56 protein-coding genes are annotated in these 48,326 nt (G+C 33.4%); 46 read left to right on the forward strand and 10 right to left on the reverse strand.

Annotation, left to right across the window (positions count from 1 at the left end):
• The 23 genes from ACS8MM_RS03785 to ACS8MM_RS03895 all read left to right on the forward strand — a co-directional run.
• The coding region (locus tag ACS8MM_RS03785) for a tyrosine-type recombinase/integrase (protein ID WP_379713184.1) at positions 1 to 382 on the forward strand (382 nt) is incomplete at its 5' end.
• A 105-nt stretch (positions 383 to 487) separates the two neighbouring features.
• On the forward strand, positions 488 to 1,012 hold the full coding sequence (locus ACS8MM_RS03790) for a hypothetical protein (RefSeq protein ID WP_379713186.1): 525 nt from the start codon (positions 488 to 490) through the stop codon (positions 1,010 to 1,012).
• A 148-nt stretch (positions 1,013 to 1,160) separates the two neighbouring features.
• Positions 1,161 to 1,838 carry a hypothetical protein gene (locus ACS8MM_RS03795; RefSeq protein WP_379713188.1) on the forward strand — a complete coding sequence of 226 codons (678 nt, stop codon included), beginning with the start codon at positions 1,161 to 1,163 and terminating at the stop codon, positions 1,836 to 1,838.
• Between the two features lie 199 nt (positions 1,839 to 2,037).
• A complete protein-coding gene (locus ACS8MM_RS03800) occupies positions 2,038 to 2,625 on the forward strand; it encodes a hypothetical protein (RefSeq protein ID WP_379713190.1) in 588 nt (195 codons plus the stop codon).
• Between the two features lie 729 nt (positions 2,626 to 3,354).
• Positions 3,355 to 4,053: a DUF4386 domain-containing protein gene (locus ACS8MM_RS03805; protein ID WP_379713192.1), complete on the forward strand. Its 699-nt coding sequence runs from the start codon at positions 3,355 to 3,357 to the stop codon at positions 4,051 to 4,053.
• Positions 4,054 to 4,186: 133 nt separating this feature from the next.
• Positions 4,187 to 4,984, forward strand: a complete 798-nt coding sequence (locus ACS8MM_RS03810; protein ID WP_379713193.1) for a hypothetical protein — start codon at positions 4,187 to 4,189, stop codon at positions 4,982 to 4,984.
• Positions 4,985 to 5,126: 142 nt separating this feature from the next.
• On the forward strand, positions 5,127 to 5,783 hold the full coding sequence (locus tag ACS8MM_RS03815) for a hypothetical protein (RefSeq protein ID WP_379713195.1): 657 nt from the start codon (positions 5,127 to 5,129) through the stop codon (positions 5,781 to 5,783).
• Positions 5,784 to 5,900: 117 nt separating this feature from the next.
• On the forward strand, positions 5,901 to 6,305 hold the full coding sequence (locus ACS8MM_RS03820; protein WP_379713197.1) for a hypothetical protein: 405 nt from the start codon (positions 5,901 to 5,903) through the stop codon (positions 6,303 to 6,305).
• Between the two features lie 53 nt (positions 6,306 to 6,358).
• Entirely contained in the window at positions 6,359 to 6,889 is a 531-nt protein-coding gene (locus tag ACS8MM_RS03825; RefSeq protein ID WP_379713199.1) for a MepB family protein, read from the forward strand.
• A gap of 16 nt (positions 6,890 to 6,905) precedes the next feature.
• Positions 6,906 to 7,493, forward strand: coding sequence for a hypothetical protein (locus ACS8MM_RS03830; protein ID WP_379713201.1), 588 nt, complete (start codon positions 6,906 to 6,908; stop codon positions 7,491 to 7,493).
• 96 nt (positions 7,494 to 7,589) lie between these two features.
• Positions 7,590 to 7,946, forward strand: a complete 357-nt coding sequence (locus ACS8MM_RS03835; RefSeq protein WP_379713203.1) for a hypothetical protein — start codon at positions 7,590 to 7,592, stop codon at positions 7,944 to 7,946.
• A 225-nt stretch (positions 7,947 to 8,171) separates the two neighbouring features.
• Positions 8,172 to 8,498: a hypothetical protein gene (locus tag ACS8MM_RS03840; protein WP_379713205.1), complete on the forward strand. Its 327-nt coding sequence runs from the start codon at positions 8,172 to 8,174 to the stop codon at positions 8,496 to 8,498.
• A gap of 293 nt (positions 8,499 to 8,791) precedes the next feature.
• Positions 8,792 to 9,484 (forward strand): DUF4272 domain-containing protein, encoded by a 693-nt coding sequence (locus tag ACS8MM_RS03845; protein WP_379713207.1) that lies wholly within the window; start codon positions 8,792 to 8,794, stop codon positions 9,482 to 9,484.
• Between the two features lie 196 nt (positions 9,485 to 9,680).
• Entirely contained in the window at positions 9,681 to 10,613 is a 933-nt protein-coding gene (locus tag ACS8MM_RS03850; RefSeq protein WP_379713209.1) for a transglutaminase domain-containing protein, read from the forward strand.
• A gap of 79 nt (positions 10,614 to 10,692) precedes the next feature.
• Positions 10,693 to 11,160 carry a hypothetical protein gene (locus tag ACS8MM_RS03855; RefSeq protein ID WP_379713211.1) on the forward strand — a complete coding sequence of 156 codons (468 nt, stop codon included), beginning with the start codon at positions 10,693 to 10,695 and terminating at the stop codon, positions 11,158 to 11,160.
• A gap of 74 nt (positions 11,161 to 11,234) precedes the next feature.
• Positions 11,235 to 12,557 carry a tetratricopeptide repeat protein gene (locus tag ACS8MM_RS03860; protein WP_379713213.1) on the forward strand — a complete coding sequence of 441 codons (1,323 nt, stop codon included), beginning with the start codon at positions 11,235 to 11,237 and terminating at the stop codon, positions 12,555 to 12,557.
• A gap of 235 nt (positions 12,558 to 12,792) precedes the next feature.
• Positions 12,793 to 13,359: a hypothetical protein gene (locus ACS8MM_RS03865; protein ID WP_379713215.1), complete on the forward strand. Its 567-nt coding sequence runs from the start codon at positions 12,793 to 12,795 to the stop codon at positions 13,357 to 13,359.
• A gap of 40 nt (positions 13,360 to 13,399) precedes the next feature.
• Entirely contained in the window at positions 13,400 to 13,723 is a 324-nt protein-coding gene (locus ACS8MM_RS03870; protein ID WP_379713217.1) for a hypothetical protein, read from the forward strand.
• A gap of 32 nt (positions 13,724 to 13,755) precedes the next feature.
• On the forward strand, positions 13,756 to 14,322 hold the full coding sequence (locus ACS8MM_RS03875) for a hypothetical protein (RefSeq protein WP_379713219.1): 567 nt from the start codon (positions 13,756 to 13,758) through the stop codon (positions 14,320 to 14,322).
• 95 nt (positions 14,323 to 14,417) lie between these two features.
• A complete protein-coding gene (locus ACS8MM_RS03880) occupies positions 14,418 to 15,338 on the forward strand; it encodes a hypothetical protein (RefSeq protein WP_379713221.1) in 921 nt (306 codons plus the stop codon).
• A 30-nt stretch (positions 15,339 to 15,368) separates the two neighbouring features.
• A complete protein-coding gene (locus ACS8MM_RS03885) occupies positions 15,369 to 15,851 on the forward strand; it encodes a hypothetical protein (RefSeq protein WP_379713223.1) in 483 nt (160 codons plus the stop codon).
• A 159-nt stretch (positions 15,852 to 16,010) separates the two neighbouring features.
• Positions 16,011 to 16,574: a DUF4256 domain-containing protein gene (locus ACS8MM_RS03890; RefSeq protein ID WP_379713225.1), complete on the forward strand. Its 564-nt coding sequence runs from the start codon at positions 16,011 to 16,013 to the stop codon at positions 16,572 to 16,574.
• A 15-nt stretch (positions 16,575 to 16,589) separates the two neighbouring features.
• Complete coding sequence (locus tag ACS8MM_RS03895; protein WP_379713227.1) at positions 16,590 to 17,129, forward strand: GNAT family N-acetyltransferase; 540 nt, start codon at positions 16,590 to 16,592, stop codon at positions 17,127 to 17,129.
• A 6-nt stretch (positions 17,130 to 17,135) separates the two neighbouring features.
• Here the strand turns inward: ACS8MM_RS03895 and ACS8MM_RS03900 are convergent, their stop codons facing one another.
• The gene (locus ACS8MM_RS03900) at positions 17,136 to 17,894 is read right to left on the reverse strand and encodes an oxygenase MpaB family protein (protein ID WP_379713229.1); all 759 of its coding nucleotides are present in this window, start codon (positions 17,892 to 17,894) and stop codon (positions 17,136 to 17,138) included.
• Between the two features lie 120 nt (positions 17,895 to 18,014).
• Between ACS8MM_RS03900 and ACS8MM_RS03905 the strand changes: the two genes are divergently transcribed.
• The 3 genes from ACS8MM_RS03905 to ACS8MM_RS03915 all read left to right on the forward strand — a co-directional run bounded on the left by ACS8MM_RS03905 (position 18,015) and on the right by ACS8MM_RS03915 (position 20,814).
• Positions 18,015 to 18,299, forward strand: coding sequence for a hypothetical protein (locus ACS8MM_RS03905; protein ID WP_379713231.1), 285 nt, complete (start codon positions 18,015 to 18,017; stop codon positions 18,297 to 18,299).
• A 197-nt stretch (positions 18,300 to 18,496) separates the two neighbouring features.
• A complete protein-coding gene (locus ACS8MM_RS03910) occupies positions 18,497 to 19,447 on the forward strand; it encodes a hypothetical protein (RefSeq protein ID WP_379713233.1) in 951 nt (316 codons plus the stop codon).
• 338 nt (positions 19,448 to 19,785) lie between these two features.
• Positions 19,786 to 20,814 (forward strand): hypothetical protein, encoded by a 1,029-nt coding sequence (locus tag ACS8MM_RS03915; protein WP_379713235.1) that lies wholly within the window; start codon positions 19,786 to 19,788, stop codon positions 20,812 to 20,814.
• A 29-nt stretch (positions 20,815 to 20,843) separates the two neighbouring features.
• On the opposite strand, the gene ACS8MM_RS03920 is transcribed toward ACS8MM_RS03915, so the two are convergent.
• Together ACS8MM_RS03920 and ACS8MM_RS03925 are read right to left on the reverse strand one after the other, a co-directional pair.
• Positions 20,844 to 21,164 carry a cytochrome C gene (locus ACS8MM_RS03920; RefSeq protein ID WP_379713237.1) on the reverse strand — a complete coding sequence of 107 codons (321 nt, stop codon included), beginning with the start codon at positions 21,162 to 21,164 and terminating at the stop codon, positions 20,844 to 20,846.
• Between the two features lie 78 nt (positions 21,165 to 21,242).
• Positions 21,243 to 22,175 (reverse strand): peptidylprolyl isomerase, encoded by a 933-nt coding sequence (locus tag ACS8MM_RS03925; RefSeq protein WP_379713239.1) that lies wholly within the window; start codon positions 22,173 to 22,175, stop codon positions 21,243 to 21,245.
• A 21-nt stretch (positions 22,176 to 22,196) separates the two neighbouring features.
• Here ACS8MM_RS03925 and ACS8MM_RS03930 point away from each other — a divergent pair, with 21 nt between their 5' ends.
• From ACS8MM_RS03930 to ACS8MM_RS03940, 3 genes are read left to right on the forward strand one after another with little or no spacing between them, the layout of a single operon-like run.
• Entirely contained in the window at positions 22,197 to 22,682 is a 486-nt protein-coding gene (locus ACS8MM_RS03930) for a GNAT family N-acetyltransferase (protein ID WP_379713241.1), read from the forward strand.
• The gene (locus tag ACS8MM_RS03935; protein WP_379713243.1) at positions 22,682 to 23,479 is read left to right on the forward strand and encodes a class I SAM-dependent methyltransferase; all 798 of its coding nucleotides are present in this window, start codon (positions 22,682 to 22,684) and stop codon (positions 23,477 to 23,479) included. The genes ACS8MM_RS03930 and ACS8MM_RS03935 overlap by 1 nt, the downstream gene beginning before the upstream one ends.
• Before the next feature lie 4 nt (positions 23,480 to 23,483).
• Positions 23,484 to 23,930 (forward strand): DUF1569 domain-containing protein, encoded by a 447-nt coding sequence (locus ACS8MM_RS03940; RefSeq protein ID WP_379713245.1) that lies wholly within the window; start codon positions 23,484 to 23,486, stop codon positions 23,928 to 23,930.
• Position 23,931: 1 nt separating this feature from the next.
• Here ACS8MM_RS03940 and ACS8MM_RS03945 read toward each other — a convergent pair whose 3' ends face one another.
• Complete coding sequence (locus ACS8MM_RS03945; protein ID WP_379713247.1) at positions 23,932 to 25,077, reverse strand: sterol desaturase family protein; 1,146 nt, start codon at positions 25,075 to 25,077, stop codon at positions 23,932 to 23,934.
• 108 nt (positions 25,078 to 25,185) lie between these two features.
• Between ACS8MM_RS03945 and trmD the strand changes: the two genes are divergently transcribed.
• Both trmD and rplS read left to right on the forward strand, forming a co-directional pair.
• Complete coding sequence (gene trmD / locus ACS8MM_RS03950; protein WP_379713249.1) at positions 25,186 to 25,863, forward strand: tRNA (guanosine(37)-N1)-methyltransferase TrmD; 678 nt, start codon at positions 25,186 to 25,188, stop codon at positions 25,861 to 25,863.
• Positions 25,864 to 26,066: 203 nt separating this feature from the next.
• Complete coding sequence (gene rplS, locus ACS8MM_RS03955) at positions 26,067 to 26,417, forward strand: 50S ribosomal protein L19 (RefSeq protein ID WP_379713251.1); 351 nt, start codon at positions 26,067 to 26,069, stop codon at positions 26,415 to 26,417.
• Between the two features lie 64 nt (positions 26,418 to 26,481).
• Here the strand turns inward: rplS and ytxJ are convergent, their stop codons facing one another.
• Together ytxJ and ACS8MM_RS03965 are read right to left on the reverse strand one after the other, a co-directional pair.
• Positions 26,482 to 26,868, reverse strand: coding sequence for a bacillithiol system redox-active protein YtxJ (gene ytxJ, locus ACS8MM_RS03960; protein ID WP_379713252.1), 387 nt, complete (start codon positions 26,866 to 26,868; stop codon positions 26,482 to 26,484).
• A 6-nt stretch (positions 26,869 to 26,874) separates the two neighbouring features.
• Positions 26,875 to 27,726, reverse strand: a complete 852-nt coding sequence (locus ACS8MM_RS03965; protein WP_379713254.1) for an archaemetzincin — start codon at positions 27,724 to 27,726, stop codon at positions 26,875 to 26,877.
• Between the two features lie 161 nt (positions 27,727 to 27,887).
• Between ACS8MM_RS03965 and clpB the strand changes: the two genes are divergently transcribed.
• Entirely contained in the window at positions 27,888 to 30,485 is a 2,598-nt protein-coding gene (gene clpB, locus ACS8MM_RS03970) for an ATP-dependent chaperone ClpB (protein WP_379713256.1), read from the forward strand.
• A 94-nt stretch (positions 30,486 to 30,579) separates the two neighbouring features.
• Here clpB and ACS8MM_RS03975 read toward each other — a convergent pair whose 3' ends face one another.
• Complete coding sequence (locus tag ACS8MM_RS03975) at positions 30,580 to 31,095, reverse strand: hypothetical protein (protein WP_379713258.1); 516 nt, start codon at positions 31,093 to 31,095, stop codon at positions 30,580 to 30,582.
• Between the two features lie 243 nt (positions 31,096 to 31,338).
• Here ACS8MM_RS03975 and ACS8MM_RS03980 point away from each other — a divergent pair, with 243 nt between their 5' ends.
• The 4 genes from ACS8MM_RS03980 (at position 31,339) to ACS8MM_RS03995 (ending at position 35,575) form a co-directional block, all read left to right on the forward strand.
• Positions 31,339 to 32,187: an aldose 1-epimerase family protein gene (locus ACS8MM_RS03980; RefSeq protein ID WP_379713260.1), complete on the forward strand. Its 849-nt coding sequence runs from the start codon at positions 31,339 to 31,341 to the stop codon at positions 32,185 to 32,187.
• 1 nt (position 32,188) lies between these two features.
• Positions 32,189 to 32,746, forward strand: a complete 558-nt coding sequence (locus ACS8MM_RS03985) for a GNAT family N-acetyltransferase (protein ID WP_379713262.1) — start codon at positions 32,189 to 32,191, stop codon at positions 32,744 to 32,746.
• Positions 32,747 to 32,775: 29 nt separating this feature from the next.
• Positions 32,776 to 33,285, forward strand: a complete 510-nt coding sequence (locus ACS8MM_RS03990) for a hypothetical protein (protein WP_379713264.1) — start codon at positions 32,776 to 32,778, stop codon at positions 33,283 to 33,285.
• Positions 33,286 to 33,364: 79 nt separating this feature from the next.
• Positions 33,365 to 35,575 carry a TonB-dependent receptor plug domain-containing protein gene (locus ACS8MM_RS03995; RefSeq protein WP_379713266.1) on the forward strand — a complete coding sequence of 737 codons (2,211 nt, stop codon included), beginning with the start codon at positions 33,365 to 33,367 and terminating at the stop codon, positions 35,573 to 35,575.
• A 63-nt stretch (positions 35,576 to 35,638) separates the two neighbouring features.
• On the opposite strand, the gene ACS8MM_RS04000 is transcribed toward ACS8MM_RS03995, so the two are convergent.
• Positions 35,639 to 37,144, reverse strand: a complete 1,506-nt coding sequence (locus ACS8MM_RS04000; protein WP_379713268.1) for a S8 family peptidase — start codon at positions 37,142 to 37,144, stop codon at positions 35,639 to 35,641.
• A 179-nt stretch (positions 37,145 to 37,323) separates the two neighbouring features.
• Here ACS8MM_RS04000 and smpB point away from each other — a divergent pair, with 179 nt between their 5' ends.
• Positions 37,324 to 37,776 carry an SsrA-binding protein SmpB gene (gene smpB / locus ACS8MM_RS04005; RefSeq protein ID WP_379713270.1) on the forward strand — a complete coding sequence of 151 codons (453 nt, stop codon included), beginning with the start codon at positions 37,324 to 37,326 and terminating at the stop codon, positions 37,774 to 37,776.
• A 52-nt stretch (positions 37,777 to 37,828) separates the two neighbouring features.
• Here the strand turns inward: smpB and ACS8MM_RS04010 are convergent, their stop codons facing one another.
• Both ACS8MM_RS04010 and ACS8MM_RS04015 read right to left on the reverse strand, forming a co-directional pair.
• Positions 37,829 to 38,470: a PAS domain-containing protein gene (locus ACS8MM_RS04010; protein WP_379713272.1), complete on the reverse strand. Its 642-nt coding sequence runs from the start codon at positions 38,468 to 38,470 to the stop codon at positions 37,829 to 37,831.
• Positions 38,471 to 38,562: 92 nt separating this feature from the next.
• On the reverse strand, positions 38,563 to 39,204 hold the full coding sequence (locus ACS8MM_RS04015) for a protein-L-isoaspartate(D-aspartate) O-methyltransferase (protein WP_379713274.1): 642 nt from the start codon (positions 39,202 to 39,204) through the stop codon (positions 38,563 to 38,565).
• Between the two features lie 141 nt (positions 39,205 to 39,345).
• Between ACS8MM_RS04015 and ACS8MM_RS04020 the strand changes: the two genes are divergently transcribed.
• The 9 genes from ACS8MM_RS04020 to ACS8MM_RS04060 all read left to right on the forward strand — a co-directional run bounded on the left by ACS8MM_RS04020 (position 39,346) and on the right by ACS8MM_RS04060 (position 48,138).
• Positions 39,346 to 40,329: an RDD family protein gene (locus tag ACS8MM_RS04020; RefSeq protein ID WP_379713276.1), complete on the forward strand. Its 984-nt coding sequence runs from the start codon at positions 39,346 to 39,348 to the stop codon at positions 40,327 to 40,329.
• A gap of 27 nt (positions 40,330 to 40,356) precedes the next feature.
• On the forward strand, positions 40,357 to 41,322 hold the full coding sequence (locus ACS8MM_RS04025; RefSeq protein WP_379713278.1) for a Gfo/Idh/MocA family protein: 966 nt from the start codon (positions 40,357 to 40,359) through the stop codon (positions 41,320 to 41,322).
• Positions 41,323 to 41,324: 2 nt separating this feature from the next.
• Positions 41,325 to 41,732 (forward strand): hypothetical protein, encoded by a 408-nt coding sequence (locus tag ACS8MM_RS04030; RefSeq protein ID WP_379713280.1) that lies wholly within the window; start codon positions 41,325 to 41,327, stop codon positions 41,730 to 41,732.
• Complete coding sequence (locus tag ACS8MM_RS04035; protein ID WP_379713282.1) at positions 41,732 to 42,622, forward strand: 3-hydroxyacyl-CoA dehydrogenase family protein; 891 nt, start codon at positions 41,732 to 41,734, stop codon at positions 42,620 to 42,622. The genes ACS8MM_RS04030 and ACS8MM_RS04035 overlap by 1 nt, the downstream gene beginning before the upstream one ends.
• A gap of 73 nt (positions 42,623 to 42,695) precedes the next feature.
• Entirely contained in the window at positions 42,696 to 43,913 is a 1,218-nt protein-coding gene (locus tag ACS8MM_RS04040) for a DUF1015 domain-containing protein (protein ID WP_379713284.1), read from the forward strand.
• Positions 43,914 to 44,411: 498 nt separating this feature from the next.
• On the forward strand, positions 44,412 to 45,065 hold the full coding sequence (locus ACS8MM_RS04045; protein ID WP_379713286.1) for a YggS family pyridoxal phosphate-dependent enzyme: 654 nt from the start codon (positions 44,412 to 44,414) through the stop codon (positions 45,063 to 45,065).
• Positions 45,066 to 45,082: 17 nt separating this feature from the next.
• Complete coding sequence (locus ACS8MM_RS04050) at positions 45,083 to 46,444, forward strand: exonuclease domain-containing protein (protein ID WP_379714992.1); 1,362 nt, start codon at positions 45,083 to 45,085, stop codon at positions 46,442 to 46,444.
• 28 nt (positions 46,445 to 46,472) lie between these two features.
• Positions 46,473 to 47,396, forward strand: a complete 924-nt coding sequence (gene miaA / locus ACS8MM_RS04055; protein ID WP_379713288.1) for a tRNA (adenosine(37)-N6)-dimethylallyltransferase MiaA — start codon at positions 46,473 to 46,475, stop codon at positions 47,394 to 47,396.
• A 10-nt stretch (positions 47,397 to 47,406) separates the two neighbouring features.
• Complete coding sequence (locus tag ACS8MM_RS04060) at positions 47,407 to 48,138, forward strand: acyl-[acyl-carrier-protein] thioesterase (protein ID WP_379713290.1); 732 nt, start codon at positions 47,407 to 47,409, stop codon at positions 48,136 to 48,138.
• Positions 48,139 to 48,326: the final 188 nt, after the last annotated feature.

Here is a 48,326-nt window from a genome sequence, read left to right on the forward strand (position 1 = left end):
AAATATTCTGACTATCCGACAATCGAAAGGAAAAAAAGACCCGATTACACCACTTTCCGTCAAGATTATAGCACTGTTGCGGATGTATTATCAATTGCACAAACCAAAACAATGGTTGTTTGAAGGTATTGAGCAGAAGCAATACTCCGAACAGAGTTTGCAAAGTGTTATGAAACAAGCGCTTTACCGATCAAAAATTAAGAAACCGGTTAGTTTGCATTGGCTTCGCCACAGTTATGCCACGCATTTATTAGAAAGCGGTACCGATATCCGTTACATACAGGAGTTGCTTGGGCATAGCAGCAGTAAAACTACCGAGATCTATACGCATGTGAGTACGCATAGTTTACAACAAATTAAAAATCCGTTTGATAATTTATGAAATGTAGTATATTTGAATGCGTATTGTACTAACTGTACCTATCCTGCCCTTTTGGAAGGATATGTATGATAAAACAATACATATAAACAAGTTATATGCAAGTTTATGAACTCGACAAGTAAAATCATAGTCTTATTAATCAGCATAGTTTTTCTAAGTTCATTTTCTGCATTTGACAAATCAGAAGATGAGTTAAAGCAACTATTAAAATTTGAAAAATTAGCTTTGGAAAACAATGCCATTGGAAAAGTTTATTCGTATGACTTGACAAAAAAGAAAAGCTGTAATGTTTCGGAAATTAAATATTTAGGGATAATTAAAACTAAAAACGGAAAGCAATACAAAATATTGAATTCCTTTTTTGTGTTCACAACAGGTACAGATATGTGTCATGGAACTAGTAATATCAAAATCTATAACATGAAAAATCAATTTGTCGGAAAATATTATGCTGGAATGCCTTATGGACTACCTGAAAAAATAATTCAAAACAAATTTCTTTGTTGGACAAAAGCAGAAGATTGTAATAGAAAAGATTATACTATTAATTTTGGAAATGGCTTGCCGAAAAGTTTTTTTGTGCCGTGTTTAAATGGTTCCGGAGATGAATATAGTTTTAGCAATGAATAAAAAACCTGCATATAACAGCGGTTTGGCACAATAGCTATTTTTATCTTAACTACTCGCCTATTTTCCGCAAAGAAATCTTATCTTAGCAAGAAAATAAGCGTTCCACGCAGTCGCTACTGCGCCAAGCCGCAAAACGTTGTGTGCAAGCTTGGAAAAACAGTACTTGAAAATTATGTGCGAAAAATGTTTTGAAAATAACATCTACAAATTCAGAAGCGAAATAGAATTTAAAGAGTTTGAAAAAGATTTTGATTTAAAAAACAAATTCTTGAAAATAGACAATTCTCAACAAGAATACTTAAATGATTTTCAATATGTCTATAATTGTGAAAATTGTAAAACAATCTGGTGGCTTTCACTTCCCGAAAATGCTTGGCGTGGATATTTTCTAAAAGAAGAATCTGCAAAAAAACATATAGAAGAAATTAGAAAAGATGATAAACGTAAAAAAGTAGGATGTTTCATTTTATTAGGTATCATTATTTTCATAATCATTAGCATTTCTTTTTCTTGTGATTCAAGAGACAAAAAGTTTAATAAAGCTGGGTGGGAAGAAAGAATAGATGGTTTTTATACAAATCGTGAACAAATGGTCGACGACATAATTAAAAATTATTTACACAAAGGAATGTCTTATGACAAAATAATCAATTTATTAGGTGAACCTGAAAATTATGAAGATACAGAACCCAACACAATGCAATATGAAATTATGAAAGATTTTGGTTGGGATATTGATCCTGTTGAAATCAAAACTCTTGTCCTTAGAATATCAAAAGATTCAACTTATTTAGATTATAAAATTGAGCATTGGGAAAAGGAATAAAGCCAGCACACAACAGCGGTTTTATGAAATTGGGGTTTTAGGCGAAATTTAAAGGTAATTTTATATATTTGACTTCAGTCCTAATGGAATGGTTTGGGAATAAAAATCCCCAACTTCTTAAAGCCGGCGGGACGTTGTGCGACACTTTCGTAAAACAGAAGGCAATAGAAACATTAATATTTAAAAATTAAAAGTATATATGAAATTTAAAATAGAACACTTATTATTTCCTGTATACTTTTTATTATTGTGTTCGTTTATAAAAATCCAAAATAAAGATACAACTAAGTTCAAAACCGAATTTAAAGAGATTTGTTTAAAAATTAGTAACGAATATAAAAATCAAAGCGAACACGGACATGTTTATAATAATAAAACTGAAAAAATGCTAAGCTTACCTAGTTTCAGTAAAATATTAAAACAAGTTTCAGCCTATGATTTGAATGAAAATTTGAAATATAAAGTTGAAAAAAATAAAGCTGGAAAAATTGAACGAATATTATGGAAACCTATTTCAAAAAACGACAAAATTATAAGCTTTGAAAAACTAACTTTTGAAACGATAATTGAACAAGAATATAATGGAAAAGTTTACCAAAATAAGTTCATAGTAACTGATTTCTTAATCAATAGAAATGTTTCACCAAAGAGAATCTATTTAAGAATTGCTCAAAATGAGTTTGAAAAATTATCAATTGATAATACAAACTATCATCAAGTTTCTGAATTTAGATTGGTTGGTATTGATGATGCAATTATAGAATTTGACGAATCCAAAAATAAATAAAAGCGATCGCACAACAGTGGTTTGCTTCAATGGCTTGTTTAGGCTGGTTTGGAAAATCCTGCGGATTTTCAATTCGTTTGTCTATTTTTGTAATGGTCATCGCCAAGGCAAGCCACTGCGAGCAAGCCGCCGGAAAGTAAAATCAAATCCAAATTTTCAAACCATCATTACGTTAGATTACAGAATGATACAAATCAAAAGAAACTTCACGAATTTTTACATTCAGATAATAATTATATGTGTAATCTGCTTGATTGGGAGTTTTCCTTTCGCATATAAAATTTATCGCATTCTTGAAGAAAACCAAACTAGAAAAGGTTTAGAAATTTTAATTGCAACAAGTTTGTTTATGCACGGAATTGGATTTTATAGTGTTTATCAATACTTTAAAAAAGTTCCAACAATAACGTTAAAAGAAAAAGCATTGCAATTAAGGACAAAAAGATAATATTGTACAAATATATGTATTCCAATATTGAAGAATTGGAAAAGATCCTTAATGACTATTTTTCTAAATCTACGAAATAGAACTACGACCAACAGCGGTTTGGCACAATAGCTACTAATCAATAAAAATCAAGTTCGATTTTCCGCTGGAAAATCTATCTTAGTAAAAAAATAATCGCTCACGCAGCCGCTGTGGAATCAAACCGGCGAGAGGTTAGGAATCAGGCTAAAAAAACTGGTAACTTAAGTATGAAAACCACAATTATATCAACCGACGATTAAATGATATCAGATAAAAATTTAGCCCGAATAGCAGGCTTTTGCTATTTAATTGTAATAGCAACAGGATTATTTTCTGAAGTTTTTGTTCGACAATCATTGAGAGTCGCAAACGATGCTTTAACAACGGCACATAATATTCAAACAAATGAAATGCTTTATCGTTTGGGTTTTGTGGCTGATCTTGTCAATTTTGTAGCTGGAATACCCACAATATTGATACTCTATTACTTCTTTAAAAAGTCAAATAAAATTATTCTGCAAATTGCTTTAGCATTAGTTATTATTCAAACGGCTATTATTGCCATCAATCTATTGAATCAAATTACACCTTTGTTATTGTTAAGCAATGACACTTATCTGACTACTTTTCAACCTAACCAATTAGCCACACTTTCGCTTTTGTCTTTACATATTCAATCACAGGGTTATGGTATTGGTTTAGTATTCTTTGGATTATATTGCATCTTAATGGGATATATCATTGTCAAAACTAAGGCAATACCTGTAATTATTGGAGTAGCTTATGCATTAGCGGGGCTCTGTTACTTGATAAATAGTTTTACAATGTTTCTCTCTAAAGGATTTGCTAATCCACTATTCATTTATCTTGCTCTTCCAATTTTGATAGGCGAATTATCTCTATGTTTGTGGTTACTCATTAAAGGTATTGACACCACAAAATTAGAGTACATAAACTAAAACGCCCGAAATACAAACTTATGTTTGCACTATTGTGAGTTTGTATTACTTTCTACGTTTTATTCTGAAATAATTTTTTAATTTAAAAAACTGCCCCAGCCAATGGCTGTAATAAAAAACAACTTTAAATAAAATGAAAAAACAACGACTTATTATCTTCTATTTTATTTTTTTCGTAACCTCAATTGGATATGGACAAGAGTTTCCTGAAAGGGATAAGAAATATGACCTTGAAATATTTGATTTTTTAATAGCATCAACTGAAAAAGGATCTATTTCATTAGACGATTTTCTATCCAACACGAAACCATTTTCTAAATGGGACATAAGGCCTTTAAAAAGAGAAACTGTTTGGGTTTTAGATACTATTCATCGTGCAAGTGAGGTTCCGAATTTCATTTGGGGTGCATTTTCAAGTAAATATGAAGTAACCCAACAGGATGCGATTGAAAAACCAAATCAATTTTTAAACAAAGCAATTAAGGAAACAAATTCCTATGGAAATTTCCTAAACCAAAACTTAAAAAAATTTGACGAACTAACAAAGCATATTTTGGAAAGTAAAAATGAAATATTCTTATCCCAAAAAAATCTACAAAGAGTTGATAATCTTTATAAAGAAAACAATCAATATTGGGGGTATTCTATTTCTTCAAATTCTCCATTTCCTATTTCAAATAAAGTGGAGAGTTATTTAAAAGAAAGTTATTCAAAAAATCAAATTAAGATTTTAGATTTACTCAAAGAATTGAATATTTATTCAGCAAAAAAAACAAACAAAGGTATCTTTTACTTAGTTGATGGTTTTACTGATAATTCCTACGGGTTTTATTTTAATCAAGAGGGAAAAATGGAAGAAGATAACTTTCTATTCCAAATTTTGAAGTTTAAAAAAATAAATGACACTTATTTTTATTACATAGCCAACTAATATTTAACCTAACAACGTTTTAAAAAAATGGGGTTGATGAGTTAATCAAGACAATTTTAAAATTAACTTCATTTCAATGGGAATGTTTTTTGAATCTAAAAAACAGAAAACATAAGGTTTTTTATTAATTAAATAATCACAAATGAAACACCAATTCTTCTTAACTATATTATTCATTTCAATAAATTCTATTTTTTCTCAAAAAAGTAATCACCCAATATCTTCATCCAATTCAAATTCCAAAACTTCTGATTCAACACGAGATTATGGGAAAATAGAAAACGGAAAATTTAAATGCAATTTATTTAAATGGTCTATAGAAATTCCATCAGAGTTTACTATCTCTACACAAGAAAGAATAAAACAATTAGAAGACCAAGGTATTACTGCTATCAAAGAAAACTCTAGTTATAAAAAAATTAAATCCAACGAAATTGTCCATTTAATAGGGTTTGAAAAAGAAAAGTATACTACTTTTAATGCTACATATCAGTCACTAGAAGGAACACAAAGAATTTCATTAGAAGAACATAAAAATTTCTCTAGTAAACTTATTACTGAAACATATACTCGAAACGGATTCAAAATTGATATACAAAAAAATAACTTAAAACTGGGTATACACAATTTTTACAACTTAAAAGTCCATCTCATCAATCCCCAAACAAATCAACTAATATTAACTCAAGAAGTTTACACTGCCTATATTAACGACCATCTTTTTACAGCTGTCTTGTGTTACAAAGATGAAAACCTTGGCAAAATTTTGATTTCTAAATTCGTAACATCATTCGATTAAAGTGGCTAGTCAATAGGATTTTTTGAAATTCAACTCAGTCATTTTAGGAAGTGTTTTTTAGTATCTTTGATTTTGTCTCTGTTGAAAAGGCTTTCGTAGCATACAGCATACTATATCATGAAAAAAATAATTCTATTTAACATTGCCCTATTTTTCACTTCCCTTGGTATCGCTCAGCATGCTGATTTTTCATTAATTGGAAAATGGCAAGAAAAAGAATACCATGGCAATAATGGCGCTACAGATTATGTTCTAAAAATAGAAAAGGGACGGATCTTTATTTTTGAATCCGATACTGTTATAAAAGATGGCTTCAACATTATTGGAACTTACGAGTTAAATGAGAATCGTCTTCACATAGTATTTCCCAAAAAAGAGCTGTTTTATCGTATTTTCTTTGAAAACAACAACCCCAAAAGAATCTCATTCGTTCCGGTTACGAACAACTACGACTATTATTGCGATGAAGGTTGTGCGGAGATTTTTGAAAAATCAGAGCATCAAATCGAGCATCAAAAGTAAGGCTCCTTTATTGTCTCCAAACGAATGGTACTACAGAAAATATCGATAAAACAATGACCAAAAAAATCCCTTTGACAAGCCTAAATACAATGCCATCCGATCTACTACTAGCGAAAGAATTTGTTTTTGATCCCTGTGGTTTTCATTTTAAAAATTGGAAAGCCAACTTAGAAAGTATAGAGTACGCTGCCAGCTCGTTTGAACTTGACGGAAAAATAATTCAATTTCGTGTTTCTAAAATTACACCTACCAAAACTGGACAGTTTGTTACAATTTGGAAACGAACCAAGGAAGGAATTACGGCACCATTCGAGAGTACTGATTCACTGGATTTTATAATTATCAACTCCCGAAGCGGTGACAACTTTGGACAATTTATTTTTCCGAAATCCGTATTAATTGAACATGGAATCATCACCAATAATGGCAAAGAAGGAAAACGTGGAATAAGAGTGTATCCACCGTGGGACATTGCGACAAATAAACAAGCTGTAAAAACACAAAATTGGCAACTGCATTATTTTTTGACTATTACCAAAGCGACTTCAACTGATCTTGCTTTGGCCAAACATTTATTGATTTAAAAGTAAAATACTAAAAATGACTCCTAAGCATCGATTGTGCTTTACTAAAGAAAAATATGTAATAACAAATTGGCTACTTACACTAGTTTTAAACGACACCAAACCAACTGAGATGGGAATCCGAAAAACAATTTTATCCGGTTTTTTAATTCTATTTTCCCTTTCGGGTTGCAACGATGAAGACAAGGCTATTTTAAACAACAGCAACTTTGATGAAGGTGATTGGTTAATGGTTGTTCAGAATGAAGCCGAAAAAACACTATTTGTTATCGACGATGAAAACGTTTTAAAGGAAAATCCGTTTGGGTTTCTCTTAGTTCCAGGTGCAGATTGTGGTGGAACAACTTGCGATGGCTTTTTAAAATTATACAAAAACGGTGAATTGATGGCTCAGCAGGAGTTTCTTTCCCAAGAAACGCTTTTGGTTTCACAAGACATAAAAAAGGCATATAGAAAAGCCAAACAGGATTGGATTGATAACCGTAGCCCAAAAGAATTTCAATATCTTATGGATAGTCTGTCAAAACTAAAGAACCATTATCCAGTTCGCTATCATACGCAACCAGAAGACAAAGATATTGTTCACTTATTTACTTATGAATAGAAAGCATATTGCTTTTGGGCACTCCTCTTCTAGTTTATTATTACAAAACGATCAATTTCTAACACCACAGTTATTCCACTTTATAAATCCCTTGAAATGAAAAAAAAGCATTTGATTTTAAATGGCCTTGTATTCCTCCTTCTTTTTGCATGCAATAGCAAAGAATCCAACTATCTTAATGCATGGAAAATGGATAAGAAAGCGTGTAAAGGCATTCGAACTGTTGAAAAAACACAGGTTTTATTAACGGAATTGAAACTTGAAAGTCAAACATTGGAATCCATTACGGCAACTTTGGGAACTCCTGATAGGTTGACCCAATCGGACGAATCTACTTATTTGGAGTATTATATCGAGAACAACTGTTCGTCTGAGGAAAAAGAGATTTGCTTATTGACAATAGGCTTTTTGAAAGCGCAACGTTACCCAACAGTATCCATTACATGTTCGTAACTCGTTGCATTCATTATAGTGTTTCCAAATGCGCTCTAAAACTTTGATTAATTTAATAAAAGACATTTCGCAACTTAAATTTTCACCTTAAAAGGAAGATGAAAACCTACAAGCAAAAAACATTCTTCCTTTTCATTGTTTATAAATTCACAAAGCATAATTTAGTATTTTTACCAGCAAAAACTTAACTCATTGTATCTACAATAATCTTTCCTAAATACACCAATGAAACTACTCGGAACATTTGAAATACACGAGCTAATTGAAATCAAAGTCGGAAGAGTTTTAAGCGGAAAATACATTTCAGGTAAACCCCTATCCAATAAAGAAGATATTCTGAAAAAGAACATTTTCATTAGATTTCGATATCATGAAATAGAAATCACCACCAAAATAATTGAGCTGGGAGGTCGATTTGGCAGGCCTGGCCAAGACATAATAATGGAAGAAAATGACAATATTGCATTAATCACAGTACTTGAAGATGCAACAACCTTTTTAAATTCAATTCTGTTAGTAACTCCTATAATTGGACAAATTATTGAAAAATAGAAAGCCCATTAAAGTTAGTATTGGTTCCTCTATTCGCTCTCGCAACTACACCGATTAGAAATGTATATTCCCTATCAATAACAATGGTATGTTACACAATCCTAAAACATTCCAATACTGAGAAATCGCTTGGTAGGAATCATTTTACAATGATTTTATTATTTTTGCTTTTTTCAAGATTATCCAATGGTAAAATGGGATAAATTTATCCTCACATTTTGTTTAATACAAATATAAACCAAAGAAAAGTTTGCCAATTTTAGCCAAAACTTATAAAATCATACTCATTCTCAATGCGACTGTTTGACATTTTTAAAAAAACCATTAAAGCGGATTCTCCAAAAACGGCTTATCAAAGAAAAAAACAAAATGAGAGCTATTTAAAGGCATTGAATATTCCAATACTTGAACATTTACCGTATATTGAAGAAGAAAGCGATGTAAGATTAAGAAGCGCACAAGAAATTGCGGAACGAATTTTAGTATTGGTTTATTTGGGTTTTGCTTCCGAAATTGAAGACGAAAGGGAAAATGTTATTGCCTTTTTAAAATCGAATTCTCTTTGGGAGAAAGTATCACCAGAAGAAAAAGAATTATTTGAAAAGGAAGTACTAACCGAACAGGAAATCATAAATATTTTTTGGCGTTCGGAAGCGATATGGATGTTACTATGGACCATCTGTAAAGTTGACAAACTAAAATTACCCACAGAACAAATAGAAATAGAGGATATTGTATCTCGAATACCCGAATTATTTTCAGATTCCAAAGCATATATTGAAAATGCAATAATTCGACCTACAAGTGAACTTCTTGATGCTTCGGATTTGACCTATAGACTTCATTGGGCTACAAGAGACGCCAGTCTAAACAATCAGCCGATGCCTGCAAATTTAATTTTGAGTGTTATAATGGAAAGACACTATGCCATCAATTGGGTTACTTTTTATGGTGAAGAATGGGATGAAATAGGAACAGATACTTAATAGATTGTATTGTCAATTTGCCGGTATTTTGAACACCAAAACTTTATTTAAAGTTCACAACTTTGGTACTAAATAAAAAAACAAAGTTCAAATTCAATCATTTGTCTGGCACGATTTATGTGCGCTTTTTATGGCTTCATCATTTCCGAAAAGAGAGCTTCTTTCCGGTTAGTAAGCTAAAAATGCGACCCAAATTATGAAAAAAAACACTTTATTTCTATTACTCTTTGCTATTGTAACCTCATTTTGCTGGGCTCAAGACTATAAAAAAGTGGACGCTTTGGTTTTAAACTACCCTAAGCATTTCAGCTCCACCCAAAAATTAGCACAACGAATTAATGCTGATTTTACGAACGACTATGAAAAAGTGAGAGCGGTATATACATGGATTGCAAATAATGTAGTCTATGACTTTGCCGAATCCAAAGGATATCAATTTGAATATAAGAGCAAAGCAGAAATGGAACTCCTTTTACAAAAAAGTGAAGTCGCACTTGCATCAAGAGTATTATCTAAAAAGAAAGCCGTCTGTCAAGGCTATTCTGCACTATTTAAAGTTATTTGTGACGAATTAAAAATTACGTCAAGAGTTGTATCTGGTGATGGAAAAACGAGTATTAATGATATTGGGGAAAAATTCTATCCGGATCACGCCTGGAACATAGTTACAGTTGAAAACAAGGAATACTTAATTGATGTCACTTGGGGTGCAGGAACCTATAGTAACCGCTTTGAAAAAAACCTCAACTTTATTTATTTTTTTAGCGACCCCTATTTGTTTATCAAAAAGCATTATCCAGAACGTTATGCTGATACTCTTTTACAAGAAAAAATAGGACAACAGGAATTTTCTAACGGTCCTGTTTATTATAATTTTGATTTCAAGCTCCTGGAACCAACAAATGGCATTTTGAAGAAAGCTTCAAACCAAAAAATAAAATTCCGATTTGCAACACCGAAAAAAGTAGAGAACGTAGCTTATCTAAGCGGTGGAAAATACTACGATGTACTAGCGACATCCACTGACACTACTTTGGAATTTGAAATTGCTCTTTCTCAACTCAAAAAGGAAAAAGAATTGATTCTCTTTTTTGATTATGAATCGGTAGTGGGTTTCAAATTGGAGTAATTCAAAAACATTCTTTTAAATTACATTTAGTTACCTTTGCTGAGAGTTCGATACTACCGAACATTACTCAAAATCTATTATGAATTTATTTCAACGCATTTTCAAAAAACCGACAGTTGTATGTCCGAGATGTCTCGGAAAAGGCCATGTCGATTTGAATGACATACAACGTCTAAACAAAGAATTGCATTGGCTTCCGGGCAAATGTGCGTATTGCAGTGGCAAAGGTAAAGTGCATGAAGCTACGCTTACTACCCTACCCGTCGATTCCAGTTATCTTACAATTAGCCTTTCAAAAATGGAGCAATGGAAGTTAATTGGCGGCAATCAACAGGCTAAAAAAAGAGGTGAAATTTATCAAGAGACTTTATCCGAAATCATTGAAGATATTGTCAGGCAGCATTATATTGAAGGACTTACACTAGATGCCATTGCCGATTTACATTTTTCCCGATTTAAACTCTCCCGAGTGACGGATCAAATGAAAAAAGATTTTTTGGAGTATGCCGAAAAAGTTATTGCCTTCCATAAAGACAAGTATCCATAAATTTATCGGAATATCAACCCAATTTCACTATCCTATAATTCATTACTAAATCATTCTCAGTATAAGCCTACCAAATGAAGTATTACTTATTATTACTATTGACCGTAATTTCAATTCATTGCAATGCGCAAAGTTTAGAGACCAATCGCAACAAAATTGAAACAGCCAAAAAAGAACTGGAATCGAGCATTTCAACTTTTCAACGTTGTCTTGTCAATTCCGATTTGGATGCCTGTGTACATACTTTAGTTCAAAGTGCAAAAAACGAATATGAAAAGTATATTATAGGCACCATACTTTACGAAATTGATAAAGAGCAATCCTTTCGGATGCAAAAAGAAGCGTATACAACCAATCCCAATAATATTTATTTCATCCTGGAATATGCTTTGGCGCTTCACAGAAAGGGCGATTTTGCAGAAGCCGCAAAACTTTATGAACAATACCGTAGCGCAAAACCTGACGATTACAGAGTTCATGTTTGGTTGTCCGACTGTTATATCAATTTGGAATCTGTTGACCAATCACTTTCACATTGGAAAAAAGGGAATCATGCCAACAATCATGTTGGTTATGACTTTGCCATTCAAACCGTTTACGGAAGAGCCGATCAGTTAAAATTACGCAACAACTACCGAAAGGAAATTGAAAAAGGAAACCTTCAAGCCTTTTACCCGTTAATTTCACTTGATATGACTTGGGAATTGGATTGGTGGAATTCCAATGTTCAAGAGATTTTTTTAAAGGAAGATCTGCTTTTAGCAAAAAATAAGTTGGACCAAAACGGTGTTGATTACAAAACACTTCAAGCCTATGTGACAATTAAAAAGCTTTCAAAATCCAGTAGCGAGAGCGACAAATTACAATCACTTTTTACTGAAAATAAGCTTATCATTGGTAATTATCCTTTACCTGCCAATGGAAAAATTACTTCCGATTTACTCAGAATATGTTTTCTAAAAAAAATACTTTCCGAACGTGATTTTTATGAGCATCGTGGCAATGAATTACTACAATTGGCAGAAAAAACAAAAGACGTCGATATTTTAAACATTTATGCTTATTTACAAGCGACTGTAAAAGGCAAAGTTGATCCTGCCATTGACCGATTGGGATGGACAAATTACAAAGATGAACGCTTTGCCATAAGCTACTTTTTAGGCAAAGCAGACCAAAACAGGTTTGATGATCCGGAACTTGCACAAGCATTACGTGATTTTCCGAATTCTTCCCAATTACTTTGGGTAAAACTGAACTGTGCCAAAATTGAAAAAAAACCGTTACAACCTCTCCTTACAGAAGTGATCAAACGGGAATTTAAAACATTGGCTTCGGATCAGAGTCGGTATTCCTATGCACTGAAATCTTATTTTTATTATTTGGAAAATGAAAAATAAAGCTTCTAAAAACAAAAAGTAAAATTTCAATCTCCCTTTTTAAATGGATTTATTTCCCATCGCTATCCTCTTATTGCTACTACCATTTCTCACACAATTGATTTTTGGTTCCGTAGCCTATTTTAGCACTTCAAAGTTGGATTTTATATAGCTTAGCATAATCAATACCTGTTCTCAAATTAGTATTCAAACCTCAACCTACTATTTCAGTACTAATCACTAGATTCATCAAACTATGGAATCATTCGGTCACTTTCTATTTGAATTGTTAAAAATCGGCATTTTAGGCTATATCTACGCAACACTTTTGTTTTGGATATACCTCTATTTTTTGAAGAACAAAATCGCTTCTCGATTGGATCAATGGATGCAATCTAAAAAGCGTCTTTGGTTTTCTATTTCCTGTTTTCTATTATGCTATCTATTTACTCCTTATGGATACCACGGTTTGGGAGATAGTGCTCGAATTCCGATAAGTTTGGATAAATCAATCAACAACATCAATTGGGATGGATATGCGCACTTGTCTGGAGATAGAAGTAACACCAATACCATCGAATTCACAAGATTTAAAGTAGAAAACAATACCGTATTCGGGAATTTGGACAGTTTCTTCTATACCTATAAAAATGACTATTTTATTTACGATATCGGTTCGGGAAAGTTACAGGAATTTGAAACCGAAAGAGAGTACAATACTTTTGCGACTTTAGAGAATTTACCAAAATCGGACGAACTACAAACTTTCGAAGAAAATTATAGTGATTATTGGCATGGATGGCGATTCTTTTTGTTACCCTGATTCCAATTTGTATATTTGAATCAACAAAAACTAAAAAACCATGAAAAATTTATCCACTGCAGTACTTCTAATAGTCGTTGCATTTTTATCTTCCAAAACAACAGAAGCGCATGCGTCTCAATGGTTACCATCACTGGAAATGAGTACTACATCAATTTTTGTGCATGCTCAGGAAAACAACGATCCTTTAATTATTATTGACGGTAAAGTAGCTTCCAAAAAAGAATTAGATGAACTTGATTCTGAAAGCATTGCATCCGTTTCGGTTCTAAAAAGCAAGCAAGCCATTGAAAAATATGGTGACAAAGGAAAATATGGAGTTATTGAAGTGGTTTTCAAAAAAAATCAGACTACAAAATTATAGTTTCTCCATTAACACCACTTACAAATTTCCGAATGGATTTATACGACCGAATACTAAGAATAGTAGATATCAACATTATTTATTGTTTGTTTCCGCTGTTACTTACCCTTGTTTTAATAGAAGTCTTTTTTAAAAATCGGTTTAAAACGAAAGAAGTCATTAATTTCATTCGGTGGTTTGTTATCGTATATACGATTGTAACCTTACTTTTTTATGTATACCGTTTAATCGTAACAACCGAGGAATCCGCTTTTCTGACTCGTGCTACCGGTCCATACTGGTTTTCCTATTGGTTGATGCTATTTTGCTCTACACTACTTCCATTGTCTTTACTTTTCGAAAGATTGGCTACCAAAAGAATCTACCTCTTGTTTGTCTTTTTATTGATTAAAGTAGGAGTTATGCTTGAGTTTTTCACTATTGCTATGGTATCATTTCACCGGGATTATTTATCAGAACATGCAAATTACGATTGGTGGAATTCTCCTTTGGGGATTATTCTTTTATGTTTTGCGCAAGGCTTTCTACTTGCTTTGGTATTACTTGGAGTATTTGAATTGGTAGAAAAAGTAAAGCTTCGTCATTCTTCGGCAGAATAAACTTTTTTCTTTCCCTATATTTGCCCTCTTTTGGGTATGGTTCTTGGGATTATCAATGTACAAAACCACTCTTTATTTAAAGGCATATTAGATTTATGAAAGCAAAACTTCTGTTACTTTTCCTATTTTCAATGAGTATATTAGGCTATGGGAATCAGTCTATAAATGATTACATCAACATCAAAGGTACTCGTCTTTTAATTTCTCCACCGAAAGGATTTACTCCTTCTAAAAACTTTGTCGGATTAGATGGTGGCGATAAAGGAATAATTCAAGTAATGGACATGGTTGGTGGTAATTTTGAGTCCAACACTGCTACCTACACGCGATTGGAATTTGAAAAGAGAGGGGTGACCGTTTTAGATTTCAAAGAATTGACAATAGATGGATTCAAAGCCAAATTTGCTCATATCGTTGGGAATCAAAACATGGAAGGCATACAAATTGTATTTGGTGATGCAACTTTTTCAGTAATGGTGAACGCTTTTTATCCTAGTCAATTTAGAGATGAACAATTTCAAACTATCAAGAATTCCTTACTAACTATGAAATATGACAAGAAAATGGTTGTTGATCCGTTTGCAGCCAGTCATTTTTTAATACATCCGAACACATCAAAATTCAAATTTACTGAAGCATCAGCCAATATGTTTATATTTTCTGAAAATGGTATAAAAAAAGAATCCTACGGAAACGATCCGATTGCGATGATTACAACTTATCCATTTGACACTACAATGAAGAAAGAAAGTTTGATTGACAATATGATCAATGAGTTAGTCCAACAAGGCTTCATCAAAAAAGAAATAAAAACTACCGACGCGAAAAGTATAAATGGTTATGACAGCTTCATAGCTGAAGTCTATTTTCAACATAAATCCGAAGAGAAACTTGCTTATATGGCTGTTTTGATTAAAAATGATATCGTGGTATTTTTCAATGGAATGGCGCAATCCAAGTACGAAACCAATATCGTTGAATTTAAAAAACTGATTCAAGCGATTAAAATAAAATAAAAACATTCCGAAAATTCAACTGACTAACCAATGTCATTAAAAAATTACCCATTCGTATTTTTACTATTATTTACAACTTTTAGTTTTTCACAAAAGATATTCGAAGAGCAACTTGGCCCCTGTGTTACCGATTATTTCACAATTGAATTGAAGGCTCCCATTGTTACCTGCGATAGCAGTACGCTATTGCGAACCTTTTGTGATCATTTAGACAAAAATCAATTGGCCAAACTTCAGGGTAAACTGGCGCTACAAATAATCGTAGATGCCAATGGCGATTCTTTTTTGTTTAGTGTGACCAATAAAACGAACATCGAAACCAAAGATTTAAATCTAACTACAGTTGTCAATCGAAATATAAAATGGACGAATTCTGAAGGAAAGAAAATATGTGCGATGGTTCTATTGTCTTTCGAAGAAAAGTTCATTACAATAAAAAGACTTGGTTATTCCTTTGATGAGGGTTGGAAAGAATTTAACCCATTTGGAACTTTACGAAAAACTGAACCTTAAAACGTTGCAATCCGTTTTTTAACTCCTTTTTTGGTATTCATTCCGTTTTATTATTTTGGATTACTCTATAGGATTTTTTTGATTAAATTTACATCTAGGGAAATTTGGAATATTTATTCAAGTTGTTATTTGTTAATATTAATCGACTAAATCAAACCAATGAGCACCAAAAAAGAGTTATCACCAGAAGAAATAAACGTGTTGTACAGTACGTTGAAAAACCGATTTGAAACGAATATGCACCGTCATAAAGCGATTCGATGGGAAGATGTTCAAATCAAACTGGAAAGCTCCTCCGATAAACTTTGGTCACTTAATGCAATGGAAACCACCGGTGGCGAACCCGATGTGGTTGGTTATGATACCCAATCCGATGAGTTTCTCTTTTTTGATTGTTCTGTTGAAACCCCTTCGGGTAGGAGAAGTATTTGCTACGATCAGGAAGCCTTAGACAGCCGAAAAGAAAACAAACCTAAAGACAGTGCCGTTAATATGGCCAAATCATTGGGAATTACAATTTTGACCGAAGAAGAATACAGAACCTTACAACAGTTGGGTAATTTTGATACGAAAACATCAAGTTGGATAGATACACCTTCAGCTATTCGAAAACTAGGTGGCGCTGTATTTTGCGATTTTCGATACAATACCGTTTTTCTTTACCACAACGGAGCTGAATCTTACTATGCCGCCAGAGGATTCCGTGGTTCGCTACGCGTTTAACATACATTACACAGCATGATTCCTAGAAATTTTCAACCTTTTCCGGTTTTATCTACTGAAAGACTTACACTCAGAGCATTACATTTGGACGATGTGCAAGCACTATTTCAACTGCGTTCCGATGCTGAAATCAATCGGTATTTGGATCGGCAACCTAGTAAATCTCTTCAAGATGTAACTGATTTTATTCGTAAAATTTCGGAAGGTATTCAGAACAATCAATATATCTATTGGGTAATAACACTCACTGATAGTGGAACATTTGTAGGTACAATTTGTCTTTTCAGCTTTTCTGAAAACAGTAATGAATGTGAGATCGGTTTTGAGTTGTCCCAACCCTACCAAAAGAAAGGGATAATGAAAGAAGCTGCCAATGCAATTATTAATTATGTATTCACAACGTTAAAAGGCCCAAAAATAAATGCCTTTACCCATAAAGAGAATCAAAGTTCAATTCAACTTTTGGAAGCGCTACATTTCAAAATCCAACAGGAAGCGATTGAAGACCATCCTAATTTACTTCAATTTGCACTGCAAAACCCAAACCATTTATAAGAAAAATTATACTACATCCAATTCCAAGATTTGAGCTTTATAAGCAGGAGGCAATAAAATCGTTTTAAGTAACCAGTCCAATTTAAAGTAGCGTAGTATTTTGTAACAAGGAACGAATAGCCGTAGTACTGAAAAATTCCCAAAATGCATTAGTTCTTTTACTCTTTGCGGAACCACTAACTTTTGTCCTTCAATCAATAACCAATACCTCATCTTTCCCAAATGCTTTCTATACTGCATAAAAAGATCGGTTGTATAATAACTTTCTTCCAGATTTTCAATCAAATGCGTCTCCCGAACCGGAAGCCAATCCAAGTAATTTTTCGGTAATTCCTTCAACCCCATTCCAATACCTACTCGATAAAAAACGTTGTATACCTCTTCTTTTTCAGATTCGCTTAGTTTCCTTTCCAATAGTTCATATGCCGCAATTGAATAATGAATGAGCATAAAAAGAACGTCTCTGTAAGCCCAATCAGGAATAGAAGCTCCTCGCTTCTCCTCTACTCCCGAATGAATTGTATATATTTTGACTATTGCTGCATTTGCCTCCTCGGAAGAAGAAAACACAATCCATCTGGCATATCTAACCGTAGAAAACAAACGTCCTAAGGGATCGGAAGGCAATTTCCCTGTAAAATACAACCAATCGACTGCTTTGTTGAGTGCAAATTCAGCAGATGCGCCGGCAAAAATAAAAAGTATAGTATCGCTTTTCCCCCAAATAGCTCGAACTACCGAATCCTTATCTACAAAATCCTTCATATTGTTTCAACTAATTTCTGCAAAATTACAAATAATTTTAACTTAAAAGTACTTTGTATTTCAAAGTTATTTATATTTGCACTATAAATACTTAATTATCAATCTAAAGAAATCAATTTTATGAAAAACAAAAGAGTAATTGGAATTATAGTCACCGTAGTTCTACTATTATTAATTCCTTTAATTGCTATGCAATTCACGAATGAAGTCGTATGGACACTTTCAGATTTTATTATTGCAGGCATCTTATTATTAGGTACAGGTTTACTGTGTGAACTCGTAATCAGAAAAATAGCCACACAAAAAAACCGAATCATCGTGTGTGGAATTATACTTGTACTTCTCGTATTAACTTGGATGGAAATGGCAGTTGGTTTATTTGGGAGTCCAATAGCTGGCTCTTAATGTTCAAAATCGCGATTCAATTCTCAAAGCTAAACCGAAATGTTTAGCTTTTTTTTGCTAACTATTGATAAAGCAACTCACTTAAAAAAGTATCTTTACAGTTAGTTTCATCAAAGCTATATTGTGAATAATAAACCCATTGGTTCTATACATTCACTTGATGATACTTCCGAATTTACAACTTGTATTGCTTTAAAATGAAACAAATAAAAGAAAAGTATGGCCTTCTGATTACTGGAGTTGTAATTGGAGTTGTTTATGGACTTGCTACCCGATTACTCTTTGGTGAAAAAGCTACTTTAGCCTCGATAACATATCTATTTGTAATACCTACAGTATTAGGTATCATCCCATTACTATTTACCGATAAAGAAAAACTAAAAGCTTACAGAAACATCATTTTTATCCCATGGCTGACAATCGGTTGTTTTTTTATGACCTTGTTTTTATTCGGTATTGAAGATTTTATCTGTATGCTACTTCTTGCTGCACCTTTTTTCATTTTAGGTACAATTGGAGCATTACTTTATATATTCTATCAAATTAATTCAGAAAAGAGAAAAGATCGCTTGTACTCTATCTTACTCCTTCCGTTTATCTTGGCTCCTCTTGAGAATTTAATTACATCACCATCGGAAGTTTACCAAATAAAAAGCGAAACGATAATTGCAGCCAATCCAACAACAATTTGGAATCATATTGTCGAAGTAAAACCAATTCATAAAAGTGAATATCCCTCTGGATTTTTTAATACAATTGGCATTCCCACACCTCAACGAGCAACCGTTAATCGAAAAGCCTTGGGTGGAGAAAGAATCGGTCATTTCGAAGGAGGTTTACAATTTATAGAAACCATTAATGAATATAATGAGAATAAAAAAGTCTCGTTTGGTATTGCAATAGATGCTAAAACAGTCCGAAAAAAAGTATTTGATCAGCATGTTTTGAATGGCAATTACTTTGAATTTGTAAATGCAGCTTACGAACTGAATCCCAACGGTAAAGGGAAAACAAAACTAACTTTAACAACACACTACCGATTGACATCAAGAGTGAATTTTTATGGAAAATTCTGGAGCGATTGGATTTTAAAAGATTTCCAAGACCGCCTTTTGCAGGTAATTCAAAAACGTTGTGAAAAGGAATAAGCAACATTTTTTTAAGGTAACCCAGTATTGCAATTCCAAACAAAACGCAATAAATAAACAACATTGAAAAGTTTTTTTCATTTGATTACCTTAAAAATGGAAATCGAAAAGGTCAATAAAGTTAACTTCTTGGCTATGGCCAAAATCCACTTAGAAATTACTCAAAGTAATTTGTTTCCAACAAATCGATGGTTTTGGATACATATAACGAATGGAAGCTAATCAAAAAACAGAAAGTGCTTTAAGTGAAAAAAGAATAAATACAAATTTAAAAAACAAAAAGATTGAATTACGTTTGCAAAAAATAAACCCAAATATAGATTACCTATAATTCAATCATGCACAAAAAAACATTTTTATTTTCTTTGCTCAGCTTTTTTGTAGTTCTTTTCATTTCCTGCTCAGACAATGAAGATTCAACGCCAAAAAAACCAACCGTTTATGCAGTAGGCTACATGTATAACGGAACTAACGCTTATGTTGCTACTTTATGGAAAAACGGGAAAGCCACTTTTCTTGGAACTAGTCATTCAAGAGCATTTTCAGTTTATGTAAACGGAAAAGATGTTTATGTTGCCGGTTACGAAGATCAAGGAACAAAAAGAGTTGCCAAAATCTGGAAAAACGGAGTAGCAACCTCATTAACAGACGGAAGTAAAAATGCCATTGCAGAATCTATCTATGTTTATGGCAACGATGTATATGTCGCCGGTTTCGAATATGATGGCACTGATTACCTTGCAAAGGTCTGGAAAAACGGAATAGCAACTCCATTAACAAGCGGTACAGAAAAAACCATAGCATATTCTGTGTGTGTTTATAACAACGATGTATATGTAGCAGGTGAAATTTACAAAGGTGCCTTCAATACTGTTGCAGTATTGTGGAAAAACGGAGTGGCCACCAATTTAGTAAACAGTATCTATCCATCAAGCGCTAGATCTGTAATGGTTTCCAATAATGATGTTTATGTAGCTGGAAGCAAAGAAAACGGTGTGGATTATATTGCCACTATATGGAAAAATGGGACCGAAACACCTTTAGCTCCAGAAAGCAACAATTCATTTGCCAATTCTGTTTTTATAACGGAGAACAACGTTTTTGTAGCCGGTTCACAAATGGTTGAAAATAAACAAACTGCCAGAGCTTGGAAAAACAACGCTATCACATCATTAACCTCTGGAAATTTACCTTCACTGGCTACTGATATATTTGTCAGCGGAACCGATATTTATGTCACTGGCTATGAACATGACGGACCAGGTTTTAATCCTAATTACAAAGGTAAGATATGGAAAAACGGGAATGTTATTCTGACTGTAAACAGCATAGAGGACTCAGAAATCTATTCCATTTTTGTAAAATAAAAAAAAACATCCTTTGATGGGGTTTCCTTTTATAATCCGGCTACCAGATAATTGTATATCAATACTTTTTCTTCCTCAGTAATTTTTGCTTTCGGTGCCATTCTGTCTAAAGTGACTACCCAACCCTCTTTGTCATGTTTAGATGCAGGAAAGAGTTTATGACAATTGGCACAACTGTCTTCATATAATGATTTTCCTTTGGCCAATTCTGGAGTCAAAATCGTTTCTGTTACAGTTTCGGTTGTTGCAATTACAACTTTAGGCGGAGCAGTAGTAGTTGCCACTTTAGGTGAACAAGCATATAACACTACTCCTAAAACAGCCAAAGCTGTCCATTTTGAATTTTTCATACTCATTTAGGTTTGTGGTAAAAATAAAAAAATCCCAATTCAAATGAATCGGGATTTAAAATTTATTAAATGTTGTGATTATTTCACGTCCATTAATTCTACATCAAAAACTAAAGTGGCATTAGGTGGAATAACTCCCCCTGCACCTCTTTCACCATAACCTAAATAGGCTGGAATTACAAAACGTGCTTTGTCACCAACTTGCAATAAAGCAATACCTTCATCCCATCCTTCAATCACATTACCGCGACCTAATGGGAATTCAATTGGTTTTTTTCTAGGGTATGAACTATCAAAAGTTTTCCCGTTTTCTAATGAACCTGTATAGTGTACCGAAACTGTTTTACCAGCTTCAGCTTGCTTACCGTTACCTTTTTGAATGATTTTATAACGTAGTCCGCTTTCTGTTTTTTCAAAACCAGCCGCTAATTTTTCCATAGCTTCTTCCGCTTGGCGTTTCGCTTCTTCAATTCTTTTCAAACGAGAACCTTCAAACGTACGGAAAGCCTCAACTGCATTCCATTTTTCAGCTTCTGCTCCTACTCTGATAATTTCAACACTTTCTAAAGTATCACCTTGAGCCACCGCATCAACCACATCTTGACCTTCAACCACGTGACCGAAAACCGAATGTTTACCATCTAACCATGGTGTAGCTACGTGTGTAATAAAAAATTGCGAACCGTTTGTGCCAGGACCAGCGTTAGCCATTGATAATACTCCTGGTTTGTCATGTTTCAATGTCGGGTGGAATTCGTCGTCGAATTTATATCCAGCATCACCAGTTCCTGTTCCCAAAGGACAACCTCCTTGAATCATGAAATCAGGAATAACACGGTGAAATTTCAATCCGTCATAATATTTATTTCCTTGAGGCTTTACAGAATTTTCTAAATTCCCTTCCGCTAAACCAACAAAGTTCCCTACTGTACCAGGTGTTAAATCGTGAGTTAATTTTACTAAAATCGACCCTTTTGAAGTATTAAATTTTGCGTAAATACCGTCTTGCATCGTAATTATAATTAAATTTGAATGACAAAATTACGATTTTATATTCAAATGGAGATTAAAATAATTGGATACAATCCACAATATAAAAATGACTTTATAAGATTAAACAAAGCTTGGCTAGAAGAATACTTTTATGTTGAACCACATGATTTAGAAACGTTCAATAATATTGAAAATGACATTATTGAAAAAGAAGGAGAAATATTCTTTTGCCTTGTAGACCAAGAAATAGCTGGAACAGTTGCCATGATAAAAACTAATGATGAAACTTATGAGCTAGCTAAAATGGCGGTTGACAAAAAGTTTCAAGGAATGAGGTTGAGTAATTTATTAATGGAAGCTTGTATTGAATTTGCTCAAGAGAATAATGCAAAAAAAATATTTTTGGTTTCTAATAGAAAATTAAAACCTGCTTTAAACTTATATACTAAATTTAACTTTATTGAAGTCCCAATGGACGAAACAGATTACGAAAGAGCAGACATACAAATGGAACATATATTATAATGAGTGATTTAAATTATTTAGAGATTAATAAGAAAACATGGAACGAAAAGACAGACTTTCATGTTGATTCTGAATTTTACGCAAATGATGATTTTTTAAAAGGAAAATCATCCCTTAATGAAATTGAACTAAAATTAATAGGAGAAATTAAGGGTAAGTCTATTTTACATCTACAATGTCATTTTGGTCAGGACACTTTAAGTTTTGCTCGAATGGGAGCCAAAGCTACTGGAGTTGATTTATCAGACAAAGCAATCGCAAAAGCAAAAGAATTCAACGAGCAATTAAATTTAGATGCAAAATTTATTTGTTGTGATATTTATGATTTACCGAATCATTTGGACGAACAATTTGACCTTGTTTTTACCAGTTACGGCACCATTGGTTGGCTTCCAGATTTAGATAAATGGGCCAATGTTGTTTCTCGCTTTTTAAAACCTCAAGGAAAATTCATTTTAGCTGATTTTCATCCAATTGTATGGATGTTTGACAACGATTTTAAAGAAGTTTTCTATAGTTATTTCAATGTAGAACCAATAATTGAGGAAGAATCAGGAACTTACGCCAATAAAAATGCATCTTTGGAAACCAAAACCATTACTTGGAATCATCCTACAAGTGAAGTTTTAAATGCCCTTATTCAATCGGGATTAGAAATTAATTCTTTTAATGAATATGATTATTCTCCTTACAATTGTTTCAATCAGACCGAAGAATTTGAACCGGGAAAATTCAGAATAAAACATTTACAGAATAAAATCCCAATGGTATTTGCAGTGGAAGCGACAAAAAAATAAAATTATGGCTAGTATTTTCAATCCGAATGACAATCAAGATTTAATCAATCGAATTGACCGTTTATCACCTGAATCGCAAGGATTATGGGGTAAAATGACCGTGGATCAAATGATGTCACACTGCATTGCACCTATCGATATCGCTTTTGGCAATACGCAATTGAAAGCCAATTTTCTATTTTCTTTATTGGGACGACTCATTAAAAAGAAAATCATTACTGCACCTAAGTTCGGAAAAAACAGTCCAACGGCTCCTGATTTTATCCGAAAAGGAAGTTATGATTTTGATAAAACCAAATTAGAACTCAAAGAAAAAGTACAAATGTTTAAAGACGGCACACAAGTGATTAAAACCAACAAACATCCTTTCTTCGGTCCGATGAGTTCTCAAGATTGGGACAATTTACAATGGAAACATCTAGATCATCACTTGAGACAGTTTGGAGTTTGATTTATCTCGTAGATTTCGAATATTCTTCCATATTTAAATCTTTATCGAATGGACTTTTGGTAAAGGGATAAACAGCTTGTTTTATATAACCTTTAGGAAAATTTGTTTCTAATAAACCCGTGTCTTCCGGCCAGACATTGTTGGGTAAATAATAGGTTCCAAATAGCTTATCTATAAACGGGAAGATAGTCGCAAAATTTTTTCCATAATAGTCTGAATTTTTACAATGATGCCAATGATGGTATTGAGGTGTAGCAAACACATATTTAAAAAATCCGAAGTCAATTCGTGTATTTGAATGAATAAGAACGGCATGGATAGCCATAAAAATTACGTAAATATTAAAGGTAATCGTTGAGAAACCCAAAACATAAAGCGGCACAAATGCCATGGAGCGGGTAACAAAAATATCAACGAAATGGGTTCTTGAACCTGCCAACCAATCCATATTTTCGGTAGAATGATGAATCGAATGGAACCTCCATAAAAAAGTATGGGAGTGAAAAAAACGATGTGTCCAATATTGAAATAAATCAGAAATAAAGAACGCAAAAAATAACTGTATCAGAATGGGTAGCGTTTGAACATAACTTTGAATTCCATCCAATCCCATCCAACCAAAAAACAATTTAGCCGGCTGCTGAGTAATTACTCCAAAAAATTGCACCAACAAATGACTAACAACGAAATACATCAAATCCGTCTTCCATTCCTCATGAAAAGTTGGCTGGTTCTTACGTTTAGGAAAAACTATTTCTATCGGCACAAATATAATCGCCATCAAAAATAAATCTAAAATCAGCCAATCTAATCCTAAATGAACTTTGGTCACGTTAACACTTCTTGGACTAACATCAAACCCTCCCAATACAATTGCAAAAACACAAAATGCCATTCCATATAAAGCCCATTTTTTCTGGTTACTCCTCATAAAACTTATGACAGCAAAAAATAGAGAAGCAATGATAACAGCCGTTAGCAATACTTTCATTGATTCACCAGTATAAACATTTCTAAATTCAGGAGTGGTAAGCCATTCAGGGTATTTAAAACAAAAAACACCTAAAAAAGAAAGTATACCTAAAAAAACAGATGTATACCCACTTATAATTCCTTCACCAAACTTTACATTTTCTTTAATATCCATAACCAGTAGTGTGCTTTCAACTTTAATTTTCCAAATTTAGCCTTTTATATTCCTTAAACAATTTTACTCAATTAAACTTTTAAACTATTTTTGTCCAAATTTTAAGTCATGCGCATAGACATTATTACTGTACTACCCGACCTGCTTCGAAGTCCATTTGAAGGTTCCATCATGAGAAGAGCTATCGATAAAGGATTGGTAGAGGTTCATTTCCACAATTTAAGAGATTATGCCCACGACAAACGCAAAAGCGTAGATGATTATCAGTTTGGAGGTGGTGCCGGAATGGTAATGATGATTCAGCCGATTGACGACTGCATTACAAAACTTAAATCAGAGCGTACTTACGACGAAGTTATTTATATGACTCCTGATGGTGAAACCTTAAACCAGCCCATGGCCAACAAAATGTCAATGTATGAAAACATTATTATATTATGCGGGCATTATAAGGGAGTTGATCAAAGAGTTCGCGACATGCATATTACCAAAGAAATTTCAATTGGTGATTATGTGCTTTCCGGAGGTGAAATAGGCGCTATAGTATTCTGTGATGCCTTAATCCGACTAATTCCTGGGGTATTAAGTGACGAAACCTCAGCATTGACTGATAGTTTTCAGGACAATTTACTATCACCACCAATTTATACCCGTCCAGCCGAATACAAAGGCATGAAAGTACCTGATGTATTGTTGAGTGGACATTTTGCCAACATTGAAAAATGGAGAGAAGAAAAGGCTTATGAACATACTAAAAACCGAAGACCGGATCTTTTGGAAGAATAAAAAATAAAACCCAAATACAAAATTCCAAATTCCAAAAAGGAAAACATTAAATATCAAACACTTACAGCCGGGATATTATTACAAATAATTTACGTTTTTGTTTTTGTAGTTTGGAAATTTTAACTAAATTTGCCCCACATTTGACCAACCTCTGGCGAAATCCGTGAATGTTGCTCGATTTTTAACCATAATAATTTATTACGATGGCAAGTTTATTAGATTTCGTAAATAACGAATTAACTGCAAAAAAAGATTTCCCTGCTTTTGGTGCTGGTGATACTATCACTGTGTACTATGAAATTAAAGAGGGTGAAAAAACAAGAACACAGTTCTTCAAAGGAGTTGTAATCCAAAGAAGAGGTACTGGTGCTACTGAAACTTTTACAATCCGTAAAATGTCAGGTGCTGTAGGTGTAGAGCGTATCTTCCCTATCAACATGCCAGCTTTACAAAAAATTGAATTGAACCAAAGAGGTAAAGTTAGAAGAGCTCGTATCTACTACTTTAGAGATCTTACTGGTAAAAAAGCTAAAATCAAAGAAAGAAGAGGTTAATCTCCATTTCACGATTAATAAAAAAACCCGAAGTACTTCGGGTTTTTTTATTGCTATCAATTAATTACACATTTCTCAAATCTCCTGCCTGAATATCGCTGTGAGAAGCATCATGAACTACCAGTTCATTTTTCAAGACAATAATCTGTGGTGACTGATGCACTACATTAAATTTAGCCGCAATCTCATTGGAAATTGGCCTAAATTCCAATAAATCTAAGTAATACGGCTTTACCAAACCCGACACCACATCAAATTCATTTTCAAATTGTTTTAGCACCATTCTACTAATATTACATCGCGTACTATGTTTAAAAATAACAATAGGTTGACTATTTGACTCCTCAACAATTGCATCCAATTGTTTTATATCTGTCAACGGATTCCATTCTATTTTAAGAGAATTACGCTGTTGCTCTTCATTCCCAAATAAATTCTTAAAAAAACTCATGTTTTACTATTCTATTAATTCTAATTGATTTTTCATTATTTCTGCATCGCTGCTCAAATAATGTCTTTGATAAAAAGCAATAATCTTTTCAAATCGCTCTTTGTTATCTAACTCCAAATTCCATACCATTTTTTTTAGGCAAACCGAACATAGCGTATTAGGCTTTCGATCATCTTCACTCAAAGAATTCACACCATTCATCACACATTTAGCATATGTGCAATGCCTCATTTTAAACATGTGTCCAATTTCATGGGCAGAAGTTTTAATTGCGCGTCGTAAACCTACGGAATAATCCTTATTATTGGGTTCATACCTGGCAATTGAAGTAATCCCGATTCCTTCCGAATAGGTGGCCAAACCAAAAACAAAATTCCAAGAAGGTTTGGGATATAAATCTTTTGATGTTATTGCCATAATTGCCAAGGCATCCTTGGGCTTCATAGCAGGAATAACTTTATGCAATAAAAAGGAAGCATCCAATTGTTCACCTTCATCATTCCATCTTCTTTTGTCTTTAGGAACCATTTCATCCTTAATTGTTTTCATTCGGATTGTCTCTATTCCATAAAACAATTCCAAATACTCCACTGTTAAATCTACAATTCTACTCTCCTGAGCAGTAAAATCACCCATAGGCAATATGTAAATTTTATTTCTGATTTTCTCAGGCCGCATAGGTTTGAGTTTTACATACTCTTCAAAGGTCTGCCCTTTTTCAGGATGATCCGCAAGCCATTCTCCAGGAATTGGCTTCCCCAATGGAACATCATTTTGTGCCAATTTTTGAAATTCATCCTTACAGGAAATAAACAAAAAGGATGTTATTATGGCAATAAAAAGAATAATTCTACCCATTAAACTATTGAATATAAGACATTTTGTCTTGGTTTCTAATTAACAAAACTTTAAAACAAGTCAATTTGTCTTGATTTTTTGAATTGGAATACAAATTGTCGATTGGAAAACAAAGTTAGACAAATAACTTTCTTAAAAATACTAAAACAACAACATACAATATGAATTTAAACAATTTAACAATCAAATCGCAGGAAGCCTTACAGCAAGCACAGCTTATTGCACAAGGCTTGAGCCATCAGCAACTGGAAAACGAACATATCGTAAAGGCAATTCTGGAGGTTGATGAGAATGTTACTCCATTTATATTGAAAAAATTAAATGTAAACATTGAGCTATTTCAGAAAGTTTTAGAAAGCATCTTGACTAGTTTCCCGAAAGTATCTGGCGCAGACATCATGCTATCTCGGGATGCCGCTTCGACAATTAACGAAGCCAATATCATAGCCAAGAAAATGAATGATGAATACGTTTCGATCGAACATTTACTATTGGCCATTTTTAAATCAAAAAGCAAGGTAGCACAAATTTTAAAGGACCAAGGAGTAACAGAAAAAGGATTAGAAGCTGCAATCACAGAAATCAGAAAAGGAGAACGTGTGACTTCGGCATCGGCGGAAGAAACCTATAATTCACTGAACAAATATGCTAAAAACCTCAATGAATTGGCCCGTACCGGAAAATTAGATCCCGTTATAGGACGTGATGAAGAGATTCGACGCGTGTTACAAATTTTAACCCGACGTACCAAGAACAACCCAATGCTTATTGGTGAACCAGGTGTAGGTAAAACCGCTATTGCAGAAGGTTTAGCCCATCGCATTGTAGATGGCGATGTTCCCGAAAATCTGAAAGATAAAATTGTCTATTCGTTGGATATGGGTGCTTTGATTGCAGGAGCCAAATACAAAGGAGAGTTTGAAGAACGATTGAAATCTGTGGTAAAAGAAGTTACCTCAGCAGAAGGTGATATTGTATTGTTCATTGATGAAATACATACTTTAGTTGGTGCTGGTGGTGGTGAAGGCGCAATGGATGCCGCAAACATTCTAAAACCTGCATTGGCAAGAGGTGAATTAAGAGCTATTGGCGCCACAACATTGGACGAATACCAAAAATATTTTGAAAAAGATAAAGCATTGGAGCGTCGTTTCCAGAAAGTGAATGTAGACGAACCCGATACGGAAAGTGCCATTTCAATTCTCCGAGGCATCAAGGAAAAATATGAAACACACCACAAAGTTCGTATTAAAGACGAAGCGATTATTGCCGCAGTTGAATTATCGCAGCGCTATATAACCAATCGCTTTTTACCGGACAAAGCAATCGACTTAATGGACGAGGCAGCCTCTAAATTAAGAATGGAAATCAATTCAAAACCAGAAGAACTGGATGTATTGGATCGTAAGATTATGCAGTTGGAAATCGAAATTGAAGCCATCAAAAGAGAGAATGATGAAACCAAATTAAAATCGCTAGGCTTGGATTTGGCCAATTTGAAAGAAGAACGCAATGAAATCTTTGCGCGCTGGAAATCAGAAAAAGATTTGGTAGATAATATCCAATCCGTGAAACAGGAAATCGAAGATTTTAAGCTAGAAGCTGAACGTGCAGAAAGAGATGGAGATTACGGTAAAGTAGCTGAAATCCGCTATGGAAAAATTAAGGAGGCACAGGAAAAATTAGATCAGTTACAAGTCCAGCTCGCAGAAAATCAAAAAGGGAATTCTTTAATCAAAGAAGAAGTAACACATGACGATATTGCTGAAGTAGTTGCGAAATGGACAGGCATTCCGGTGACTAAGATGCTACAAAGCGAAAGAGAAAAATTACTGAATCTTGAAAAAGAATTACATCAACGCGTTGTAGGTCAGGAAGAAGCTATTGTCGCCATTAGTGACGCTGTTCGTAGAAGTCGTGCCGGGCTACAAGATGCAAAAAAACCAATTGGCTCTTTCTTATTCCTTGGCACAACTGGTGTTGGTAAAACAGAATTAGCCAAAGCACTGGCCGAATATCTTTTTGATGATGAAAATGCCATGACTCGAATTGACATGAGCGAATACCAAGAAAGACACAGCGTGAGTCGCTTAGTTGGTGCGCCTCCGGGATATATTGGTTATGATGAAGGTGGCCAATTGACGGAAGCTGTTCGTCGCAAACCATACTCTGTAGTATTGTTGGATGAAATTGAAAAAGCACATCCGGACACTTTCAACATCTTGTTACAGGTTTTGGATGAAGGAAGATTGACGGACAACAAAGGAAGATTAGCCGATTTCAAGAATACCATAATCATTATGACATCCAATATGGGAAGTCATATCATACAGGAAAAGTTTGAAAACTTAAAAGGAATAGTTGAAGCTGCAACTGAAGCTGCTAAAATGGAAGTTTTAGGATTACTCAAGCAAACGGTTCGTCCTGAATTCATAAACCGAATTGACGAAATCGTGATGTTCACGCCATTGAGCAACGACAACATCCGAGAGATTGTTAGCTTACAATTAAAGAGTGTAACCAAAATGTTAGCACAGCAAAACATTACTATGGACGCCACTCCTGAAGCAATAGCTTATTTATCAGAAAAAGGATATGATCCGACATTTGGTGCAAGACCAGTTAAAAGAGTGATTCAAAAAGAAGTGTTAAATGAACTTTCAAAAGAAATTCTTTCGGGAAAAATAACCACTGAAAGTATCATTTTACTAGATAGTTTCGACGGAAAATTGGTTTTTAGAAATCAATCCACAATATAAGTTTACACGTTTTCATTTATTGTTTTTAGTTATCTAAAAAGGCTGCCAAAAATTTGGACAGCCTTTTTAACTTTTTTTTAGATTTTTGATTGGATTAAATCCCAGCTAATATACTTCCGTTGGGATCAACAATGATTCTTTTAATGTCTTTTTCTTTTTTTAATTTGAGATTGTATTGCTTTTTAATTACATCACCATTACTTTGTGTATAAAAAAACTTATCATGAACAATAGTCCATCCTGGAAATTCTTTGTACACCGAAAAAATCACTGCTCTTGGCAATTGAACTTTTTCATATTTTTCAACTACACGCATTAATTTTCCTTTTTCATTATAGGTTGCTGCAAGAGAAGCATCTTCGCCTTCAAACAAGACCAAATATTCATCATAACCATCAGGGGTTTTACCCAAGTTATAACCAATAAATTTCTTTTGCATATCACGAACCCTTAAATCTGGATTTTTATCAGGCAAATACACTGAAAAATCCTCACCCGCTTTTTTGATTACCACTGTAGGTAATTCTTCTGATTTCAATTCGCTTTCAGAATTCTGAGAAAAAACAGAAATTGAAAACATTGCTACTACTACTAAAATTGATAATTTCATACCTAAAAAATTTAATTAGACATTATTGAAAAAAAAGTTTCCAAAACTGAGTATTTGAAAACTAGACTGATTGATGATTAAATAATGTCTTTGGAGAGTACGAAAAGATATTGGAGTAAAATTAAACCTAATTACAAAGTACAACTGTTAATTAATAGTTTATGCTATGTTAAATAACTATGTTTAATTTAGCAGGAATTTTATCTTAAACCCTGTTAAGAGTATCACAACAAAATATTAAAAATGATCATCGAATTAAAATCATCCGAATCCATCGTAAAAATTAGTTCTCTAGGAGCAGAATTGCTCTCTTTTCATAGCAACAACACCAATTATATTTGGACTATCGATGAAAAATTCTGGAATAAAACTTCACCGCTATTATTCCCTATCGTAGGCCGTTTGAAAAATGATGAATATTTTTTTTCTGGGAAATGCTACAAATTACCTCGACATGGCTTTGCCAGAAACCTTCACTTTGAAGTATTCGAACAGACCGAAAATTCGGCAGCTTTTGTAATAAAAGAAAATCAGGAAACATTGAACAATTATCCCTTTTGCTTCGAATTAACAATTAAATACACCTTAAACGAAAATACATTAGATATCCTATATTCTGTTAAAAACAACTCAAGCATAGCAATGCCTTTTTCATTAGGAGCTCACCCAGCTTTTAGAATTGATTCGAATTTTGACGAATATAGCCTTCATTTTGAAAAAGACGACATACTTATTCATCACGAACTAGAGAACGAAGGTTTTAACGGAAAAACAAGCTTAATTCCATTAGAAAAAAATAAGCTAGCGCTCTCCTATAGTCTTTTTGAAAAAGATGCAATTGTGCTTAAAACGTTAAATTCTGAAAAAGTAACGCTTCTCAAAAAAAATGTTCCCTATTTGACTGTCAATTTCAAAGGATTTCCGCAACTTGGCATTTGGACAAAACCTCGCGCACCTTTCATTTGCATCGAACCTTGGCATGGTTACGCCGATACACATAACTGCTCCGGAAATATTCTGGAAAAAGAAGGAATCAACATAATACAACCTAATGAAGTATTTACCACTTCACTTTCAATACAAACTTTATAACATGGAACCAATTTCATTTTTACCATTCACCAATCTAGAAACAGAACGATTACTCTTACGTCAAATCACTCCAGATGATGTTCAGGAAGTTTTCGAATTACGAAGTAATCCAGAAATCATGAAACATATCCCGAGACCTTTGGTTACAAAAAAAGAAGAAGCCTTGGACCATATTCAAATGATTCAGGAAAAGATTGAAACTAATGAAGGAATCAATTGGGCTATTACACTAAAACCTGACAACAAACTATTAGGAATTATTGGTCATTACCGCATTAAATGGGAACATTACCGATCTGAAATTGGTTATATGCTACTGCCAGAAGCACATGGAAAGGGAATTGCCACAGAAGCAATACAATTGATGATTGACTACGGCTTTAAAAATATGAAGATGCATTCCCTTGAAGCTATTATAGATCCGGAGAATTCGGCATCGGCAAAAGTTTTAGAAAAAAACGGATTTGTAAAAGAAGCCCATTTTAAGGAAAATGAATTCTTCAATGGAAAGTTTATTGATTCAGCAATCTATTCCTTAATAGAAAAGGGGAATCAATAAATTTTTAAAATTATATTTGCATCCCCAATATGTTGAGAAAAATTAAAAATATATCCATCTTTGTAATTGTCACATTTTATGTGTTACAGTTCGCCCCTTTATTTTCTGATGTATTTATCGAAAACATAAAGGAAATAAGATATAATGCTCAACTTTCAAAACTACATTTGGCAGAAACTAAAGAATTATCCATTAGTCATTGGAATTCACTTGGCAAAAAAAAAGAACTTAAAATCAATGGAGTTTACTATGATGTAGTTTCTTATAAAAAATCGGGAAATAAAATAATAGCTACATTAGTAAAAGACAGTTACGAAGACAAGTTTAAAACTGCTCTTGAACAGTTATTCAGCGTGAAAGAGCCTATAAACAAGAACAAAAAGAAAATCCAAAAATCAAACTTAGTAGTCACTATAGTAACTTCCACTGCAGAAGACAACACAGTCACGGAGTCCAAAAAATACTATTGTTCTAATTTTAGGGAAGTTAAAGGAAAAACTAACAAAATTGTTGTAACAAACCTACGACCTCCCTGTTAATTATTTCTTATCTGTTTTTTTTTGAGGATTCAATTCATTTTGTTTCCAAAACGTAGTACATATAAACATTTGATTAACAATGAAAAAAATAATATCTATCATAATTTTAGGTATTTCTTTTGGAGGATTCTCACAAACAAAAGATACCGTAACTAATCTTGAAGAAGTAAAGCTAGAATCACAACGCTATATCACTTCAAGCAAAAGAAATCCGCAACAAGTTCAACGAATCACAAAAAAAGAAATTGAATTTGGCAATTTCCAAACTACAGCCGAAATGTTATCCAATTCCGGAAAACTTTTCGTGCAAAAATCACAACAAGGAGGAGGTAGCCCTGTGATTAGAGGTTTAGAATCCAGTCGAATCTTACTACTTGTTGATGGTGTTCGTATGAATAATTTAATTTATCGTGGTGGCCACTTACAAAATGTAATTACCGTTGATGAAAATATGTTAGAAAACACGGACATCCTTTTTGGATCAGCTTCTACTCCATATGGTAGTGACGCCATGGGTGGTGCCATCAACTTAATCACAAAAAAACCTTTATTACTGTCTCAAAATAATGGGAAATCATTTTCAAGTTCCTTAAACACAAGATACGGAACTATTAATAAGGAGAAATCCGGTTATGCCGATTTTCGTTTCTCCGGTGAAAAATGGGCTACCTTAACCGCAGTTTCTTACAATGATTTTGATGATTTGAAAATGGGTAAGAAAAAAAATGGAAATAATGATTTCTTCGGTTTACGCCCTTTTTATGTTCAAACCATTAACGGTGTAGATACTGTTGTTGAAAACCCGGATCCTTATGTGCAAAAATTTTCGGGTTACAAACAATACAATGCAATGCAGAAAGTTTTATTTCAGCCAAATGCAACTACATCACACAACTTGAATTTACAATACTCGACAACTAACGACCTCCCTCGTTATGATCGATTAACTGATATCCGAAATGGTAACTTACGTTTTGCAACATGGAATTATGGACCACAAAAGCGACTATTGGCAGGTTATAAATTAAATAAAGAAAATGCATTTTGGAACAGTGATTTATCTATTGGCGCCAATTTTCAAGACATTGAGGAAAGCCGCATTAACAGAAACCGAAACAATCCAAGTGAAGAATCCAGAGTAGAAAAAGTAAAAGTTTACTCTATCAATATTGATTTAAAAGCAAAATTAGGAAATGGCGAGTTATTATACGGTGCCGAAGCATTTTATGATGATTTGAATTCAACTGCTAATGCAAGAAACATTCAAACCGGTACAAATTCGGCCATCAGCACAAGATATCCCGACGGTAAAAACTATACTTTACGTACAGATGCTTTTGCTACATATTATGCTAAAATCAACGAAAACACATCTTATAATTTAGGTGCTAGAGCAGGTTACACCACATTATCAAGCGAATTCAAAGACAAGTCGTTCTTCCCATTCCCATTCAACACGATTGAACAAAAGAACATTACATACAGTGCTGCAGCCGGTATTGTGAATAATTCTACTAAAAATGTAAAAATTGCATTCAATGTTGCATCTGGATTTAGAACTCCTAACGTAGATGATTTAGCTAAAGTATTTGAAACTAAAACAGGAACACCAACACAAAACGGTACTATATATGTTCCTAATCCTAATCTCAAACCAGAAAAAAACATTACTGGAGATTTAGGAATCACTATTTACAGCGGCAAAACTTTCGAGTTTGAAAACACAGCATATTATACCCGTTTATTTGATATTATTGCGGTAGATCGTTTTACTTATGAAGGTGATAGCACTATCGATTATGATGGATTCCCCGCAGATGTTTATGCCTCACAAAATAAAAACCAAGGTTATATTTTTGGTTATTCAACCAGCGTAAAATGGAATATTTTAAAAGAATTCAAATTCTACGGAAGTTACAACTTTACCTTTGGTCGAGTAGTTGAAGAAGATCAATCGGAAAGACCATTGGATCACATTCCTCCACATTTTGGAAAAATTGGTTTCAATTATGAAAACAAATGGCTTAATCTAGATTTGAATATGTTGTATAATGGTAAAAAACATTTAAAAGATTATTCAAGCAGTATCGAAGACAATTTACAATATGCTCCAGCAGACGGAATGCCTGAATGGCAAACTTACAACTTCAAGGCAGCAGTAAAGCCATTCGACGCTTTGACTGTTTATGCCGGTGTAGAAAATATCTTAGACATTCAATATAGGGTTTTTGCTTCAGGAATTAATGCTCCGGGTAGAAACTTCTATTTTGGAACTAAATTGAATTTCTAAATCCAATTTTCACAAATAAAAAAATGCTCGAGATTACTCGAGCATTTTTAGTATATACAATTTTTATTGAACTGCTAATAAAGCATTAGGCATTCCATAACCAAACTCTGGATGTTTATTTGGATACAAATGAGATGTTTGACGCATTTTATTCAATACTTGATCTCTTGACCATCCTGGATTTTTAGCCCATACTAAAGCTGCTATACCAGCTGTAGTTGCTGTCGCTACAGAAGAACCACCTACATAATCACCTTGTCCATTATAATAACTATTCACTGGAATGGTAGTTCCAGAAGCTCTCTGCATCATAATTGTGAAATCGATTTTTCCACCTGTATGACACACATCACATTTCTGATAAGTAGACGCTTCTTTAATCCCTGTTACGGCTACCGTTTCCGGCATCCAAGCTGGGAAAATAACACCTACGAAAGTAGTAAAACTAGTTGAAGTACCTCCTGCACAAAAAATTAATTTCCCTTTACTATAAGCGTATTTTACACCATCTTCAATTTTTCCAACAGAAATGATGTGTCCCATCGACATAGATATAATTTTAACATTCGAATTATTAGCTAAACCTGTAAAAGCATTTTTTACTCCATTTTGCTCATGATAGCCTTCCAAAACCACATTTGCAGCGGCTCTATATGCAATAAGATTCGAATTGTATGCCACTCCTACAGGTTGTCCTTTGTCATTTCTTGGAGATGTAGCTACTGATGACATACTAGTACCATGCCCACATTTGTCGTTAACTCCGTCTGTTCCTGTACTCCATGGCCAAATAGAATCCACATAAACGCCAAATCTTTGAACTGTACGTCCCGATGAATAACCATTATTGAAACTTCCGTTTAACAATGTGTTTTCTGTTGAAGCTCCTGTATCCACGACTCCAATGGTTACACCTTGACCAGTACTGTAATTCCAAGCACTTGGAATATTATGATTGTTGAATGCCCAAGGTAATTTTGCATTCGGTGCAATAGTTGTATAATCTGCAGATGCTATAGTTTCAACACTTAAACCACATCCTGAACTCGATTCTGAATCTGATCTTTGATTGTCTTTAGTAGTGGCAAAATAGCGGAAATCTGCCGGCTCCATATAACGGATAAATTTATTTTTACGAAGTGCAATGATTGTTTCCTGATTTTCGATAACTACGTCCAATTGATTTAAATAAGGATCTGTCGCTATCAAAAATTTTTCGGTCTCTTTACCTTCATATTTTCGTATAATATTCAAAATTTGATTTTGATGTTCAACCGCTCTAACCGATTTACTTCTGTCAAAATCGTTTTTGGAATCTCCAAAACCAATGGAACAAATATTGTTCCCATTTTTTAAAGCACTCCATAAAACATAATCATTGGATTCACTCCATTTAAAAGATCCTTTTTTACTGAACGCTTCATCAATGTTTGCTACAACCTGTTGAGCAGATAATGGATGCTTTTGACTTTCATTAATTACAATTTCATCAGAAGCAGTATCGTCCTGGGTACAAGAGGTAAATGCAACAATAGCAATTGCGCACAATTGTAAGAATTTGTTTTTCATTTGGTTGGTTTTTAGTTTGTTAACATTCCAATATAAAAAAAATTTGTAATACTACGACTACAAATACGGTAAAATGCAAAAAACATCGATAAAATGCAAAATACTAAAAATCAACCATTTAAAAATTAACCCCTCAGATACTATCAGAATTTCAATTAAGTTCCTAAATTTGCTCTCCCATGCAAAAAACAATTAACATACTCAATAAAAGAGCTAAATTCGATTATGAAATTATTGATCGATACACCGCTGGTATTGTCTTAACCGGTACTGAAATCAAATCAATACGTTTAGGAAAAGCCTCTATTGCAGAAAGTTTTTGTGAATTCAGTGGCACCGAATTATTTGTAATCAATTCCCATATAGAAGAATACCTTTATGGAACACATTACAACCACAAAGCCAAAAGTGAGCGCAAGCTTCTGTTAAACAAAAAAGAATTGAAAGGTCTTCTGAAAGATGTTCAGAACAAAGGTTTAACTATTATTCCACTTCGATTATTTACTAATGAAAAGGGATTAGCTAAATTGGACATCGCACTGTGCCGAGGGAAGAAAAATTACGACAAACGCGAAACAATAAAAGATAGAGACAACAAAAGAGATCTCGATCGTATTAAAAAATCATATTAAAAAAACGGGTAAGTAAACTTACCCGTTTTTTTTAAACCAAAAGCAAACACTATTAACTTCCGAAAAATCGGCTGAAGAAACCTCTTCGTTCTTCTTCCTCTTCTTCAACAGTTTCAATTACAACTTGATGAACCATAGTTTGTTGATTTTTATCATTATCAATCATTAATTTGGTAACTAAATCAACATAATTCATTCCTTTTTCCTCCAAAAAACCTATCAGATACTTTTCACTGGCGTCAAGTCCACTAGCTTGTTCAATTTGAAGTAATCTTTTATACAAAGGTTCGATGTGGTTTGTAATTACTGCTTGCGGAACCGCTTTCCTACGAGCAATGTAATTTTTTATCGTCCCACTTTCGTCCCGCATATATTCAAAATCAGTGATAACCCAATAATAACGACCTGATTTCGCTAGATTTTTTACAATCCCATGAAATTTATTACCTTCTTTTATGTTATCCCACATCACCTTAAAAATAACTTTAGGCATGTCCGGATGACGTACAATATTGTGAGGTTGCGCCATCAATTCATAATCTTCATAACCACTGACATCAACAAAGGCTTCATTGGCATATTCAATGGTGCCATATAAATCAGTTTTGCTCATAATAGTTTGGGTTTTGTCCCAAGAAACCTCTTTATCAATTGGTAAAGGTTTTTTTACGGAATCATACGTTACTTCGCTCATACTTTTGTTTATTACATGATTTGTATGGCAAAAGTATTGTAAGAAAAAAGAGTGAAAAATGACAAATATCATTGAATATCGACAAAAACGGTTTAGTTTTTATCTTCCAGTAAAGGCACAAATCTGAAATCTCCGAATTCATGTTTTTCAAATTGGGTTTCTGATTTTCGAATCAACAGAGTCATTACTTGAACATCTTCACCCACCGGAATCACTAAACGGCCACCTATTTTCAATTGTGCCATTAAGGGTTGAGGAATAAAAGGAGCGCCAGCTGTTACTATGATACTATCAAACGGTGCAAAATTGGGCAACCCTTTATATCCATCACCAAAAGAAAGATGCTTTGGACGTATTCCCATTTTAGGTAATAGTACTGAGGTTTTCTTGAACAATTCGTTTTGTCGTTCAATAGAAAATACTTTGGCCCCCATTGTACATAAAACTGCTGTTTGATAACCGCTTCCTGTTCCTATTTCCAATATCTTATCTTCTTTTTTTACCTGAAGTAATTCCGTTTGAAATGCAACGGTGTAAGGTTGAGAAATGGTTTGTCCGGCACCAATTGGAAAAGGCTTGTCCTGATACGCAAAATCTTCAAAGCTGGAATTCAAAAATAAATGTCTTGGAATCTTTTTAATCGCATCCAATACGTTTTTATCAGTAATTCCTTTCTGTTGTAGAAGGCTTACCAACTGATTTCTAAGTCCTTGATGTTTGGCTGTATCTTTCAATTTCGGAGTATATTATTTTTGGTAAAATTAGAAAAGAATTTGCCAAAATGTGTCTTTAGATCACAATAATTTTATTTAATAACATTCCAGCCTGACCAAAAAGTAGTACATTCGTAACAAACCCGTAAACCCTAACCATTTATGAATAAAAAGATTTTCTTATTCTCTCTACTGACTTCAATTATTGGTATAGTGAATACTTTTTTGTTTTTCATCATAACATCAACTTATGGTCATGAAGACCAACAATTCGATTCTATCTACCATATCTTCAACACACTGAAACCCTACAGTTTCATTAGTCCCGATTTTTTTATTAATTTAAACATTACTCCAGAGAGAACGTTAGGATATTCACTGAATCTAGTAGAACTTTTTTTAGGTATTACTTTTTTAGTAGGTGCAATTCTATTCTTTACATCGAATGGTAAAGAAACCAAATTGATTCGTTTCAATTTGAGTTTAGTTATTTTATCAAAAGTTTTCTCCATTCCCTACATTATAATGAATGCTACCCAATTTGACATCAGCTTCTTTTTGGTTTTTCATTGGATTTTTTGGGGAGTTTATACCTATATTGCTTACAAAATGCTAATTTACTTGAATCAGCAAAAAGAACTCAAAATAGTAGAAAATCAAATTACAGTTTCCTCAAAAATAAAACGATTTTTTCATCTAATTTTCGACTTGACACTTACTTACATTCTAGTTTATGAAATAATTTACGATGCTAGACATAACGAAACAATAGCCCATTTTCTAAATCGTATCGAAGAAGTATTTGGTGAAAGTTTAGGTCTTTGTGTACTTTTGGCTACAATTCGAATCATTTACTATTTGGCTTTTGAACACTTCTTTCAGTCAACACCAGCTAAATTCTTAACAGGAACTCGAATTTATAACGAGGAAGATCAAATTCCGTCATTCAAATCCACTTTCACCCGAACTTTGTCGCGACTCATACCTTTCGATTCCTTTTCTTTTTTATTTGGAAACAATTGGCACGACAGTCTATCGGACACGTATGTTGTTGATGAACAGAAGAATGGAATAAGTCAAAAATCTTATTTTTTGTTTTTAGGAATTCTAATGATAATTTTTACGACTCTTTACTTTTTACAATAATTTAGTACCTTTGAAAAAACTTTTTCTATGCTTAAAATAGGCGTTTTAGGTGCCGGTCACCTGGGGAAAATACATTTACGATTACTCCAACAATCTGAACAATACGAATTAGTAGGCTTTTATGATGAAAATGCCGAATATGCTGATAAAATAGCCGCTGAATTTGGTTATAAACGCTTCGACACTATTGCTAAATTAATTCATGCAGTGGATGTTGTTGACATTGTCACTCCTACTCTTTCTCATTACAAATGTGCCAAAGTGGCCATTAAATCAGGAAAACACGTTTTCATTGAAAAACCAATTGCAACCACTGTTGAAGAAGCAGAAGAAATTATCGCTTTAGCCAATGAGTACAATGTAAAAGGTCAGGTTGGACATGTGGAACGTTTCAATCCGGCGTTCAAAGCTGTAAAACACAAAATCGAAAATCCGATGTTTATTGAAACGCATCGTTTGGCCGAATTTAATCCTCGTGGTACAGATGTTCCGGTAGTATTAGATTTAATGATTCATGATATCGATGCCATCTTGAGCGTTGTTAACTCGAAAGTAAAAAATGTTCATGCCAGTGGTGTTTCGGTAATTAGCGATTCACCAGATATTGCCAATGCGCGTTTGGAATTTGAAAATGGTTGTGTAGCCAACATTACTTCGAGTCGTATTTCCATGAAAAACATGCGAAAATCACGTTTTTTCCAAAAAGACGCTTACATCTCTGTAGACTATTTGGATAAAGTTTGTGAAGTGGTAAAAATGAAAGATGCACCTGAAGTTCCTGGTGATTTTGACATGATTTTACAAAATGCAGAAGGCGTGAAAAAACAAATCTATTATGACAACCCTTCGGTTGAACCGAATAATGCCATATTAGACGAATTGGAGTCATTTGCTGATGCCATTAACAATAATACCGCACCGATCGTAACATTGGAACAAGCAACAGAAGCGTTACGCGTGGCGTATCAGATTATCGATTCGATGAAAAAATAATCATGGATAGAAAAGACTTTTTAATCACTCTTTATAAAAAATACATAAAACCTGTTTTTTTTCTAGGAATTAGTATTTCTTTTTCTGTTTTCCTTTGGAATACATGGAATAATACCCAGGTAGAAGGATCACTACTTATTTTTATATTGTACTTTTTTGGGGTTATATTATTTTTTGGGTTGATACGATATCTTTTAGAAAGTATTTATGATTCATTTTCTCCAAATACAAAATCATTTTTAGGTCAAATGAATAAAGCCATAAAGTATCTTTCAATTCCTCTTGCTCTATACTTTTTGTTTTACATTTGGAATGAGAACAAAGTCCGCATAATAGTGGTCTTAATAATTTATTTAATAGCCAATTTTCCTGAAATTTTAAAATCAATAAAATCAATAAAATCAAAATAATGAAACACATAGCTGTAATTGGAGCGGGAACCATGGGTAACGGAATTGCCCACACATTTGCCCAATCAGGATTTACTGTAAAATTAATCGACATATCTGAAAAATCTTTGGAAAAAGGAATGGCAACCATAGCCGCAAACCTTGACCGTATGGTTACCAAAGGTTCTATCACAGAAGAGGACAAACACAAAACCATCGGTAACATCATTACTTACACAGATATTAAAGATGGTGTGGTAGGTTGTGATTTAGTCGTGGAAGCTGCTACGGAAAATGTTGGTTTAAAATTGAATATTTTCAAGCAATTGAGTGAAATCTGTGATCACAATGTAATCTTAGCGACCAATACTTCTTCAATTTCAATCACTCAGATTGCTGCACAAGTGGTACATCCGGAAAGAGTTATCGGTATGCACTTCATGAATCCGGTGCCTATCATGAAATTAGTGGAAATTATCCGTGGGTATAGTACTTCCGACGAAGTAACTAAAATCATTATGGATTTATCAGTAAAATTAGGAAAAGTTCCGACAGAAGTTAATGATTACCCTGGTTTCGTAGCGAATAGAATTTTGATGCCGATGATTAATGAATCCATCGAAACTTTATACAACGGAGTTGCAGGTGTTCAGGAAATCGATACGGTAATGAAATTAGGTATGGCGCATCCGATGGGACCATTACAATTAGCTGATTTTATCGGTTTAGATGTATGCTTATCTATCTTAAACGTAATGTACGACGGATTCAAAAATCCTAAATATGCTCCTTGCCCATTGTTAGTTAATATGGTAATGGCTGGAAAACTAGGTGTAAAATCAGGAGAAGGTTTCTACGATTATACTGAAAGTAAAAAAGCGGAAAAAGTAGCTAAGCAATTCTCAAAATAAGTAACAATGGATAATTAATAATTGATAGTTCTCATAATTATCAATTATTAATTGTCAATTATCAATTGCATTAATGGCCAAAATAATTCCTTTTAAAGCTGTCCGACCTGCGCATGACAAAGTAGCGTTAGTGACGTGCAGAATGTATGATGATTATAGTTCTTCAGAGCTTGCTGCCTGGTTGAATTACAATCCGTATTCCTTTTTGCACATCATTCATCCGGCTTATGTTAATGCACAGCGTATAACAAACGACAAACGTTTTAAAGGAGTTTCTTTGAAATATAAGGATTTTAAGAATGAAAAAGTGTTGATACAAGATGAAAAACCTATTTTTTATCTCCACGAAATCCAAACCAAAAACAATACATTCACCGGAATTATTGCCGGAACATCCATTGAAGATTATCAGAATAATGTAATTAAAAAACATGAAGATACACTTCAATACAGAGTTGAATTATTCAAAGACTACTTACATCAAACCGGATTTAACACAGAGCCTGTTTTAATTACCTATCCTGATAGTAACGAAATCAACACGTTTATTGCCATTCATAAAAAAAGTCGTCCGATTTACGAATTCTCAACTACAAATAAAGAAAAACATACGCTTTGGAAAATAGATACCGAAACGGAAATCAATTTATTAGTTGATCATTTTGACAAAATACCCGATTTGTATATTGCTGATGGCCATCATCGTTCCGCTTCTGCTGAAATGCTGTATGAACAGGATAAAGACACCGGAAATAAAAATCTAAACTATTTCATGAGTTTTCTGATTGCGGAAAGTAATGTGAAAATTTACGAATTCAATCGTGTAATACGTGATTTGAATGGTCATCAAAAAGATGATTTTATTCGATTACTTGCAGAAAATTTCATCATCAAAGATAAAAAAAGAGAACTATGGCAACCGAAGCATAAATACGAATTCGGAATGTATCTTGATGGTCGTTTTTATGCTTTGGAATACAAATTCAAAGATCAGGCTAAAAACATTCTTCAAAATTTAGATGCTCAAATTTTATACGATACAGTGTTGCACCCGATATTAGGAATAGGCGATTTACGTAATGACGAGCGAATTGATTATATTCCAGGTAAACAAGCCATATTACATATGAAGGAAATGATTGATGAAGGCGAATTTGAAATTGGTTTTATGCTATATCCTTCTGATATCAGTGAAATTAAATTATTGGCCGACAATAATCTGATTATGCCACCAAAAAGCACCTATATTGAACCTAAATTCAGGAGTGGTCTTTTGGTGTATGAATTGTAGATGAATAATTGAAGATTAACTCCTTTCAATTTATGGTAAAAAACAAAAACTTGTCATATTAACCATTTTCAAACTATTTCTCAAGTAAAAAGGATGCTTTTATAAATAAATTATGGACTTAGACCTACTTTTATATCTTTTATTTGGCTTCACACTTTTTATGTTTGGATATAATAAAGACAAATTAATATTCAATAATTATTTTATTAAGTGCCTTCTAATTTCGATTTTAATGTTAGGCATTGGTATTATATTTGAATATAATAAAAATGGGGATCAGAAAAGCATTGGTTATTTTGGAGCACAAATGCCTCTTCTTTTTCTAATCATAAATAAAACAATAAGAAGTATTTATTTTAAGATTTTTAAAAGAGAACCCGAATATGGAAGAAATCCGAAACATAAAATTGATTATATATTCACTTTAATACTATTTACATCTCTTATAACACTCCCTTTTATAATTGATGAATTAATACAACAAATAATGATTTAACAATGTCAATATTCGAAAACCTTACAAATATAAAGTCCACACTTCCTGAACGCGTTACTTTAGTCGCAGTTTCCAAAACCAAACCGGTTAGCGATTTAATGGAAGCCTACAATGCTGGCCAACGTATTTTCGGAGAAAACAAAATACAAGAGATGACTGAAAAATGGCAACAAATGCCTAAAGATATTGAATGGCATATGATTGGTCATGTTCAAAGCAATAAAATCAAATTCATGATCCCCTATGTGAAACTTATTCATGGAGTGGACAGCTTGAAACTTTTAAAGGAAATTAACCGTCTTGGTACAAAATGGCGAAAAAAAGTAAATTGCCTTTTACAAGTATCGATAGCACAGGAAGAAACTAAATTTGGTTTGGATGAAAGTGAATTAAATGAGATTTTGGACTACTTACAAAACGATGAATCAGCAACCAACGTAAATGTGGTAGGCTTAATGGGAATGGCTAGTTTTACCGATGATCAATCACAAATTAGAAACGAATTTGAATATTTAAAAACAGTATTTGATTCGATTCAAGCTAAAAATCCAAACTTTCAGATACTTTCTATGGGCATGAGCGGTGATTATCCTTTAGCAATTGAATGCGGGAGTACCATGATTCGCGTAGGAAGTAGTATATTTGGAAGCAGATAATTCAAATTCATTACATTATTTACTGTATACTCGACATAGAAACCACTGGAGGTCAATACAATGAAGAAGGTATTACCGAAATAGCCATCTATAAATTTGATGGTCATGAAGTCGTAGACCAATTCATCAGCTTGGTGAACCCAGAAATCCCCATTCAACCGTTTGTTGTCAAACTGACTGGGATTAATAATGCTATGCTTCGAAGTGCTCCAAAGTTTTACGAAGTAGCCAAAAGAATTATTGAAATTACTGAAGATTGCACTATTGTAGCACACAATGCTTCTTTTGATTACCGAATTTTACGTACTGAATTCCGCCGTTTAGGGTTTCATTTTCAAAGACCGACTCTTTGTACAGTCGAATTATCCAAAAAACTAATTCCAGGTCAACCTTCTTATAGTTTAGGCAAATTGGTTCGTGGATTGGGAATTCCAGTGGCCGATAGACATCGTGCTAATGGAGATGCAATGGCTACCGTGAAATTATTCAAGATCCTTTTATCGAAAGATGCTGAAAAGACTATTGTAAAGACGTTCATAAAAACAGAACTCAAGTCGGGCATGTCACCTAAATTACTCGATATTGTTGAATCTTTACCCAGTAAAACGGGAATCTATTACATACATAATGAAAAAGGAGATTTAATCTACATTGGAAAAAGTAAAAACATTAAGAAAAGGGTAAATCAACATTTTACAGGTACTTCACGAAAAAGCAAAAAAATACAACATGAAGTGTATACAGTCACATATGAAGAAACTGGAAGTGAGCTGATTGCGCTTTTAAAAGAAAGTGACGAAATAAAGATCAACAAGCCGATTTACAATCGTTCTCAACGCAAAACGATATTTCCTTGGGCTTTGTATGTTGAAAAAGACACAAAGGGTTATTTGTCTTTACAGGTTTTGAAAGCAGATGGCCGTAAAAAAGAGATCACTTCTTTTGCCACCGTTCAAGAAGGTAAAAATGCACTTTTTAAAATCACTGAAAAATACCAATTGTGCCAAAAAATAAATGGACTTTACGACACTAAAAAAAGTTGTTTTCAGTACGATATTAAACAATGTTTTGGGGCGTGTATAGAAAAAGAAAGCCCAGATGAGTACAATAAAAGAGTCCAGGATTTCATAGAGAATCATCAGTTCAATCATCAAAGTATGGTTATCATTGACAGAGGAAGAAACATCAACGAAAGAAGTGCGGTTTTACTTGAAAATGGTATATACAAAGGCTATTGTTTCTACGACTTAAACTATCAGATCAATAACATCGAAATTTTGAAAAACATCATCATTCCGATGCAAAATAATCGGGATACCCGTAATATCATTCAGAATTATATCAATAAAAGAAGAGTGCTAAAGATTATCAAATTGTAATCCGATAATCCAATCTTCTCTTGAAAAAATGAACTATTTAATCACTATCATAGGTCCTACAGCGATAGGAAAAACAGCATTAAGCATCCGATTGGCTCAACATTTTGGTTGCGATATAATTTCCTGTGACAGCCGCCAGTTTTTTAAAGAAATGACTATAGGCACTGCTGTTCCTTCTCCAGAAGAACTTGATTCTGCACACCATCATTTTATACAAAACATTTCGATTTTCGATTCCTATTCAGTTGGCGATTTCGAAAACGATGCGTTGCAAAAGTTAGATAAATTATTTCAAAAGCAACCGATACAAATCATGGTCGGTGGTTCTGGACTATATGTCGATGCTGTTTTAAAAGGTTTTGATGAATTTCCAGAGATTGATTCTTCAGTCAGAACTTTAATCAATGAAAAATTCGAAATTGAAGGTATTGCCTATCTTCAGTCAGAATTACAAAAATTAGACCCTGACTATTTCAATAAGATTTCAACTCAAAATCCACAAACCCTTCAGAATCCACAGCGTATGAAACGCTTTCTAGAAGTTTGTTTGGGCGCTGGAAAACCTTACTCATCTTTCGTCGGTAAACGAAAAAATTCACGAAATTTCACCCCAATTGTTATTGGTTTACAAGCGGATAGAGAAGAAATGTATGAAAGGATTAACCGTAGGGTTGATATCATGTTAAAGCAAGGGCTTTTGGAAGAAGCCAAAGCAGTTTATCCAAATAAAAAACTTAATGCCTTACAAACTGTTGGTTATCGAGAATTATTTGACTTCTTAGACGGCAATACTACTTTAGAATTTGCTATTGAAGAAATCAAAAAAAACACCCGTCGTTTTGCCAAACGTCAGATGACTTGGTTTAAACGGACTGAAAATACAGAATGGTTCGATTATCAAACAGATATTGATACTATCATCAATCATGTAAGTAGTAAAATCATTTCTTAACTTTACTCAGATGCCTATTTCAAATCATTTCACTTCAGTTTATTCACATGATTGGAAAATCAATTTCACTCAGTGTGCACCAAATGGTTATTTGAAATACGTTGACTTGTGTAATCTACTTCAATTAACTGCTGCCGAACATTCTATTATGGGAGGTCTAAGTTTTAGCGATATGCAAGTACATCATCAAGCTTGGGTTTTAAGCCGTATTCGCATTGAAATAGAATCTTTGCCAAAATGGTTGGACACTGTTACTGTAACGACTTGGATTGAGAGCTTAGATGGCAATAAATCGATACGTAATATTGAAATGTACTTAGATGGAAAAAAAATCGTTGGAGCAACTACTTATTGGGCTGTATTCAATACACATTTAAGAAAGCCAGAGTCATTAGCCTTACCACATGAGCATTTTGAGAAATATCCTGACAGGAAAGCGACTTCAAAATCGTTCTCTAGACTATCTATTCATACTGACATTTCAAAAATTAAGGATCTTAAGGTAGTTTTGTCGGATTTAGACATTGTCAATCATGTAAACAATACAAAATATTTAGAATGGTGTTTGGATTTAATTTCTCCAGAAATCATCTTAAAACATCAGATTACTACTTTTGAAATGAACTTTTTAAGAGAATTAAATTATAATGATCTTGTAGAAATACATTCCAATCAAGTTAGAGATTTCTTCACAATTACCAAACAAAACAAAACTTGTTTTATACTGCAAACTAATAGTTAAAAACTATCAAACTATTACCCTACAAAACACACTTCTTTAAAATTACTGGTATCTAATTAGATAACTCCATCCAGGTTGTCAAATAGTTATTATTTCCCACAACCTTTTAGTTTAAAAACATTTTATAATTAAAAAACCCTATTCATAACTGAATAGGGTTTTATAAAGAAAGGTAGCGGATCGAGCCC

The organism is Flavobacterium sp. MAHUQ-57, from assembly GCF_051908335.1.
GTDB lineage: Bacteria > Bacteroidota > Bacteroidia > Flavobacteriales > Flavobacteriaceae > Flavobacterium.

What these genes read in the sequence shown, in the direction of transcription:
- ytxJ (WP_379713252.1), bottom strand. Translation starts at nt 26,868, where the DNA reads ATGAGTTTTTTTAAGAATTTATTTGGGAATGAAGAGCAACAGCGTAAT.
- ACS8MM_RS03835 (WP_379713203.1), top strand. Translation starts at nt 7,590, where the DNA reads ATGAAAAAAAAGCATTTGATTTTAAATGGCCTTGTATTCCTCCTTCTT.
- ACS8MM_RS03825 (WP_379713199.1), top strand. Translation starts at nt 6,359, where the DNA reads ATGACCAAAAAAATCCCTTTGACAAGCCTAAATACAATGCCATCCGAT.
- ACS8MM_RS03805 (WP_379713192.1), top strand. Translation starts at nt 3,355, where the DNA reads ATGATATCAGATAAAAATTTAGCCCGAATAGCAGGCTTTTGCTATTTA.
- ACS8MM_RS04000 (WP_379713268.1), bottom strand. Translation starts at nt 37,144, where the DNA reads ATGAAAAACAAATTCTTACAATTGTGCGCAATTGCTATTGTTGCATTT.
- ACS8MM_RS03820 (WP_379713197.1), top strand. Translation starts at nt 5,901, where the DNA reads ATGAAAAAAATAATTCTATTTAACATTGCCCTATTTTTCACTTCCCTT.
- ACS8MM_RS03995 (WP_379713266.1), top strand. Translation starts at nt 33,365, where the DNA reads ATGAAAAAAATAATATCTATCATAATTTTAGGTATTTCTTTTGGAGGA.
- ACS8MM_RS03870 (WP_379713217.1), top strand. Translation starts at nt 13,400, where the DNA reads ATGAAAAATTTATCCACTGCAGTACTTCTAATAGTCGTTGCATTTTTA.
- ACS8MM_RS03940 (WP_379713245.1), top strand. Translation starts at nt 23,484, where the DNA reads ATGGCTAGTATTTTCAATCCGAATGACAATCAAGATTTAATCAATCGA.
- ACS8MM_RS04060 (WP_379713290.1), top strand. Translation starts at nt 47,407, where the DNA reads ATGCCTATTTCAAATCATTTCACTTCAGTTTATTCACATGATTGGAAA.
- ACS8MM_RS03875 (WP_379713219.1), top strand. Translation starts at nt 13,756, where the DNA reads ATGGATTTATACGACCGAATACTAAGAATAGTAGATATCAACATTATT.
- ACS8MM_RS03910 (WP_379713233.1), top strand. Translation starts at nt 18,497, where the DNA reads ATGAAACAAATAAAAGAAAAGTATGGCCTTCTGATTACTGGAGTTGTA.
- ACS8MM_RS04035 (WP_379713282.1), top strand. Translation starts at nt 41,732, where the DNA reads ATGAAACACATAGCTGTAATTGGAGCGGGAACCATGGGTAACGGAATT.
- ACS8MM_RS03990 (WP_379713264.1), top strand. Translation starts at nt 32,776, where the DNA reads ATGTTGAGAAAAATTAAAAATATATCCATCTTTGTAATTGTCACATTT.
- ACS8MM_RS03815 (WP_379713195.1), top strand. Translation starts at nt 5,127, where the DNA reads ATGAAACACCAATTCTTCTTAACTATATTATTCATTTCAATAAATTCT.
- ACS8MM_RS03840 (WP_379713205.1), top strand. Translation starts at nt 8,172, where the DNA reads ATGAAACTACTCGGAACATTTGAAATACACGAGCTAATTGAAATCAAA.
- ACS8MM_RS03855 (WP_379713211.1), top strand. Translation starts at nt 10,693, where the DNA reads ATGAATTTATTTCAACGCATTTTCAAAAAACCGACAGTTGTATGTCCG.
- ACS8MM_RS03885 (WP_379713223.1), top strand. Translation starts at nt 15,369, where the DNA reads ATGTCATTAAAAAATTACCCATTCGTATTTTTACTATTATTTACAACT.
- ACS8MM_RS03865 (WP_379713215.1), top strand. Translation starts at nt 12,793, where the DNA reads ATGGAATCATTCGGTCACTTTCTATTTGAATTGTTAAAAATCGGCATT.
- ACS8MM_RS03905 (WP_379713231.1), top strand. Translation starts at nt 18,015, where the DNA reads ATGAAAAACAAAAGAGTAATTGGAATTATAGTCACCGTAGTTCTACTA.
- ACS8MM_RS04010 (WP_379713272.1), bottom strand. Translation starts at nt 38,470, where the DNA reads ATGAGCGAAGTAACGTATGATTCCGTAAAAAAACCTTTACCAATTGAT.
- ACS8MM_RS03920 (WP_379713237.1), bottom strand. Translation starts at nt 21,164, where the DNA reads ATGAAAAATTCAAAATGGACAGCTTTGGCTGTTTTAGGAGTAGTGTTA.
- ACS8MM_RS03800 (WP_379713190.1), top strand. Translation starts at nt 2,038, where the DNA reads ATGAAATTTAAAATAGAACACTTATTATTTCCTGTATACTTTTTATTA.
- miaA (WP_379713288.1), top strand. Translation starts at nt 46,473, where the DNA reads ATGAACTATTTAATCACTATCATAGGTCCTACAGCGATAGGAAAAACA.
- ACS8MM_RS04040 (WP_379713284.1), top strand. Translation starts at nt 42,696, where the DNA reads ATGGCCAAAATAATTCCTTTTAAAGCTGTCCGACCTGCGCATGACAAA.
- ACS8MM_RS03790 (WP_379713186.1), top strand. Translation starts at nt 488, where the DNA reads ATGAACTCGACAAGTAAAATCATAGTCTTATTAATCAGCATAGTTTTT.
- ACS8MM_RS03890 (WP_379713225.1), top strand. Translation starts at nt 16,011, where the DNA reads ATGAGCACCAAAAAAGAGTTATCACCAGAAGAAATAAACGTGTTGTAC.
- ACS8MM_RS03895 (WP_379713227.1), top strand. Translation starts at nt 16,590, where the DNA reads ATGATTCCTAGAAATTTTCAACCTTTTCCGGTTTTATCTACTGAAAGA.
- ACS8MM_RS03850 (WP_379713209.1), top strand. Translation starts at nt 9,681, where the DNA reads ATGAAAAAAAACACTTTATTTCTATTACTCTTTGCTATTGTAACCTCA.
- ACS8MM_RS03930 (WP_379713241.1), top strand. Translation starts at nt 22,197, where the DNA reads ATGACAAAATTACGATTTTATATTCAAATGGAGATTAAAATAATTGGA.
- ACS8MM_RS03985 (WP_379713262.1), top strand. Translation starts at nt 32,189, where the DNA reads ATGGAACCAATTTCATTTTTACCATTCACCAATCTAGAAACAGAACGA.
- ACS8MM_RS03860 (WP_379713213.1), top strand. Translation starts at nt 11,235, where the DNA reads ATGAAGTATTACTTATTATTACTATTGACCGTAATTTCAATTCATTGC.
- ACS8MM_RS03965 (WP_379713254.1), bottom strand. Translation starts at nt 27,726, where the DNA reads ATGGGTAGAATTATTCTTTTTATTGCCATAATAACATCCTTTTTGTTT.
- ACS8MM_RS03945 (WP_379713247.1), bottom strand. Translation starts at nt 25,077, where the DNA reads ATGGATATTAAAGAAAATGTAAAGTTTGGTGAAGGAATTATAAGTGGG.
- ACS8MM_RS03980 (WP_379713260.1), top strand. Translation starts at nt 31,339, where the DNA reads ATGATCATCGAATTAAAATCATCCGAATCCATCGTAAAAATTAGTTCT.
- ACS8MM_RS03880 (WP_379713221.1), top strand. Translation starts at nt 14,418, where the DNA reads ATGAAAGCAAAACTTCTGTTACTTTTCCTATTTTCAATGAGTATATTA.
- ACS8MM_RS03935 (WP_379713243.1), top strand. Translation starts at nt 22,682, where the DNA reads ATGAGTGATTTAAATTATTTAGAGATTAATAAGAAAACATGGAACGAA.
- ACS8MM_RS03845 (WP_379713207.1), top strand. Translation starts at nt 8,792, where the DNA reads ATGCGACTGTTTGACATTTTTAAAAAAACCATTAAAGCGGATTCTCCA.
- trmD (WP_379713249.1), top strand. Translation starts at nt 25,186, where the DNA reads ATGCGCATAGACATTATTACTGTACTACCCGACCTGCTTCGAAGTCCA.
- clpB (WP_379713256.1), top strand. Translation starts at nt 27,888, where the DNA reads ATGAATTTAAACAATTTAACAATCAAATCGCAGGAAGCCTTACAGCAA.
- ACS8MM_RS04025 (WP_379713278.1), top strand. Translation starts at nt 40,357, where the DNA reads ATGCTTAAAATAGGCGTTTTAGGTGCCGGTCACCTGGGGAAAATACAT.
- ACS8MM_RS03900 (WP_379713229.1), bottom strand. Translation starts at nt 17,894, where the DNA reads ATGAAGGATTTTGTAGATAAGGATTCGGTAGTTCGAGCTATTTGGGGG.
- ACS8MM_RS03915 (WP_379713235.1), top strand. Translation starts at nt 19,786, where the DNA reads ATGCACAAAAAAACATTTTTATTTTCTTTGCTCAGCTTTTTTGTAGTT.
- ACS8MM_RS04030 (WP_379713280.1), top strand. Translation starts at nt 41,325, where the DNA reads ATGGATAGAAAAGACTTTTTAATCACTCTTTATAAAAAATACATAAAA.
- ACS8MM_RS03975 (WP_379713258.1), bottom strand. Translation starts at nt 31,095, where the DNA reads ATGAAATTATCAATTTTAGTAGTAGTAGCAATGTTTTCAATTTCTGTT.
- ACS8MM_RS04020 (WP_379713276.1), top strand. Translation starts at nt 39,346, where the DNA reads ATGAATAAAAAGATTTTCTTATTCTCTCTACTGACTTCAATTATTGGT.
- ACS8MM_RS03925 (WP_379713239.1), bottom strand. Translation starts at nt 22,175, where the DNA reads ATGCAAGACGGTATTTACGCAAAATTTAATACTTCAAAAGGGTCGATT.
- rplS (WP_379713251.1), top strand. Translation starts at nt 26,067, where the DNA reads ATGGCAAGTTTATTAGATTTCGTAAATAACGAATTAACTGCAAAAAAA.
- ACS8MM_RS03830 (WP_379713201.1), top strand. Translation starts at nt 6,906, where the DNA reads ATGACTCCTAAGCATCGATTGTGCTTTACTAAAGAAAAATATGTAATA.
- ACS8MM_RS04045 (WP_379713286.1), top strand. Translation starts at nt 44,412, where the DNA reads ATGTCAATATTCGAAAACCTTACAAATATAAAGTCCACACTTCCTGAA.
- smpB (WP_379713270.1), top strand. Translation starts at nt 37,324, where the DNA reads ATGCAAAAAACAATTAACATACTCAATAAAAGAGCTAAATTCGATTAT.
- ACS8MM_RS03810 (WP_379713193.1), top strand. Translation starts at nt 4,187, where the DNA reads ATGAAAAAACAACGACTTATTATCTTCTATTTTATTTTTTTCGTAACC.